Source organism: Psychrobacter sp. T6-6 (genome assembly GCF_052258185.1).
In the GTDB taxonomy this organism is placed as follows: domain Bacteria; phylum Pseudomonadota; class Gammaproteobacteria; order Pseudomonadales; family Moraxellaceae; genus Psychrobacter.
Map to the genome: position 1 here is coordinate 115343 of NZ_JBQQEX010000004.1, position 57671 is coordinate 173013.

Annotated in this window: 49 protein-coding genes (1 of these 49 cut by a window edge); 19 read left to right on the forward strand and 30 right to left on the reverse strand. The window is 44.0% G+C overall.

Going from position 1 to position 57671, the window contains the following annotated elements; genetic code table 11:
• Window positions 1-346: 346 nt before the first annotated feature.
• From uvrB to ACTXGL_RS08335, 3 genes are all read left to right on the forward strand, one after another.
• Window positions 347-2458, forward strand: a complete 2112-nt coding sequence (gene uvrB, locus ACTXGL_RS08325) for an excinuclease ABC subunit UvrB (RefSeq protein ID WP_443526162.1) — start codon at window positions 347-349, stop codon at window positions 2456-2458.
• A gap of 228 nt (window positions 2459-2686) precedes the next feature.
• Window positions 2687-3739, forward strand: a complete 1053-nt coding sequence (locus tag ACTXGL_RS08330) for a pyridoxal phosphate-dependent aminotransferase (RefSeq protein ID WP_443526164.1) — start codon at window positions 2687-2689, stop codon at window positions 3737-3739.
• Between the two features lie 288 nt (window positions 3740-4027).
• The gene (locus tag ACTXGL_RS08335) at window positions 4028-4405 is read left to right on the forward strand and encodes a hypothetical protein (RefSeq protein ID WP_319050589.1); all 378 of its coding nucleotides are present in this window, start codon (window positions 4028-4030) and stop codon (window positions 4403-4405) included.
• A 91-nt stretch (window positions 4406-4496) separates the two neighbouring features.
• On the opposite strand, the gene ACTXGL_RS08340 is transcribed toward ACTXGL_RS08335, so the two are convergent.
• Both ACTXGL_RS08340 and ACTXGL_RS08345 read right to left on the reverse strand, forming a co-directional pair.
• The gene (locus ACTXGL_RS08340) at window positions 4497-4886 is read right to left on the reverse strand and encodes a hypothetical protein (protein WP_443526166.1); all 390 of its coding nucleotides are present in this window, start codon (window positions 4884-4886) and stop codon (window positions 4497-4499) included.
• A gap of 170 nt (window positions 4887-5056) precedes the next feature.
• Window positions 5057-5572 carry a hypothetical protein gene (locus tag ACTXGL_RS08345; protein ID WP_319050587.1) on the reverse strand — a complete coding sequence of 172 codons (516 nt, stop codon included), beginning with the start codon at window positions 5570-5572 and terminating at the stop codon, window positions 5057-5059.
• A 339-nt stretch (window positions 5573-5911) separates the two neighbouring features.
• Between ACTXGL_RS08345 and recJ the strand changes: the two genes are divergently transcribed.
• Window positions 5912-7780, forward strand: coding sequence for a single-stranded-DNA-specific exonuclease RecJ (recJ, locus tag ACTXGL_RS08350; protein WP_443526168.1), 1869 nt, complete (start codon window positions 5912-5914; stop codon window positions 7778-7780).
• A gap of 68 nt (window positions 7781-7848) precedes the next feature.
• Here the strand turns inward: recJ and ACTXGL_RS08355 are convergent, their stop codons facing one another.
• The 6 genes from ACTXGL_RS08355 to ACTXGL_RS08380 all read right to left on the reverse strand — a co-directional run bounded on the left by ACTXGL_RS08355 (window position 7849) and on the right by ACTXGL_RS08380 (window position 13572).
• On the reverse strand, window positions 7849-8514 hold the full coding sequence (locus tag ACTXGL_RS08355) for a trimeric intracellular cation channel family protein (RefSeq protein ID WP_319050585.1): 666 nt from the start codon (window positions 8512-8514) through the stop codon (window positions 7849-7851).
• Between the two features lie 138 nt (window positions 8515-8652).
• Window positions 8653-9288: a trimeric intracellular cation channel family protein gene (locus tag ACTXGL_RS08360; protein ID WP_319050584.1), complete on the reverse strand. Its 636-nt coding sequence runs from the start codon at window positions 9286-9288 to the stop codon at window positions 8653-8655.
• A 104-nt stretch (window positions 9289-9392) separates the two neighbouring features.
• Window positions 9393-10493 (reverse strand): multidrug resistance efflux transporter family protein, encoded by a 1101-nt coding sequence (locus tag ACTXGL_RS08365; RefSeq protein ID WP_443526170.1) that lies wholly within the window; start codon window positions 10491-10493, stop codon window positions 9393-9395.
• Between the two features lie 70 nt (window positions 10494-10563).
• Window positions 10564-11295 (reverse strand): 7-carboxy-7-deazaguanine synthase QueE, encoded by a 732-nt coding sequence (gene queE / locus ACTXGL_RS08370; protein WP_443526171.1) that lies wholly within the window; start codon window positions 11293-11295, stop codon window positions 10564-10566.
• Window positions 11296-11530: 235 nt separating this feature from the next.
• Window positions 11531-12352 (reverse strand): 2,3,4,5-tetrahydropyridine-2,6-dicarboxylate N-succinyltransferase, encoded by an 822-nt coding sequence (dapD, locus tag ACTXGL_RS08375; RefSeq protein ID WP_319050581.1) that lies wholly within the window; start codon window positions 12350-12352, stop codon window positions 11531-11533.
• Window positions 12353-12615: 263 nt separating this feature from the next.
• Complete coding sequence (locus ACTXGL_RS08380; protein WP_443526173.1) at window positions 12616-13572, reverse strand: alpha/beta fold hydrolase; 957 nt, start codon at window positions 13570-13572, stop codon at window positions 12616-12618.
• A gap of 567 nt (window positions 13573-14139) precedes the next feature.
• Here ACTXGL_RS08380 and ACTXGL_RS08385 point away from each other — a divergent pair.
• The 6 genes from ACTXGL_RS08385 (at window position 14140) to ACTXGL_RS08410 (ending at window position 20214) form a co-directional block, all read left to right on the forward strand.
• Window positions 14140-15294, forward strand: a complete 1155-nt coding sequence (locus ACTXGL_RS08385) for an FAD-dependent oxidoreductase (protein WP_443526174.1) — start codon at window positions 14140-14142, stop codon at window positions 15292-15294.
• A gap of 221 nt (window positions 15295-15515) precedes the next feature.
• Window positions 15516-16511 carry an arsenosugar biosynthesis radical SAM (seleno)protein ArsS gene (arsS, locus tag ACTXGL_RS08390; protein WP_443526175.1) on the forward strand — a complete coding sequence of 332 codons (996 nt, stop codon included), beginning with the start codon at window positions 15516-15518 and terminating at the stop codon, window positions 16509-16511.
• Window positions 16512-16721: 210 nt separating this feature from the next.
• Complete coding sequence (locus tag ACTXGL_RS08395) at window positions 16722-17543, forward strand: DUF547 domain-containing protein (RefSeq protein ID WP_443526177.1); 822 nt, start codon at window positions 16722-16724, stop codon at window positions 17541-17543.
• Between the two features lie 39 nt (window positions 17544-17582).
• Window positions 17583-18314, forward strand: a complete 732-nt coding sequence (locus ACTXGL_RS08400; RefSeq protein WP_443526179.1) for a TIGR04283 family arsenosugar biosynthesis glycosyltransferase — start codon at window positions 17583-17585, stop codon at window positions 18312-18314.
• Window positions 18315-18420: 106 nt separating this feature from the next.
• On the forward strand, window positions 18421-19098 hold the full coding sequence (locus tag ACTXGL_RS08405) for a TIGR04282 family arsenosugar biosynthesis glycosyltransferase (protein WP_443526180.1): 678 nt from the start codon (window positions 18421-18423) through the stop codon (window positions 19096-19098).
• Window positions 19099-19170: 72 nt separating this feature from the next.
• A complete protein-coding gene (locus ACTXGL_RS08410) occupies window positions 19171-20214 on the forward strand; it encodes a methyltransferase domain-containing protein (RefSeq protein WP_443526181.1) in 1044 nt (347 codons plus the stop codon).
• 128 nt (window positions 20215-20342) lie between these two features.
• Here the strand turns inward: ACTXGL_RS08410 and mtnP are convergent, their stop codons facing one another.
• Window positions 20343-21236: an S-methyl-5'-thioadenosine phosphorylase gene (gene mtnP, locus ACTXGL_RS08415; protein ID WP_443526183.1), complete on the reverse strand. Its 894-nt coding sequence runs from the start codon at window positions 21234-21236 to the stop codon at window positions 20343-20345.
• Between the two features lie 604 nt (window positions 21237-21840).
• Between mtnP and ACTXGL_RS08420 the strand changes: the two genes are divergently transcribed.
• From ACTXGL_RS08420 to ACTXGL_RS08430, 3 genes are read left to right on the forward strand one after another with little or no spacing between them, the layout of a single operon-like run.
• Window positions 21841-22863, forward strand: coding sequence for a TAXI family TRAP transporter solute-binding subunit (locus tag ACTXGL_RS08420; RefSeq protein ID WP_443526185.1), 1023 nt, complete (start codon window positions 21841-21843; stop codon window positions 22861-22863).
• On the forward strand, window positions 22841-23401 hold the full coding sequence (locus ACTXGL_RS08425; RefSeq protein ID WP_443526186.1) for a DUF1850 domain-containing protein: 561 nt from the start codon (window positions 22841-22843) through the stop codon (window positions 23399-23401). The genes ACTXGL_RS08420 and ACTXGL_RS08425 overlap by 23 nt, the downstream gene beginning before the upstream one ends.
• Window positions 23373-25409 carry a TRAP transporter permease gene (locus tag ACTXGL_RS08430; protein WP_443526188.1) on the forward strand — a complete coding sequence of 679 codons (2037 nt, stop codon included), beginning with the start codon at window positions 23373-23375 and terminating at the stop codon, window positions 25407-25409. Before ACTXGL_RS08425 ends, ACTXGL_RS08430 begins: the two co-directional genes overlap by 29 nt.
• Window positions 25410-25555: 146 nt before the next feature.
• On the opposite strand, the gene lipA is transcribed toward ACTXGL_RS08430, so the two are convergent.
• Together lipA and ACTXGL_RS08440 are read right to left on the reverse strand one after the other, a co-directional pair.
• Complete coding sequence (gene lipA, locus ACTXGL_RS08435) at window positions 25556-26599, reverse strand: lipoyl synthase (RefSeq protein WP_372887392.1); 1044 nt, start codon at window positions 26597-26599, stop codon at window positions 25556-25558.
• 148 nt (window positions 26600-26747) lie between these two features.
• Complete coding sequence (locus ACTXGL_RS08440) at window positions 26748-27158, reverse strand: carboxymuconolactone decarboxylase family protein (protein WP_443526190.1); 411 nt, start codon at window positions 27156-27158, stop codon at window positions 26748-26750.
• 325 nt (window positions 27159-27483) lie between these two features.
• Between ACTXGL_RS08440 and acnB the strand changes: the two genes are divergently transcribed.
• Window positions 27484-30087, forward strand: coding sequence for a bifunctional aconitate hydratase 2/2-methylisocitrate dehydratase (acnB, locus tag ACTXGL_RS08445; RefSeq protein ID WP_443526192.1), 2604 nt, complete (start codon window positions 27484-27486; stop codon window positions 30085-30087).
• A gap of 242 nt (window positions 30088-30329) precedes the next feature.
• Window positions 30330-30773: a PACE efflux transporter gene (locus ACTXGL_RS08450; RefSeq protein WP_443526194.1), complete on the forward strand. Its 444-nt coding sequence runs from the start codon at window positions 30330-30332 to the stop codon at window positions 30771-30773.
• A gap of 155 nt (window positions 30774-30928) precedes the next feature.
• Here the strand turns inward: ACTXGL_RS08450 and ACTXGL_RS08455 are convergent, their stop codons facing one another.
• Window positions 30929-31726 (reverse strand): enoyl-CoA hydratase/isomerase family protein, encoded by a 798-nt coding sequence (locus ACTXGL_RS08455; RefSeq protein ID WP_443526196.1) that lies wholly within the window; start codon window positions 31724-31726, stop codon window positions 30929-30931.
• 327 nt (window positions 31727-32053) lie between these two features.
• On the opposite strand from ACTXGL_RS08455, the gene ACTXGL_RS08460 reads away from it, so the two are divergent.
• Complete coding sequence (locus ACTXGL_RS08460) at window positions 32054-32866, forward strand: alpha/beta fold hydrolase (RefSeq protein WP_443526198.1); 813 nt, start codon at window positions 32054-32056, stop codon at window positions 32864-32866.
• Between the two features lie 147 nt (window positions 32867-33013).
• Here ACTXGL_RS08460 and ACTXGL_RS08465 read toward each other — a convergent pair whose 3' ends face one another.
• From ACTXGL_RS08465 to ACTXGL_RS08490, 6 genes are all read right to left on the reverse strand, one after another.
• The gene (locus ACTXGL_RS08465; protein ID WP_443526199.1) at window positions 33014-34078 is read right to left on the reverse strand and encodes an HpcH/HpaI aldolase/citrate lyase family protein; all 1065 of its coding nucleotides are present in this window, start codon (window positions 34076-34078) and stop codon (window positions 33014-33016) included.
• Window positions 34079-34148: 70 nt separating this feature from the next.
• Window positions 34149-35330 carry a cysteine protease StiP domain-containing protein gene (locus tag ACTXGL_RS08470; RefSeq protein ID WP_443526201.1) on the reverse strand — a complete coding sequence of 394 codons (1182 nt, stop codon included), beginning with the start codon at window positions 35328-35330 and terminating at the stop codon, window positions 34149-34151.
• Between the two features lie 74 nt (window positions 35331-35404).
• Entirely contained in the window at window positions 35405-36223 is an 819-nt protein-coding gene (locus ACTXGL_RS08475) for a hypothetical protein (RefSeq protein ID WP_443526203.1), read from the reverse strand.
• A gap of 42 nt (window positions 36224-36265) precedes the next feature.
• Window positions 36266-37600 carry a phosphoribosyltransferase domain-containing protein gene (locus tag ACTXGL_RS08480; protein WP_443526204.1) on the reverse strand — a complete coding sequence of 445 codons (1335 nt, stop codon included), beginning with the start codon at window positions 37598-37600 and terminating at the stop codon, window positions 36266-36268.
• Complete coding sequence (locus tag ACTXGL_RS08485; protein WP_443526205.1) at window positions 37593-39059, reverse strand: NYN domain-containing protein; 1467 nt, start codon at window positions 39057-39059, stop codon at window positions 37593-37595. The genes ACTXGL_RS08480 and ACTXGL_RS08485 overlap by 8 nt, the downstream gene beginning before the upstream one ends.
• 64 nt (window positions 39060-39123) lie before the next feature.
• Window positions 39124-40359, reverse strand: coding sequence for a S1 family peptidase (locus ACTXGL_RS08490; protein WP_443526206.1), 1236 nt, complete (start codon window positions 40357-40359; stop codon window positions 39124-39126).
• A 793-nt stretch (window positions 40360-41152) separates the two neighbouring features.
• Between ACTXGL_RS08490 and ACTXGL_RS08495 the strand changes: the two genes are divergently transcribed.
• Complete coding sequence (locus ACTXGL_RS08495; protein WP_443526208.1) at window positions 41153-41860, forward strand: hypothetical protein; 708 nt, start codon at window positions 41153-41155, stop codon at window positions 41858-41860.
• A gap of 122 nt (window positions 41861-41982) precedes the next feature.
• Window positions 41983-42723 (forward strand): MHYT domain-containing protein, encoded by a 741-nt coding sequence (locus ACTXGL_RS08500; protein ID WP_443526210.1) that lies wholly within the window; start codon window positions 41983-41985, stop codon window positions 42721-42723.
• Window positions 42724-42887: 164 nt separating this feature from the next.
• Here ACTXGL_RS08500 and ACTXGL_RS08505 read toward each other — a convergent pair whose 3' ends face one another.
• Window positions 42888-44033 carry an ATP-grasp domain-containing protein gene (locus tag ACTXGL_RS08505; protein WP_443526211.1) on the reverse strand — a complete coding sequence of 382 codons (1146 nt, stop codon included), beginning with the start codon at window positions 44031-44033 and terminating at the stop codon, window positions 42888-42890.
• Between the two features lie 294 nt (window positions 44034-44327).
• Between ACTXGL_RS08505 and ACTXGL_RS08510 the strand changes: the two genes are divergently transcribed.
• The gene (locus ACTXGL_RS08510; RefSeq protein WP_443526213.1) at window positions 44328-45602 is read left to right on the forward strand and encodes a TerD family protein; all 1275 of its coding nucleotides are present in this window, start codon (window positions 44328-44330) and stop codon (window positions 45600-45602) included.
• A gap of 121 nt (window positions 45603-45723) precedes the next feature.
• Here ACTXGL_RS08510 and ACTXGL_RS08515 read toward each other — a convergent pair whose 3' ends face one another.
• From ACTXGL_RS08515 to ACTXGL_RS08565, 11 genes are all read right to left on the reverse strand, one after another.
• A complete protein-coding gene (locus tag ACTXGL_RS08515) occupies window positions 45724-46332 on the reverse strand; it encodes a TerD family protein (protein ID WP_319050553.1) in 609 nt (202 codons plus the stop codon).
• 60 nt (window positions 46333-46392) lie between these two features.
• On the reverse strand, window positions 46393-47145 hold the full coding sequence (locus ACTXGL_RS08520; protein WP_319050552.1) for a TIGR00266 family protein: 753 nt from the start codon (window positions 47143-47145) through the stop codon (window positions 46393-46395).
• Between the two features lie 168 nt (window positions 47146-47313).
• Window positions 47314-47889, reverse strand: coding sequence for a TerD family protein (locus ACTXGL_RS08525; RefSeq protein ID WP_319050551.1), 576 nt, complete (start codon window positions 47887-47889; stop codon window positions 47314-47316).
• 312 nt (window positions 47890-48201) lie between these two features.
• On the reverse strand, window positions 48202-49131 hold the full coding sequence (locus ACTXGL_RS08530) for a glutaminase (RefSeq protein WP_443526215.1): 930 nt from the start codon (window positions 49129-49131) through the stop codon (window positions 48202-48204).
• A gap of 224 nt (window positions 49132-49355) precedes the next feature.
• Window positions 49356-50423 carry a DUF475 domain-containing protein gene (locus tag ACTXGL_RS08535; RefSeq protein WP_443526217.1) on the reverse strand — a complete coding sequence of 356 codons (1068 nt, stop codon included), beginning with the start codon at window positions 50421-50423 and terminating at the stop codon, window positions 49356-49358.
• 237 nt (window positions 50424-50660) lie between these two features.
• Window positions 50661-51236 carry a TerD family protein gene (locus tag ACTXGL_RS08540; protein ID WP_443526219.1) on the reverse strand — a complete coding sequence of 192 codons (576 nt, stop codon included), beginning with the start codon at window positions 51234-51236 and terminating at the stop codon, window positions 50661-50663.
• A 233-nt stretch (window positions 51237-51469) separates the two neighbouring features.
• Entirely contained in the window at window positions 51470-53776 is a 2307-nt protein-coding gene (gene rlmKL, locus ACTXGL_RS08545) for a bifunctional 23S rRNA (guanine(2069)-N(7))-methyltransferase RlmK/23S rRNA (guanine(2445)-N(2))-methyltransferase RlmL (RefSeq protein WP_443526221.1), read from the reverse strand.
• Window positions 53777-53970: 194 nt separating this feature from the next.
• Window positions 53971-55134 (reverse strand): mechanosensitive ion channel family protein, encoded by a 1164-nt coding sequence (locus tag ACTXGL_RS08550; protein ID WP_319050546.1) that lies wholly within the window; start codon window positions 55132-55134, stop codon window positions 53971-53973.
• Between the two features lie 159 nt (window positions 55135-55293).
• Entirely contained in the window at window positions 55294-56784 is a 1491-nt protein-coding gene (locus ACTXGL_RS08555) for a dihydrolipoyl dehydrogenase (protein WP_443526223.1), read from the reverse strand.
• Window positions 56785-56923: 139 nt separating this feature from the next.
• Window positions 56924-57421, reverse strand: a complete 498-nt coding sequence (locus tag ACTXGL_RS08560) for a peroxiredoxin (RefSeq protein WP_443526224.1) — start codon at window positions 57419-57421, stop codon at window positions 56924-56926.
• 175 nt (window positions 57422-57596) lie between these two features.
• Window positions 57597-57671: the final stretch of a hypothetical protein gene (locus ACTXGL_RS08565; protein ID WP_319050543.1), read on the reverse strand. Its footprint extends 255 nt past the window's final position; the window shows 75 of its 330 coding nt (coding positions 256-330); the start codon falls outside the window, past its right edge; it ends in the stop codon at window positions 57597-57599.

Genomic DNA, 57671 nt, shown 5'->3' on the forward strand with positions numbered 1-57671 from the left:
GTCATCTACTTGCTTGTTAATTCATGATCGATAATAGCAGCTTAAATCTATGATGGAACCCCTGAGTGTTAGGCTTTGTTAAGTGGTCGTGTAAATGGTTTGTTAACCGTGAAAATCTTTGTAAATTTATCAGAGGCTGTGTGCGTTTTTTATAACGATGCAATATTTATCCGCTACTATTGAGGCTATTCGTCCAGTAAATAGCGCTTTTACATACTCGCGCTTTGCTTAATAAAAATCCTTATCAGCCAATACTTATAAACCTTAGATATGCGGCATTATTGTCCTTTAAAATCCGCTGTTTGAACCCCATATTGTTATAAACGTTAATAAGAAGAAATCAATTATGCGAATGCCTGAACCGCGTTCATCGCGTCAGTTAAACCAGTTGGCCACACAGCTCCAAGGTGAAGCTGAAATCACTGGTGTCAATGCGTCAGGGACGCAAATATCGAGTCGTGCTTTTGAGATGGTTACCGATTTTGAGCCGGCAGGCGATCAGCCGCAAGCGATAAAAAAACTGGTCAATGGTATCAACTCTGATATGGATGAGCAGCTATTGTTAGGTGTAACAGGCTCTGGTAAGACTTATACCATGGCAAAGGTTATCTCTGAGACGCAGCGTCCGACCATTATCATGGCGCACAACAAAACACTGGCCGCTCAGCTATATGGTGAGTTTAAATCGTTTTTCCCTAACAATGCTGTCGAGTACTTTGTTAGTTATTACGACTATTATCAGCCAGAAGCCTATGTTGCTGCCAGTGATACTTTTATCGAAAAAGACAGTGCCATCAATGATCATATTGATCAGATGCGTCTGTCTGCTACGCGTGCACTTTTAGAGCGCCGTGATGCCATTATTGTGGCCTCGGTATCTTGTATCTACGGTTTGGGTGACCCAGAGAGCTATCTAAAAATGTTATTGCATGTTGTGGTGGGCGACAACATAGACCGTACGGCGACTATCAAGCGTTTGGTAGAAATGCAGTACACACGTAACGAGTTAGATTTCGGCCGTGGTACGTATCGACTACGTGGTGAGCTGCTTGACATTTATCCTGCTGAGTCTGAGCAGCTAGCCGTACGTGTGCATTTATTTGACAACGAAGTCGAGAAGATTACGTGGTTTGATCCTTTAACAGGGAAAACAGTACGCAGCGTGCCACGTATTACGATTTATCCAAAATCACATTATGTGACCCCGCGCAATAAATTAGAAGCTGCCAGCCATACTATTCGCGAGGAGCTAGAGCCACGCTTAGAATACTTCCGTGATAACAACAAGCTGATTGAAGCACAGCGTCTAAAGGAACGTACTCAGTACGATCTTGAGATGATTCAGCAGCTAGGCTACTGTAACGGTATTGAAAACTACTCACAGCATCTCTCTGGTCGTCCATCAGGAGAGGCGCCGCCGACGCTGTTTGATTATATTCCAGAGGATGCCTTGTTGTTCCTCGATGAGTCGCACGTGACGGTTTCTCAAATTGGCGCGATGTATAAAGGCGATAGATCACGTAAAGAAAACTTGGTCAATTATGGTTTCCGTTTGCCAAGTGCAATGAACAACCGCCCGATGAAGTTTGAAGAGTGGGAGCGTATCAAGCCCAAAACCATTTATGTCAGTGCGACGCCGGCTTTGTATGAGCTTGAGCATAGCGAACAGGTAGTAGAGCAGGTCGTCCGTCCAACTGGTTTGATCGATCCTGAGATTGAGATACGTCCTGTCTTGACGCAGGTTGATGATGTGCTGTCTGAAATTACCAAACGCCGTGAAAAAGACGAGCGTGTATTGATCACCACATTGACCAAGCGCATGTCAGAGGATTTGACGAGTTATCTTAAAGAGTACGATGTAAAAGTCGCGTATCTACATTCGGATATTGATACTGTCGAGCGTATGCAGATCATTCATGAGCTGCGCACTGGGGTGCATGATGTGTTGGTCGGTATCAACCTGTTACGTGAAGGTTTGGACATGCCTGAGGTATCGCTAGTTGCGATATTTGACGCCGATAAAGAAGGTTTTTTGCGCTCTGAGCGTTCACTTATTCAGACGATTGGTCGTGCTGCACGTCACTTGAATGGTAAGGCTATCCTCTATGCTGATCGCATTACGCCAAGTATGCAAAAAGCCATAGATGAAACTGATCGTCGTCGTGACAAGCAGATAGCCTTTAACCTTGAGCACAATATTACGCCAAAAGGTGCGCGCCGTAGTATCACGGATAAGATTGATACGGGTGAAAGCGTGGATGCCAATGATAATCAAGCTATCCCAGTTAAGAGTAACCTACCTGATGTCGACATCAATATCTTACGTAGTCCTGATCTGCTGGCTAAAGAGATCAAACGCTTAGAGAAGCAAATGCAGCAAATGTCGCGTGATTTGAAGTTTGAAGAAGCAGCAAAAACACGTGACAAAGTGCTTGAACTAAAAGCACATCTAATCTGATCGCTTGGTTTGATAAACGAAAAAGGTGACGTGCTTATTGAGTACTTCACCTTTTTTATGGCTTATTCAATAGTAGAGTGCTTGTAATACTTTTTAGTGCCACTTATCATACGCGCATCACCCTTACTATCCACATCGCATTCCAAAACTTGTACCAGGCTTTATATATGAGCTTGTCATCCAAGACTGAATTTTTGGAATGGTCATAAACTAGGCGTATTATTTACTGTGCTTACCAACCATTTGATAGAACTTAACTCCAATGAAAACTCACTGGGTATGTCAGCGGCTGCCAAAAAAGCTGTTATCAACTCTTTAGACATCGGTTTTCGTTATCCTGATGATCAGCGTGCAGCACTGATTGCCAAAATCGCTGAAATAAACGGCGTAGCAGAGAACCAGATCTCACTAGGTAGTGGCTCTAGTGAAAACATCCGTACCGTTGTCCAAATGCTAAAAAATGAATCTCTGATAGAAGGCAAAAGTTTTCAAGTCATCGTGCCGCATCCAACCTTTGCCTATGCTGAGCTATATGCGACATCCATTGATGTACCTGTGGTAAAAGTGCCTTTAACGCCCAAAAACTATGCCTTTGACTGGCAACGTATGCAAGCAGTGGCTGATGACTTTGATGGTATCAGTTTGCTTTATCTGTGCAATCCTAACAATCCAACTGCAACGATTACTGATACTACAGCATTAAAAAATTGGGTACAGTCTGCACCAGCCAATCACTATTTTTTATTAGATGAAGCCTACTCAGAGTACGTGACAGACTCTAGCTTTGAGAGTGGTATTGAATGGCTCAGCCAGCAGCAATCGGATAACCTTGTCGTTGTGCGTACTTTTTCAAAACTGTGTGCGCTCGCTGGCATGCGTGTCGGCTATGCCGTAGCTAACCCGCAAATGATAGCCAAACTAGAGGCTTTCATCTCGATTGATAATACCAACTTATCAGGTGCTGTAGCTGCGCTAGCGACTCTCGATGATAAAGATTTTCTGGCATTGAGCTTGCACACAGCCAATCAATCGCGTCAGATGGTTGAGCAGACGTTAGATGAGCTGGGTTTGCGCTACCTGCCATCGCAAGCCAGCTTTATATTTCATGAAATAAATGGAGACGTACAAACATACATTGATAGAATGCGAGATCATGGTATCGCAGTCGGTCGGGAGTTTGCGCCAATCACTGGATTTAATCGGCTAACGCTTGGCAGACCTGATGAGATGGCAGTATTTGTAAAAGTGCTCAAATCATTTCGTGATAAAGGCTGGGTCTAACCAAGCCCGTTGCTGTAGTTTGATAATACAGTAGGGAAGGTGCTATTGAGCAATTTCATTTTCTACTTTATATACCTTTATTTATGTTCCGACACTAAAATTGACCGCGGGTTTTTACCAACATCAAACGCAGTTTTACATATTGTACCTTAAATAACTTTTTTCTATCTTATAGGATGGTTCAGTAAGGCGTGACCCGATAAGCACATATATAAATGTCGTATAAATAATATACAAATGGGCATGCTCACGTATCTAATAATTATAAAGTTAGGGATGTACTGTACTATGTTTGATATCAAGTCGTTTTTTAAAAGAGAAGTAGAAAAAAAGCTCATCAATGTGGATGATTATATTTTTATGCCTGAGCGGGTAGAGATGGAACTCGAAGGGGGTCGATTGAACTGTGTGCTAAATAGTGACGGCCGCGTAGATATTTTTTATAGTAAAGAAGGGGTAACAGAAGTAGGTTCGGCATCGCGTAAGCACCCATTTACAGCATTTGAAAAAGAGCTGTATCATGGTATCTATGATGACGTAATCGATGATTTAATCAAGGAAGTAGATAAAATTATTGATAGCTCTTCTAAGTACTTTCGTCGTAGCCAAGTGCTTCCTTTTACCGCTGCTATATCGCAAAATCCAGTGGACGAAAACAAGTTCTAGGCTGCGTAGTATAGAGCTGAGTAGCAAAAAAAGAGGTGCATTACTTATAATGCACCCCTTTTTTTTCGCTATTTTTTCATGCTTATATATTCTATTGAACAAAACTTGCATAGCAGCTCTGTAGTGATTTTGCGACTACTTGCGCTACCAACTGAGTACGATACTGAGAATCAATAGCGGCATTGCCCAACTCAACAATGGTGACTTGCTGCGGTGCTTGCTCACTGACACAACCACAAACGTTGGTTTTAACCGATTCTTGCTGTGCTTCTGTCATGGCGACGCTGGCAACACGCCAAGCGGTTTGTTTTTCAATTTGGCTACGGCATTGGTTGTCGATCGCAGCTCTAAAGACATTCATGCCAATCTCGTTTGCGGTGCCGATTGCTGTACCTGTACCGTTATTTGTAGCACCTGTCGTGGTACATCCAGCTAGCGCAAAAGTGGCTAGCATGACTGTTGAAGCCAAAAGTTTTTTCATGAAGTAATCCTTTAAGGTGTTGGGTAGTCTCTAAAGCTGTATATTATCAGTAAAACATCGCAATGACATCATGAACCAATGGCTGGGGTCAGCTTTCAACTAGATAATGCATAAAAAAGGCCAGCTAAGAGAATATCTCTCAGCTGGCCTTTTGAAAAATATGACTGATATTAGACGTTTTTGCCGTGTTCTTTTTGCTGAATATCTTTTGCTAGCTTGTAGCATTCATTGATATGGTCAGTAGCGATCTTCTTAAAGATGGTATAGCCCATGGTAGCAGCAACCAATTGACCGCCCAATGGGATAAACTTAGTAACCTGTTTTGCAGCGATGCGACCACCGAAGCCTTGAATTGTCTTTTTGACGATACCACGCGTTGCCATCAGACCAGCAAAGTCTACCGTACGGTCTTTAACAGCGCTCCAATGAACTTCACGTGACTCTAAATTGATGGCTGACTGGCGATCTTCAATCAAACCAAAGCGCTCACTGATTTCAGGAATCAATTGCGTCAACATACCAGCATCAACCGCCACATCAAAAAAAGGTACAGGAATAACAGCAACACCTGCAGATACTCTGGCGCGTTTTTTTACCATGCCTAGGCATTCTTTTTTGACTTGATCAAGATCCAAGCTAGGATCGATTGTATTCGGTAGTTTTTCAGCAGCTGGGGTGGTTTTCATAAAGCGTCCTTATAAATGGTTAAAATATTGATAATTAAAATTTCAATAAATAGCAAGTCTCTCAGTTATTTACTATTCTATGTATTTATCAGCGGCATACAATCATTGCTTTGTAGCAAAATGCAGAAAAGTACTGTCACTATGCACCCTTTTTGTAAATACAGGACTATCTGTGCCTATACATGTCAGCTTTTACATGATGATGAAAGTACAAATCAATCACCTATCTAAAGTGTTTGCGAAGCTAGTATTTTGATAAGCACATGCAACCATGAATAGTATACAGAGGCATTATAAATTGTCGTTGTGAGCACGCTCTAAAGCCAGTAGAATACGTTCATGCTAAATTTAACCCCCCGTTATACTGGTACTCGCATTGACGAGCTACCCACTGCGTTGCAACCACTTGCCGCCCAATCTTTCACACTTGCCCGACTGTATGCAGGGCGAGGTATCATGGAGCCTGATGAGCTTGAGACCGCTTTGTCTGGTCTGTTGCCAGCTGATATGCTGCACGGTGTTACTGAAGCTGTCCATCTATTGGATACTGCTATCGATGAGCGTAAGCGAATCCTCATTGTTGGGGATTTTGACTGCGATGGCGCAACCAGTACCGCACTGATGATGCGTGCGCTGACTGCGATGGATGCGGTTGTTGACTTTTTGGTGCCAGATCGATTTAAGTATGGTTATGGACTCACACCAGAGATTGTTGAGCTAGGGATTGAGACTTATCGTCCAGATGTGATAGTGACAGTCGATAACGGTATTTCTAGCCATGAAGGCGTGGCGCGCGCCCAAGCTGATGGTATTACGGTGATTATCACTGACCATCATCTCACGACTAAAGAGACACCACCTGCTGAGGCCGTCGTAAACCCTAATCAACTTGCTTGCGACTTTACTAGTAAAGCACTGGTAGGGGTTGGCGTGGCATTTTATGTCCTTGGACGACTGGCAAAACTGCGCCGCCAAGCGGGTAAGTCTACGGTACAGGTCAGTCAGTATCTGGACTTGGTTGCGCTTGGAACCATCGCAGATGTTGGCGTACTCGATAAGAATAACCGTATCTTGGTACATCATGGATTGTCTGCTATTCGTCAAGGTCGCTGCTGTATGGGTATATTGGCATTACTTGAGCAAGCAGGCCGTGATCCTAAGCAGCTTCATGCACAGGATTTTGGTTTTGTGTTAGGACCACGTATTAATGCTGCTGGACGTATGGATAACATGCGCATTGGAATTGAGTGCTTATTAACTGAAGATTGGAGTACTGCGCAGCGTTTAGCGCAAGAGCTTGAACAGCTGAATCGTACACGTCGTCATGTAGAAGGCGAGATGCGGGCACAAGCAGATAGTATTGTGCAGGCATTAACCACTGACAATATTAATGATAGCGATGTTAGTACTGAGACTGATGTTAATACTGATGAGCATATAGGCGATAACAAGAGTGACAATCACGATGATGTAATCACTTTAGAGGCTACCCCTGGTCTGGCAAGCAAGACAGGCGCTCGTAGTATCGTTCTGTATCAAGATGACTGGCATCAAGGGGTTATTGGTATTGTTGCTGGTCGGTTAAAAGAAAGCCACTATCTACCCAGTATCGTTTTTGCGCCAGCAGACACTGAGCATACGGATGAAGACAGTGCCATCAAAGGTTCAGCACGGTCTATCCCAGGTGTCCATATTCGTGATGCGATTGAACAAGTCGCCGAGCGATATCCGGATTTGATCAGCCATTTTGGTGGTCATGCGATGGCAGCAGGCTTGACCCTCAAACGCCGTAACTTTGAAGCATTTGTCGCAGCGTTCGATGAAGTGATGGCTCAGATGAACGACGACGTGTTTGCAGAGCAAAAATTCACTGATGGGTCTTTGCAGGCGAGTGACTTTAGTCTATGGTTTGCTGAACATCTCGCAGATGCCAGTATTTGGGGTCATGGATTTGCACCGCCGCTGTTTGATGGCGTCTTTGATGTGCTCAGCTTTAAAATATTAAAAGACAAGCATCTGAAGCTATCGCTGCGCTATCCAGACGTTCAGTATCCAATTGATGCGATTTGCTTTAATTTTGACAGTGATGCTTGGGATTACCGTGCCAAAAAAGTACATTTGCTGTTTCAGTTAGATATTAATGAATGGAATGGCAAGCAAAGCCTACAGCTGATGATAAAAGATCTAGCGGTAGTAGAACAGGGCTAAGGCTAAAATAGTGTGAGTGCCATCAAGCTTGAGTGTACTCATACCAGTTGCCATCTTTTGATTTTGGATTAGTATTTCCATTCGAGTGTCGGAAACTGCCAGTCATAGCGGATAGCCAGCATACGTAAAGTAAATATCGTACTCATGGTAGAGATATCAACGATCCAGTCTGTCACGCCTAGGTTTCTGAGCGCAAAGTAGAGAATACCACCAGTTAATGCGGCAGTAATATAAATCTCTTGCTGTAGTACCAGTGGAATCTCGTTGCAGATCATATCGCGGATAATGCCGCCAACAATAATGGTAATCACACCCAATAATAGTGCTACCGGTACATTGGCGCCCATGCTATCAGCGACCTTGATACCTATCAATGTGAATGCAGATAAACCGATGGTATCGGATAGCTTGAGGAACTTGTCGACGCGCCTTGAGTTCGGGTGAAAAAAGATCTGCATTACCAGTGACGAGATAGTAATGAGCGTCAGATAGCTCATATCTACCATCCAAAATAGCGGATGACGGTCCAAAATTACATCACGTACCGTGCCGCCGCCAATAGCGGTGACAATTGATACCAGCAAGCAACCAAAGACGTCAAAGTTTTTGTGCTTCGCCAGAATCGTTCCTGAAACACTACAGGCGACAATGCCGATCATATCAAAAAAATATATCAAAGAGCGCGGATCAAAAGTAGTGATTAGGACGGCAGGATCCAGTGCGATAGCCAACATAAGTCATTCTCACTATTTTCAATGATCGTCATTGGAGCTGTCTTAGTCAATAAACTACCATAAGCCTACCATCGCAAATGCAGTAGCTAGCAACTAAGTTATTAGCAACTAAGCAGCTAATAACTTAGTTGCTAATAACTAAGCAACCAAACGAATAGAGGGCAGATGCCAGTCATATCTAAGTGCTAGCATACGCACGGCAAAAATCACAAAGAGCATAATAAACTCATTAATACTAGCACTTACGCCCAAGTACTGTAGACATAAATAAGTCACAGATCCTGCGATACTGGCAGTGATATAAATTTCACGTTGTAGTACGAGGGGTATCTCATTACAGATAATATCACGTAGCATTCCGCCAATGATGGCCGTCCAAACGCCCATCATTATCGCGATAATCGGGGACATGTCTTGTGTCAATGCAACCTTAAAGCCAATAACACTAAATGCCGCTAGACCAATGGCATCAAAAAGCTTAAGTGCATTATCAATCTTGTGGTAGAGATGGAAAAATATCTGCAGGATAAGAGACGTTACAGTAATCACGATCACATAATTGAGATCAGTCATCCAAAATAGGGGATGACGGTCTAGTGCCATGTCACGTAGGGTTCCACCGCCGATGGCATTGACCATAGAAACCAATATGCAACCAGCAATATCAAAGCCTTTGTGCTGCGCGAGTAGCGTTCCTGCAATCGCACAAGCGATGATACCTACCATATCTAATAAATATAATAGAATATCGGGAAAAATTAAATCATTAACCATGGTTATATTGCCAAATCTTGATCATCAAAAATAATTGAATGTGTTGTTAGAGCGGGTATGGCGATGATGACCTAAACGAAGCTGGTTTGCTGTTAGATCATCATTTAGCCATCTTTTGCAAACAGTATTAGACCTATAATAATCAACACAATACCGACCAACCCTAGGATTGATGGGAGTGGGTTGCCCAGCAGGATCATACCACCGATCAAAGCAAAGATGATTTCACTTGCTTGAGTCGAGTCGACGCCCGCTACCTCGCTTGAGCTCACCGCTTGCTCACGTGCATATAAGAACAGGCTGGTCGCAGCCACGCCTGATAGTAAAGCAACCAGTAGCGTATTGAATACCTGCGCGCCGCCTGGCAACTCAGGGCGGACTATAATGCCTAACACAAACCAAAATGGCAAACTCCCTACGGTCATTAACCACACTTTGTTAAAGGCATTCTGCAGTAAGTACGTGTCGATAACAGGGATACGTCCGATCAGAGTCTGAAGGGTGGAGCTACCGGTAGTGTCATGCGGAGTGCTATGGGTATCAGCGGTATCATGAGCACTGGCTAGTAATGCGGTCTCAGCACGCATTGGCTGCGCCTGTTGCTGGCTGTCTTGTTCTTTGATTTTATGCTGCTTGGCATTATAAGAAGCCTGCCAGACCAATTGATTGCCAATAGGATAGCTAAATGCAGCGATTAGCGCCGGTAGTGCACCATATAGCAGCATTTGGGTCAGTGGAATAGCATTGGTATCAGCAGGTGCGTGTAGACCTTCACTAATATTGACCAGCACCACACCAACGAAGACAATTAGCGCATAGACGATGAATTTTTTGTCAAAGCGCTGCCCAAATGCCAATAAGACGAGCAAGCTGGTGACGACCGTAAACATAAAGGTTGCCGCGACAACCCAGCCACTGGCATGATCACCTGCATAGCAAATACCGGTATAAAACAATCCAAAACCAATACTGCCAGTGATGCACCAAAAACCTATATGCTGACGAAAAATCGTCCAAAGCTCCCCAATGCGTCCCACACCGTGCTGAACAGCAATCATCACCGTCAGTAGCAGTAGCATAAATACGTAGCGCAAGCTCGCTGACCAAAACCAATGTCCACCAGCCGCACTCATCAGCTCATTTAACACAAACGTTGAGCTAAAAAACGCACCTGACAGTAGCCCCAGTAAGATCAGTCTTATCATATTTCCTCCTTGAAAATGCTTGCGGTTTGTATATCTATACTAGATAGACGATATGTCATCTGTTGTTATGCTATTTGCCTTTGGCATCCGCCCAGATAATCTTATGTAACTGCAACTGAAAGCGCACAGGCAGGGCATCTGCCAACATCCACTCAGCAAGCTCCCGTGCCAATACAGGTACTTCAGGGCTAAGCTGCTCATCAATATCATCTGCAACGTTGAACATTGGCGAAAACCAAACGGTTCCGACCAGCTCATCTAGCTTATGCTCTATTAATTTTTCTTTGGCCCAGTCGTAATCCTCGCGATTCATGATGACAAATTTGATTTGGTCATGTTCGGTGAGGTAGTCGAGGTTTGACCATAGGTTTTTGTCAACTTCGCCTGAGCTAGGCGTTTTGAGATCCATGACTTTACTAACTGCTGGCGGCACATTCTCTACGGTGAGGGCACCTGCTGTCTCAAGAGATATCTCGTAACTATCGCTCAGCAAGCGTTTCATCAGCTCGATAGCATTCGGCTGCGCTAATGGTTCACCGCCTGTCAGGCAGATGCGCTTACATGGATAGCTTTTGATGGTCTCTATAATGGTCTCTAAAGACTGACGTTCGCCACCAGTAAAAGCATATTCAGTATCACAATAAACGCAGCGCAGCGGACAGCCTGTGAGACGGACAAATATCGTCGGTAAGCCTGATGTTATCGCTTCACCTTGTAAAGAATAAAAAATCTCGGTCAGACGCAGTCCTGCTTCAGGATCAGTAACAGGGATAGCGGCGCTGCGTAATAGTGATTCACTCATAATATGTCAAATACAGTTAAAGGCTGACAAAGCGATTAAGCCGTTGTCAATCGTAGTAAAAAAGGCAGGTTTTGTTATAGATGATTTTGTTTGGACAAAGCCAAAAAATGGATTATAACGCAACAGTATCTATTAAGGTGCAAAAAAGACGCTGAAGTTTGCTTCAGCGTCTTTGATAAAGAAGATTTATTACTGTCTGTACCGTTCGGGTACGAGACTATAAGTATGAAAAATACTAGGCTAAACGTAATAGCTCATTTACTGATGTTTTTGCACGAGTTTGTGCATCGACTTTTTTTACGATGATTGCAGCGTACAAGCTGTGCGTGCCGTCTTCTGAAGGCAAGCTACCCGGTACGACAACAGAACCTGCTGGTACACGGCCACGATGAATCTCACCAGTTTCGCGATCATAGATGCGTGTAGATTGACCGATGTAGACACCCATAGAGATAACAGCGCCTTCTTCGACGATCACGCCTTCAACGATCTCAGAGCGTGCACCGATGAAGCAGTTGTCTTCGATGATAGTAGGGTTGGCTTGTAATGGCTCTAATACGCCGCCGATACCAACGCCACCTGATAGATGGACGTTTTTACCGATTTGGGCACATGAACCAACGGTTGCCCAGGTATCAACCATAGCGCCTTGATCAACATAGGCACCAATGTTGACGTATGATGGCATCAATACTGCACCTGCTGCGATATATGAGCCTTTACGGGCAACTGCTGGCGGTACCACACGTACGCCTGCTTCTTTGAACTGTGCTTCAGTCCAGTCAGCAAACTTAGTTGGTACTTTGTCATAAAACTGCACATGCTCGCCTGCTGCCTGGACATAGTTGTCGTTCATGCGGAATGATAGTAGTACGGCTTTTTTTGCCCATTGGTTGACGACCCATTCGCCATCTTTCTTTTCTGCGACGCGTAGGCTACCGTTATCTAACTGCTCAAGCACTTGACTGATAGCATCACGTACGTCTTGTGGCATAGTGCTTGGGCTATACTCATTGCGATTTTCAAAAGCCTGTTCGATAGTTTGTTGTAACGACATAAAAATTCCTAAGATAAGTGAAAGGGGAGGTAACTCAGTATTATAGTGATATAACAGGTTTGACCCGATCTCAAATAGGCCATACCTCACAATATAATTGATTTTGAGGTGTGGCTTATTTATAGGATTCACTGGGTCAAAAACTTACTTGCCGTATTGTCGCTAATTTGGCAGCGTTTAGCAAATAAGTTCAGTGTCTCGTGATGAAAGTACGGACGATAAAATCCCTGAAACATGCTGTAAAAAAGAATCAGCTACCACTGTTAAGCATCTGGCGTGGTGTTGTCTATCCACGCTAAAATATCTTGGTAGACAGTCTGGTGGTCTGTTTCGTGTAGCACTTCATGGCGCATAGTGGGATACAGCTGAATATCAACGCGATTGAATTTTTGCTTGTGTAATCGGCCAACAACTTTGCGGATACCGCGTCCCATATTACCAATAGGGTCATCCTCACCGCTAATAAACAGCATCGGAAAATTCTTGGCGATGGTGGTTGCCCAGCCTTTATTTAGTCCTGTATCCATTAGGGTAAATAGGGTCATAAAGCCATTATTAGTAAAGTCAAAACCTGTTTTTGGGTCGGCTTCATAGGCCTCAATGTTAGCCGTGTTTTCACTCAACCACGCAAACTTCGATGATGCAGTACGATCTTTTAATTGGCTGTTGAGTATCTTATTCATGGTATTTGCCAGCACTGTATTGGGCTGTCTTGGTGCTATTTTTGCCAATATCTTATTGATAGGAAGCAAAACTTTGGTCAGTGGGTTGGCGTCTGCCGAGCCCATTAGTATCGCCCCAGTAAAGTTATGTGCGTGATGTTTGAGCACGTTGCGCACGATAAAAGAGCCCATAGAATGACCCATAACAAAATGCGGCACATCGGGGTGGCGGGCTTTTAGGTTGTCTGCCATCACAATCACGTCTTTTAATAGCGACTGCACGGGATGTTCTTCACCAAAAAAACCTAAATCCGCGTCGGTTTTGATAGTTTGCCCATGACCCAAGTGATCATAAGTCGCTACAGCAATCCCATTGTCCGCCAAAAACTGCGCAAAATCTGCATAACGACCACCATGTTCTGCCATTCCATGCACGATCAGTAACGTTGCGCGAATATCGATACCTTTGTCACGAGGTTCAAAGAAGTCATGATGTAAATAATGGGTGTTATCGGATGAGAGAATATGGTCATTATTGGTATCGAGAGGGGTACTCATATAAGGTTCCTTGACGGGTTTTGATTGTCTGTATTGTTTGTTGATATGTTTTGAGAGTGACAATGCATTGGGCAATATCTCACAGAGCAGTATCTTACAAAGCAGGGTCACAAAGAGTTAGATCTTAAAGAGCTATGTTTTAAAGAGCTATATTTTAAAAAAATCTTAAAATAATGCTTCAAAAGAATGTCTCAAAAATAGCTACTTGAAAAATAGCATTCTAAAAAATCACTCTATCACGTGGCTTCTATTACGATTCACTATACTAAGTGTTTTGTCATCAGCGTAGGTAAATAATTTTACCTTCTTTTATTATTTCGAGCAGTATGCTTACAAAATTCATAGTTCGCCGGACAAACGCCATGGACAATTTAACGACAAAGCTGAGTGTGGTCAATATTGTTGAAAGACGTTGAGCTTTTTAAGCCGTTTACGCTCTTACTGTCTGCCCGTAACAGAAGACTCTCAATTATATGTTACTTTTAGAAAATATCTAATAAGCATATGACCTAAAGTCGTCTATTAAGACATGCCTTAAACACACTGTTAGCCTTGATAAAGTTGCCTATGAAACGCTCACCTATAAAGAAACTCTTATTAGCAGGGGCGGGTCACGCTCATATTGGTATGCTGCGCCAAATTAGTGACGCATCTCTAGACACGAGCGATATTGATATTTGTTTGGTTAGTGAGCAGACGCAGACCATATACTCTGGGATGCTACCTGGTTGGATGGCAGGACATTACCAACTTGATGACATCAGTATCGATACAAAATCACTGTGCGCGCGTGCGGGTGTACGATTTATTCAGCAGGCAATTACTCAGGTCTATGCCGCATCAAATACTGTAGTGACTGATGGTAATGATATGTCGACTGGTGACGAGACGTTAGCTGATGATAAGGCGTTAGCGCTCGACTATGATGTGCTGTCACTCAACACGGGTGCAGATACGGATATCAGGTGGTTAGAGTCGTCAGCAGGCGTGATTGCTATTCGTCCATTGTCAGCATTCATCACACACTGGCAGCAGATATTGGCGGATGCTAAGCAGTCTGATAACTATCAACTGGCTATCGTTGGCGCAGGGGCTGCCGCGACCGAGTTGGTTATGGCCGCTCAAGTCGCGCTACAGCATATCAACAATAACCATCAAGTGACCTTGGTGTGCGGTAAGCAACTGTTGTCAGGGTTCAATACACGGTTTCAAGAGCGCGTTATTAGGCAGCTGCATCGCCACGGTATTAAAATAGTTTATGAGCGAGCAATTGACTATCGTAACGGCCACCTATCGACGACAGATGATTCGTTGCCGATGAATGCTGTGATCGCTGCAACTGGCGTAGTGGGTGCTGCATGGACGACTAACACGGATCTTCAGACAGTAGATAAAGGCTTTGTCGCAGTTAATAATCTGCAACAAAGCATCTCTCATCCCAATGTGTTTGCAGTTGGTGATGTCGCCACGCGCGTAGATAAAGAGGTGGCGCATTCAGGTGTCCATGCGGTGCATGGCGGTGCGGTAGAAGGTGATAATCTATTTGCGTATCTAAAAGGCGAGTCTATGCAAGAGTATCAACCAAAAGCCCGCACGTTGTATCTATTGTCCTGCGGTGACAAATACGCCATTGCCAGTTGGGGAGACTGGAGCTTACAAGGTCGCGGGCTATGGTATCTCAAACGGTATATTGATAAACGCTTTGTAAAATCCTATTCGTAGTCATGCTCATTTGGAATAAAAGATAATATCCATAATATTGGTTGTCAATATTGATTCACAATGAGGTATGATTGGTTAGGTAAACCGTAAAGTAACGGGGAAGTATACAAGGTGCTATTTTTTAAATAGTAAGCGAAAGCAGTAACTTGTATTTGTCTAAAGCTTTTTTGACTTTGCGCTATCATTTTTTAGTTGTGTGACTAACAGGGTTTTGTACCATTATGAAATCGACTATCGAATTACTTGAGCATACTGACTTTCCAGCTATCAAACGCCGTGAACTGACAATACTACAAGTCAATATGGGCTATTTATGCAATATGTCCTGCGTGCATTGCCATGTGGCAGCCAGCCCTTATCGTACAGAAATGATGTCGCGTGAGTTGGTTGAGCTGATACCCAAGGTGCTACAAGCACAAAATATAGATACGCTCGATTTGACGGGCGGTGCGCCTGAGATGCATGAAGATTTTAAGTATCTGGTAAAAGCAGCTCGTGCATTGGGTGTTAAAGTGATAGATCGCTGTAATCTGACTATTCTCATGGAGGATGGCTATGAGGATATGGCGCAGTTCTTAGCAGACAATCAAGTGGAGGTAGTCGCATCTCTGCCGTGCTACTCCTTAGAAAACGTAGATAAGCAGCGCGGTAAGGGTGCGTTTGACGACAGTATATTGGGGCTACAAAAGCTCAACCAGTTAGGCTACGGTAAGTCCGATTCAAACCTAACGTTGAATCTGGTCTACAACCCACAAGGTGCTACGCTGCCGCCCAATCAGCAACAGCTTGAAGCGGATTATAAGCGTGAGCTAAAAGAACACTTCGATATCGAGTTCAATCATCTGTTTGCATTGACCAATATGCCTATCCAGCGCTTTGGTGCAGTACTACTGGCCAAAAATGAATTCCATCCCTATATGGACTTGCTCAAAGAAAACTACGTGGCAGACAACTTAGCCGAGGTGATGTGTCGCTCGACCATCAGTGTCAACTGGCTTGGTGAATTGTTTGACTGTGATTTCAATCAGCAACTAGAGATTCCTGTATCCAATAAATCGCGTCGGCACCTACGTGATCTGCTGACTCAAGATCCCTCTGGAGATGCCATTGCCATTGCTGATCATTGCTACGGCTGTACAGCAGGACAGGGCAGTAGTTGCGGCGGTGCGCTAGATGAAGAAACCACAGATCAAACGATAGTAGACACGGCTGTTTAGTATTCTATACCCATAATAAATGACGACTGGTCGTAAGTGATTAGCTAATATAAGCAACTATCTGTAATAAGCACTTATGTACCGTAAATATCTATGTGCAGTAAGATCTTATTGGCAGTCATTACTGTCTGTCATTTATATACACGATTGTAAAAAGCACATCGAAAGAATTATACAAAGAATATCATCGACTCAAATGGAGTTAGCTTTATGTCAAGATTCAATTTTTCAGCGAAAATGGTAATCGTGCAACCAGTCCTTGCGGTCGCGATCTTATCATCAAGTGCAGCCGCTTATGCTGACTTTAACCATCAAAGCTGGGATAGTTTATTAAATAAACATGTAACCATGACCAATGGTGGCAAAGCCTCTGTGGTCAATTATGCTGGTATGAAGGCGGATAAGAGCAAGCTGACAAGTTATCTTGAGGCGACGAGTAAAGTGTCTCAAGTAGAGTTTAATCGCTGGAGCAAAAACGAGCAGTTGGCATTTTTGATCAATGTTTACAATGCTGGTACGGTCGACTTGGTATTGACGAAATATCCGAATATTAAATCCATCAAAGATATCGGTGGTCTGTTTGGTTCGCCGTGGAAACAGGATTTTATTCCATTATTAGGTAAGACACGCTCGCTTGATGATATCGAGCACAATCTCATTCGTGGCTCCAAGCGTTACAACGATCCGCGTATTCATTTTGCGGTCAACTGTGCCAGTATTGGCTGTCCTGCACTGCAAGATGATGCTTTTACGGGTAAACGTCTAAACAGTCAATTAGAGCAGGCAACTTCTAAGTTTTTGGCAGACGGTAGCCGTAACCGCCTAAAGGGAAGTACGCTAAGCGTGTCGCCGATTTTTAAATGGTATAAAGAAGACTTTGCTACCAATTGGCGTGGTACCAATGATCTGGAAGGGTTTTTGGGTCGTTATGGCTCATCTTTAGGGCTGAACAAAGCGCAAACAGCAGATCTAAAGCAGGGCAAGATAAAAATCAGCTACACTGATTATGATTGGAATCTGAACAAAAAATAAGACGAGGCTCCAATTGATATTGGTTAGCAGTTGCCTACTATGACGGTACATACATTGAACCTCTCTATCATCGTTCCATTACTAAACGAAGCGGATAATTTGCCTCAGCTTATTGGTCATATCAGTAGGCTCAGACCTGTTCCGCAGCAAGTTATCCTAGTCGATGGTGGCTCACGTGATGGTTCAGTCTCTATCGCTAGAGAGCTGTTAAAAGATGTGTCAAGTAGGACGCACTCATTGACTGACTGGCGTATTATTGAGTCTATCGCTGGACGCGCGCGGCAAATGAATGCTGGTGCTGGGCAAGCGACGGGTGAGGTATTGCTGTTTTTGCATGCAGATACTCAGCTACCGACTGACGCGATAGACAAGGTAGAGATAGCAATGTGTCAGAATAAATGGGGGCGTTTTGATGTTTGCTTGGACAGCACTCATCCGCTTCTTAAAGTCGTTGGTGCAATGATTAATAAGCGCTCACGTTTGGTCAGTGTTGCAACAGGTGATCAAGCCATCTTTGTCAAAAGATCCGTGTTTGAACAACTCGGAGGTTACGCTGATCAGCCGTTAATGGAAGATATTGAGCTATGTAAGCGCCTAAAAAATATCAGTAGACCTGCTTGTCTAAAGAGTAAAGTGACGACATCAGCGCGGCGCTGGCAGCAACATGGAAATGTTCGTACAGTTGTTTTGATGTGGCATTTGCGTTTTGATTACTGGCGCGGCGTATCGCCTGATGTTTTGAAACAGCGCTATTACAAGCAGCACAGATAATATGGCGATAAGCATTCAACATCGAGGTTGCGATAAGTATTTAAATCGAAAGAAAACAACTTAATTTATCGATATTGTAGACAAGAAAAGAAAGGGACTTTTACTGATGCACTCAAGCCCTCGCACTGTTCACACCGCGAGAACTGACTCGCAAGCACGCCAGCAAAAAATAGGCATTATTCTATTTGCTAAATATCCTGCACCAAATATGGCAAAGACTCGTCTACAGCCTGCATTAGGTGTTGATGGCGCTGCACATATGGCAAAAAATCTGCTACTACATAGTATAGAGCAAGCGGTTGCTACCGACTTTGCGGTCGAGCTATGCGTGAGTCCCGCGCCAGACGACCCTTGCTGGCAAGCGTTTGACTTACCCGAGTCAATGCAATGGTCTGCTCAGGCAGAGGGCGATTTGGGCATGCGTATGTTGACAGCCAGTCAGAGCGCATTAGAAAAATATGAAAAAGTTGTCTTAATTGGGACAGACTGTCCTAGTCTCACGGCAGAGCGTATACAGACCGCCGTACAGCAGCTGGAGAAATATGACACGGTGATGATTCCTGCAACCGATGGAGGTTATGTGTTGCTTGGGTTCAAGCAGATTGATAGCAGCCTTTTTTTAGACATCAGTTGGAGTACGGCGAGCGTCGCTGACGTGACCAAGCAACGTATCGCGGCATTAGGGTGGACACTGGCGCTATTGCCAGCGTTGCATGATATTGATGAGCCTGAAGACTTACAGCATTTACCGTCAGGTTGGTGCAATACGCTTAACAAAATCTAAAAATCAAATATGATTTTCTACCGTTATTCACTTAACTTTTAATTGGATCTTACTACTAATAAGGATATTGTCATGCATGATGTCGTGCAAAATTACTATGGAAAAGAGCTGCAAGGTACCGATGATCTAAAGACCTCGGCATGTTGTGATATTAGCAATATGCCTGAATGGCTAAAACCATTGCTCGCAAATATACACGATGAAGTACTGAATCGTTATTACGGCTGCGGTCTGGTATGTCCTGCATTGCTTGAAGGCTGCCGAATTTTGGATTTAGGCAGTGGTTCAGGTCGCGATGTCTATGCACTCGCGCAACTGGTTGGTGAGAGCGGTCATGTGGTCGGTGTGGACATGACTGACGAGCAATTAGCCGTTGCAAAGGAACATCAAGCCTATCATGTTGAGCAGTTTGGCTATGACAATGTGACGTTTTTGCATGGTTATATCGAAAAACTAGATGAACTGGATCTTGCTGATGGTAGCTTCGATATTATCGTCTCAAACTGTGTTATCAATTTATCACCAGATAAGGCTGCCGTGATGGCGAGCGTGCAGAGACTGCTCAAGCCGGGCGGCGAATTTTATTTTTCTGACGTCTATGCTGATCGCCGTATCCCGCAGCATCTGATCGATGATCCTGTCTTATATGGAGAGTGTTTGAGTGGCGCTTTATACTGGAAAGATTTTGTTCGTTTATCAAGAGGCGCAGGGTTTTTAGACCCACGTCTGGTCGAAGATCGCCCGCTTGAGATTACAGATCCAATACTGGCTGCCAAAATCGGTGATATACAGTTTTTCTCAGCCACTTATCGCCTGTTTAAGATTGCCGCGCTAGAAGATGCCTGTGAAGATCATGGACAAGCGGTGATATACAAAGGATCTATCGAGCAATCCCCGCATCGGTTTGATCTAGATAAGCATCATGCGATTGAGGCGGGCCGGGTATTTCCTGTCTGCGGCAATACCTTTCGGATGCTACAAGAATCTCGCTTTGCACCGCATTTTAAATTTATTGGTGATGACAGTCGCCACTATGGTATTTTTGCAGGGTGCGGTGAGCTAATGCCATTTGATCAGGCTATGATGCCATCGTCTGGTATGGGCGGCTGTTGTTAAGAGTAAAGGCGTGTATTTAGTATAAATTTCAGACCTATATGCTAAATAAAAAAAAGACTATTATTTGAGATAATAGCCTTTTTTTTGATTAGAAGTAGTCAGTTCACAATGGAGGATACGCTTTAAGACTACGCTAGCAACGCTGCCAATCTGATTTTGGTATGTTCATCCATCATATCCACAGGCGTGACCAATGCTTGTGCAAGCGCACTATGAGCGATGGATTCAGGCATTTCAGCAGCAATCAAAGCAACGGCTTTTTGGATCACCTGTTGAGCATTTTCAGCATTTTTCATCAGATTTTTTATCGCATAGTCTGCACTGACAGCTTCTTCGGTCGGGTGCCAACAATCAAAATCGGTTACTAACGCCAATGTTGCATAAGCCATGCTGGCTTCACGTGCTAATTTGGCTTCGGGCATGTTGGTCATGCCAATGATATCTGCTTGCATTTGACGATACCACTCTGACTCTGCACGAGTTGAGAACTGAGGCCCTTCAATACAGATATAAGTTGCCTGCGAGTGACAGTTACCCTCGATAATATCTGCTTGGTGATAGGCACGTGTCAATATATCCGATAAAGCAGGGCATAGTGGATCTGCCATTGATACATGAGCAACTGCGCCTTCGCCAAAGAACGTACTTACTCGCTGCTTGGTCATATCAATCATTTGATCTGGCACGACCATGTCTAATGGTTTGAGTGATTCTTGTAGAGAGCCAACGGCTGATACCGAGACGATATAGCGTACGCCCAATGTTTTTAGCGCATAGATATTAGCGCGATAGGGGACTTCAGATGGGGTTAATCTATGACCTTGACCATGCCGCGTCAAAAAAGCAACGGTCACACCTTCTAGCTCACCCAAAACAATATTATCAGATGGACTGCCATAAGGCGTCTGTACCGTAATACTGCGTTTATTGGTCAATGCTTGGATCTGATAAAGACCACTACCGCCAATGATAGCGATATCAGCAGACAAAGGTTCCGATGCTTCTATTGTAGATATTGTCATAAAGGTTATCCAAGTTGGGTTATAAGAAACGATGATGTTGTCTTAGCTGATAAAGCATATATCCATACATAGTCAATCCTCTATAAACTGGATACGGTGTCAGCCTTGCTGAGTTCTACTGCTTGTAGTACTTTCACTCGGCTTCCTTGTATCCAAATCATATTGAACCGACTATATCTTAGATACCGCATCAATAAAGAATGTCTGTAAGAAATATAGCAGAACTTGAATAGTAATAAAAATAAATCGAAAAATCTGACCCACTCTCTATTATCGACTATGTTGTTATAAACAATATGAAATAAGGATAAGCATTTGCTGAGTAGTCATTGATAGCGATAAAGGTTTACAACGTAAACAAACTTTGATTAAATATATGGAACACTGTTTCACTTAGCGGAACATTGTAACGCGTAAATCAGACAGTAAAGTAAGGTTGATTTCTCAAAGCGCCTTGTATATAAGGCATTGAAAGCAAAAGAGAAAAAATACTTTAGTTTATTTATGACAAAAATTGCTATATCATGACTCAGCTGTAACGGATTAATGCCAATTTATTAATACCGTTAGATGTATTAAATCGATTACTTCAAGGATGAACTCAATGCTCAACTCTCTAAAGTCTCCATTACTTTTATCAGCCATGTTAAGTGCCACACTAGGCCTAACCGCATGCTCATCACCAAGCTCAGAAGGTGATGACAACGCCGCTGCAGATAGTACGGCAACTGAGGCTGCTGCCACTGATACGCTGGATACTAAATTTGTGACTATCGCGACCGGCGGCGCCTCTGGTCCTTACAACATCATCGGTACGTCACTGTCTGAGGTGTATGTCAAAAACTTTGGCGTTAACTCAAAAACCCAAACCACGGGTGCATCAGTTGAAAACGTCAATCTATTGACCCAAGGCAAAGTCGATATGGTATTGGCATTGAGTGATGTGGTCACTGACGCAGTCGAAGGCAAAAACAACTTTGAGCAGCCAATCACGAACATTCAACAAATTGCAGTACTGTACCCTAACGTGGTGCAAATCGTCACGTCGAAAAAATCTGGCATCAAAAATATTGAAGACTTGCGCGGCAAGCGTATCGCTGTTGGCGATCAAGGCTCTGGCACGGAAGTAAACGCTCGCACCTTACTAGAAGGGTTTGGCATCACATATGATGATGTCACCGTTGATTATCTAGGGTTTGCTGAAGCGGCTGATGGCATGAAAGCAGGTAAGATTGAAGCGGCATTCTTTAGTAGTGGTCTACCAAACTCATCTCTAATGGAGCTAGAGCAAGGCCTCGATCTACAGATTGTGACTATCAACCAAGACAAGCTAAAAGAAATCATTGCGAACAAGCCTTATTTTAAAACCTTTGCAATTCCTGCGGGCACTTATGGCAATGAAACCGATATTCCAACTGCAGCAATCATGAATGCGTTGTTGGTTAGCTCTGATCTGTCTGAAGCTGATGGTTATAAACTAACCAAAGCTTTGTTTGATAACTTAGACGGTCTAAAAACAGCACACCAAGCGGCTAATGATATTAGCTTAGAAACAGCTCGTGAGGGCATGGTCGCTCCAATCCATCCTGGTGCTAAGAAGTACTATGACGAACAAGCAGCCAAGTAATTCATGGTGGTTATCAACTGGCGCTGCATTCATTGTAGCGCTGGTTTTTTTTATGCTATGGATGGGTTTGATGCTCCAATCCGTTGTGGAAGTGCGAGTTGCAGTAGAGGGTGATGACGATAAGGTTTGTTATTTCGCCGACTCTGATTTTCAGCTACGCTGGATACATTCTGTAGAGAAGCAGTGGTGGGAAGAGCAGTATCAGCGTCTAGATAAAACCAGTACAGAGGATGCTGCGCTATTGCTCACCACCACTTATTTTGAAGCGTTCGGTGCTGGGACCCCCTCAACTGAACCGCTCGCTCCCATACAAAAACCTGGCTATCTTGGGTATCAAATTAATGAAGAACTGCCCAATCTCAATTGGGTCGTGTCTAGACTGACCAAGGGTGAGATCGATTACGGTGGTCATCGTTTTTTGATTCACCAGTGGGTGCCAGACTATTCTGAAGTGGTAATCATGCCTAAGACGTATGGTTTAATTGATAGATTTAAAAAGGACTTTTGTCATGAACTCCCAAGTGACGGATCACGATAGCGTGAATACCACGCCAGATGCTGACGTTGATAAAAATGCTGAGGCTGTCAACCGAGCGGTATTGGAAAAATACGACCGAGAGTCAATCACACGTCATATCACGCAAGGACCAGTGAAGTACTTTATCGCTGGTATTTGTATCCTTTATTCGCTCTTTCATTTGTATATCACCTTTAACCCAATGCCAGCGTTGTTACAGCGCTCCGTACACGTGGGTGTTGGTTTTGCCTTGATTTTCTTGATTTTCCCCGCCAGCAAAAAAAGCAGTCGTAAGCGAGTCGCATGGTATGACTGGCTTTGGTTTGCGCTGTCCTTATCTGGCATGGGCTACTTGATTTACGAGTATCAAGATATTGTGACCTCGCGCGGCGGTATGGCGAACCAGATGGATGTGATATTTTCACTAATCACCGTAGTCTGTGTGTTAGAGGGCAGTCGCCGTATCACAGGTTGGATTTTGCCGATATTGGCAGGGATATTCTTAGCCTATCCGTTTGTCAGTCACATGGATTTTATGCCTGACAGACTTTTGACTCGCCCTTATGATATGGGTGATATTTTCGGTCAATTATTCCTAAAAACAGAAGGTCTGTATTCTGTCGCGATCGGTGCGTCAGTGACGTTTATTTTCTTGTTTATCTTATTCGGTGCGTTCTTAGCACGCTCAGGGATGGGGCAGCTGTTCAATGATCTGGCATTGGCCATCGCAGGTCATAAGAAAGGCGGGCCTGCAAAAGTAGCGGTCATCTCTAGTGGCTTTATGGGCAGTATCAACGGCTCTGCATTATCAAATGTAGTAAGTACTGGTGCCTTTACGATTCCGCTGATGAAAAAAGTCGGCTATCACAAAGATTTCGCGGGTGCAGTTGAGGCGAGTGCATCTGTAGGTGGGCAGATTTTGCCACCAATTATGGGTGCCAGTGCGTTCATTATGGCAGAGACCACAGGTTTGCCTTATAGCACGATTGCGCTTGCAGCCCTACTACCAGCCGTGCTGTACTATTTGGGTGTGATTGCACAGGTACACTTCCGCGCTGGTCGCCGCGATCTAAAAGGTATCGCTAAAGAAAATCTGCCAGCAGTAAAAGCAGTACTAAAAGCACGTGGTCATATGCTATTGCCGATTGTTTTTTTGGTTTTCTTGTTAATCAAAAATGTACCTGTCGGTTATGCTGCCGCTTATACCATTGGTTTTACGGTTGTCATCAGCATGCTACGTGCTGAGACACGCATGAGCTTCTCTGATATTTTGGGTGCATTGGAAGATGGTGCGCGTCAGTCGCTTGCAGTCATGGCGGCCTGTGCGGTCGTTGGTATTATCATTGGGGTGGTGAGTCTGACTAGTTTCGGTACCGTAATGACATCCTCTATCGTCACGCTAGGTGCGGGATCGTTGTTCTTTACGCTTATTTTAACCATGCTAGCATCTATGGTATTAGGCATGGGATTACCGTCTATTCCTGCCTATATCATTACGGCGACGATGGCGGCGCCAGCGTTGGCTGGTTTTGATATTCCAATCTTGTCAGCGCATATGTTTGTCTTTTATTTTGGTATTTTTGCCAATATTACCCCGCCTGTGTGTCTAGCGGCCTTTGCTGGTGCGGGTATATCGGGCGGCGATCCGATGAAGACAGGATTCTTGTCGCTCAAGCTGGCACTCGCTGGATTTATCGTACCGTTTATGTTCATCTATAATCCTACGATGCTGATGATTGACCCAACTGGACTCGCTGTTACGGCAAAAGACTTCCCACTACCGCCTATTGTAGATATCATCACGGTGGTTGTGACCTCAGTAACAGGTGTGATTGCACTAAGCTCAGCACTTGAGGGGTATTTTAGAGGTCAGATGAATACCGTGACTCGTGTCATCTTAGCGATTGGTGCTTTGCTATTAATTTATCCTGAGATGTTGACGGGTATCATCGGCGGTATCATCGTACTAGGTATTGCGGTACTCAACATAAAAACAGCTGGAAAGCCAACGCCAACTTTAACCGTGTAAAACGTTGGGTTTGAATCCTTTGATAATCTATCAAGGCGAAAAAAAGGGTGAATAACAAATTTGTTATTGACCCTTTCTTCGTATTCTCAAAAACTGTTCTTAGTAAATGTTATTAATAACTACTTTTACATCGCTTTGTAGCTAGATTAGCAGCCAAGTTTGCCTTCAGCTTCTAATGCTTTTTTGCTACGGATAGGCGCTGGGCAATCTTCGCCGTAGTACTGACGATCGGCAAAGTAGCTTGAGCGCACCATTGGACCTGCCCAAATGCTAAAGAAGCCAATCTTTTTGCCGTAGTCCATATAACGCTGGAACTCATCTGGATGAACATAGCGATCGACGGGCGCGTGGTTTTTGCTAGGCTGTAAGTACTGACCAATGGTAATCATGTCTACGTCATGCGCTTTTAGGTCATCGAGTAGGGCATAGATCTCTTCTTCGGTCTCACCAAGACCAACCATAAAGCCGCATTTGGTTGCGATATCAGGACGACGCTCTTTGTAAATTTTAAGCAAGTCGAGTGAATGCTGATAATCAGAGCCTGGACGGAAGGCTTTATAGAGACGTGGCACGGTTTCGATGTTGTGGTTGAACACATCAGGCGCGGTCTCTGTCAGTAAGTCCAAAGCGATATCCATACGACCACGGAAATCGGGTACTAGGATTTCAATCAAGCAGTTTGGGCTAAGGGCTCTTGATTCGTTTAGTACTTCAACGAAGTGTCCAGCACCGCCATCTTTTAGATCATCACGATCGACAGAGGTGATTACCGCATATTTGAGCTTTAGACCTTCGATAGTCTCAGCGGTATGACGCGGCTCATCCTTATCTAGCTCGTTAGGGCGACCGTGACCGACATCACAGAATGGGCAGCGACGGGTACAGATATCACCCATGATCATAAAGGTCGCTGTACCATCCGCGAAGCACTGTGGCAGGTTAGGGCAGGCCGCTTCCTCACAGACAGTATAGAGCTTTTGCTCACGTAAAGTGGCTTTGATACGTGCCACTTCAGCAGGCGATGACATCTTTACCCGAATCCAATCTGGCTTTTTCTTAGCCTCGACGGTCGGGATCACTTTAATTGGGATACGGGCAACTTTATCGTAACCACGCAGCTTTTCGCCTTGGATGGCTTTTTTGGGTTTGACCTTAGCAGCAGGTACATGTGTTTGTACGGCAGTTGTCATAATAGAATTATCTCTTAACCCTTTATATTATAAGGGTTTATGGAATTATCAAAATGTTTTATGAGTGGCGATATTATAGCAGAAATTTAGCAGGTATTTTTTGTACAATATCGTTAAGGTTACTACGATTGCTCTAGCGACCATAGTTTTAAATATCTATGTCGATCTCTAACTCATTCAGTGTATCTATGGCGGCGCGAAATGCTTCTTGTGTGGCGGGTGCACCGCAGTATGGCAAGCTATGCATGAGGACTTCTCGAATCTCAGCGACACTAGCCCCATTGTTGATGGCACCGCGTATGTGTCCTTTTAGCTCGGTCGGGCTTTTTTGCGCAATCAAAAAGGCAATGGTAATTAATGAGCGGTACTTGCGCGGCAATACCGAGTCATCTTGCCAAGTACTGCCCCAAGCGTGCTCAATAATCCAGTCTTGTAGCGGCTGAGTAAATCCAGTTGCCGCATCAAGCGAGCGTTTGACATGCTGCTCACCCATGACCTCCTTGCGTACTTTGAGGCCATTGTCATAGTTGGTATTGTTGTCCGTATTGCTATCGTCCATATCTCGTCGTCCTTAATAATGTCTTATAAAAGCGTATAACAGTCATATGGTGTCTGTTCAGTCATAAAGCAAGCGCTTATTGATACATGCGTACGAGTAAATGCCAGTTATAATAAGCGTGACAATCATATTATTGATGGCACTATTTTTATAATAAATGTTCGATATGGCCTTACTATGCGCCTTTTCAGGACTGAGCCATTAACATTTAGAGCGATTTAAGCTATGATTGCACGGATAATTATTCCCTATAGTATATAGACGCAGGCAGTCATGCTGACTACCCACGCAATGTGCTAAACCCCAACTGACGAGGACGACTATTGTGTTAGAAGCTTATCGTAAACATGTCGAAGAACGTGCTGAGCTAGGAACGGTTCCGCTACCATTGAACGAAAAACAAGTAGCAGAGTTGGTTGAATTACTAAAGAACCCGCCAGCAGGCGAAGATGCATTTTTGATGAACTTGTTAGAAAACCGTATCCCTGCTGGTGTTGACCAAGCAGCCTACGTAAAAGCGGCATTTTTGGCTGCTATCTTAAAAGGTGAAACATCATCACCGTTGATCAGCAAGCAAAAAGCGGTTGAAATCCTAGGTACGATGCAAGGTGGCTACAACGTTCAGCCACTAGTTGCTGCCCTTGATGACAGTGAAGTTGCACAAGACGCTGCTGAAGCACTAAAGAAAACGCTATTGGTATTTGACGCATTCAATGACGTGACTGAAAAAGCTGAAGCGGGCAATACCATTGCTAAAGAAGTGGTTCAATCTTGGGCTGACGCAGAATGGTTCTTGAACCGTGATGCAGTAGCAGAAAAAACCACTTACACGACGTTCAAAGTCACTGGCGAAACCAATACAGATGACTTGTCGCCTGCGCAAGACGCATGGAGCCGTCCTGATATTCCATTGCATTCATTAGCCATGCACAAAAACTCTCGCGACGGCATCACTGCTGACGAAGAGGGCGTTGTTGGTCCAATGAAGCAAATTGAAGAATTGAAAGAAAAAGGCCATCCGCTAGCTTATGTTGGTGATGTCGTTGGTACGGGTTCTAGCCGTAAGTCTGCCACCAACTCAGTATTGTGGTTGATGGGTGAAGACATCCCTAACGTGCCAAACAAACGTGGTGGCGGTCTAGTATTGGGTAACAACATCGCTCCTATCTTCTTTAACACCATGGAAGATTCTGGCGCATTGCCAATCGAAAAAGTTGCCGTTGATAACCTAAACATGGGTGATGTGTTTGACATCTATCCGTACGAAGGCAAAATCACTAAGCATGATTCTGACGAAGTATTGTCAACGTTTGAATTGAATTCACCAACATTGCTTGATGAAGTTCGTGCTGGTGGCCGTATCCCATTGATCGTTGGTCGTGGTTTGACTAACCGTGCTCGTGAATATATGGGTCTTGGTCATTCAGACGTATTTGCTAAGCCAGAAGAACCAGCCGATACGGGTAAAGGCTTTACGCTAGCGCAGAAAATGGTTGGTAAAGCGTGTGGCCTAACAGGCGTACGTCCAGGTATGTACTGTGAGCCTAAGATGACTACGGTCGGCTCTCAGGATACCACTGGTCCAATGACACGTGACGAGTTAAAAGACTTGGCATGTTTGGGTTTCCAGGCAGACCTAGTCATGCAGTCATTCTGCCATACTGCTGCTTATCCAAAGCCAGTTGACGTTGAGACTCAGCATACACTACCTGACTTTATCATGAACCGTGGCGGCGTCAGCTTACGTCCAGGTGATGGTATCATACACTCATGGTTGAACCGTATGCTATTGCCAGATACCGTTGGTACTGGTGGTGACTCGCATACTCGTTTCCCAATGGGTATCTCGTTCCCAGCGGGTTCTGGCCTGGTTGCGTTCGCAGCTGCAACTGGTGTAATGCCACTTGATATGCCTGAATCTGTTCGTGTTCGTTTTGTTGGTGAGCGTCAAGCGGGTATCACCCTACGTGATCTCGTACATGCGATCCCTTATCAAGCGATCAAAGAAGGTTACTTGACTGTTGATAAGAAAGGTAAAATCAACGAGTTCAACGGCCGTATTCTTGAAATCGAAGGTCTTGAAGATTTGACCGCTGAGCAGGCGTTCGAATTGTCTGATGCCTCAGCTGAGCGTAGTGCTGCTGGTTGTACCATCACTTTATCTGAAGCATCAGTGACTGAGTACCTAAACTCAAACATCACGCTACTTAAGTGGATGATCAGTGAAGGCTATGGCGATGCGCGTACGATCAGTCGCCGTGTTGAGCAAATGCAAGAGTGGCTTGCCAACCCAAGCCTCATGCGTGCTGATGATGATGCTGAATACGCTATCGACATCACTATCGATATGAGCGAAATCAAAGAGCCGATTCTTTGCTGCCCGAACGATCCAGATGATGCAAAAACGCTAGCAGACGTGGCTGGTGATACCATTGATGAAGTATTCATTGGTTCATGTATGACCAACATCGGTCATTTCCGTGCCGCTGGTAAATTGCTACAAGACGTACCAGCAGGTAGTCTTAAGACTCGTCTATGGATTGCACCACCAACTAAGATGGATGCACGCCAGTTGATGGAAGAAGGTTACTACAATATCTATGCACAAGCCGGCGCTCGTACTGAAATGCCAGGGTGTTCACTATGTATGGGTAACCAAGCACGTATCGCACCGAAATCTACTGCGGTATCGACCTCTACTCGTAACTTCCCGAACCGTCTAGGTCAAGGCGCTAACGTATACCTAGCATCTGCCGAGCTTGCAGCAGTTGCAGCCGTACTTGGTAAACTGCCAACCAATGATGAGTATCAGCAGTATGCTGGCATGCTAAACAGCATGGGTGATGAAGTCTATCAATACATGAATTTCGACCGTATGGAAGACTATACGGAAGAAGCAGACAAGATCAATGTTGCTCAGTTGAGCTAATCTTGAGTACATAAGCTTTTAGAATTAAGAGCTTTAGACTTGAAAATAAGAAAACCCCGTATCGTGATGATGCGGGGTTTTTTATTGTAAATGCGCCAGCTGATTTTTTACGCTATCTTATGTATAATATAAGCGTAGGCGGAAACCGTGGCTCTGCATTTCACCTCTCTTTTTTATCTCGGGACGGACCGATACTTTGATATGCACTTTGTTGTTTAAATACAGGTGCTTTGGAGTCTTGGTTGATTACCTTATCCCCAGTTAAACGCCGTATTGTCTATGTAATTGTGTTTGAAATTCTGGCAATCATATCCTCTACCTTTGTACTCATGAAGCTTAGCAATAGTGATGCTTCAGAATCGCTGCCCGCTGCTATGATGATATCGCTCGCTGCGATTATTTGGAACTTCGTCTACAACACTGCTTTTGAGACTTGGGAGCAGCGCAGGCGTATAGCTGAGCGTACGTTGCTGATTCGCAGTGCGCATGCGCTGACTTTTGAAATCGGTCTGGTATTGATCTGCTTACCAATATACATCATCTGGTACGATGTCGGCTTGATCGAAGCATTTATGATGGAGGCGGCTTTGATGGTTTTCTTCTTAATATATAACTTTGTATTTACCTTTATTTTCGATAAAATATTTACCCTGCCTTATCATTATAAATCCGCGACCGCCTCTTAACTGAAGGCTTAGATAGAAAAGGGCTGCCATAGTGGCAGCCCTTTTTTGATAGTATCGTTATAGGCCATCTAAGCAACACAAACTCACTGTCAGACCAAAGCGCTTATAGTCTTGCTATTTAACTGGGCGTTTAGCTTGGCTTGTCATTGACCCTGTTACTTACCTTGATAAACCGGTTTACGCTTTGCTATAAAGGCGCTAACCCCTTCTATAAAGTCATCGGTTTTTGCCATTGCCGTCTGTTGCTCTACTTCCGTATCTAGCGCCGCGCTCAAACCAGCAAAGGCATGTACGTTGAAGCTCTCCTTCATAGCAGCCAATGCTTTACCTGGTAGTTGGCTCAATCGTAGCGCCAATGCTTGTACGGTAGCATCTAGCTCGTCAGCACTAACCACATTGTTTACTAGATTTAAGCGGGCCATATCTTCTGCTTTTAACTTATCACCTAGCATCACAAGTTCAGTTGCTTTTGCGGCACCGACCAATTGATTCAATAAGTAAATACCACCTGCATCTGGCACTAGGCCAATATTGACAAAGGCTTGTACAAATTTTGCGTTGTCTGCGGCAATTCGGAAGTCACAAGTAAGTGCCAAGTTCATACCAGCACCAGCTACAGCGCCTTCTAGTTTGGCAATGATAGGTTTATGCACATGGCGTAGTTTTAAACTGACCTCTCCTGCGCCTTCTACCATACCTCTTAGTTTGGTAGAGACAACCTCTTTATCCAGCCCTTCAGAGAGCATCTCTTTGATATCGCCGCCACTTGAGAAATTACCACCAGCCCCTTGCAAAATAATTACTCTTACCTGATCGTCTGCTTCAGCCTTGTCTAGTGCTACCAAGACTTGGTTTTTTAGGGGGGTACCAAAAGCATTTAGGCTTTTTGGATCGTTAAAGGTAATGGTCGCAATGTGTTTTTCAACTTGATAATCGACTAAAGGCTCTGACATTTTAGATTTCCTTATTTAAATGACGGTTTTAATATTTTGTATCAGTGAGAATGCTATGAGATAAAGGTAAAAATGATTCAATACCAATTACTATAGCAGCTTGCTCGGATTATAAAAGGGCATTTTATGAGCGCTCAAGACACATCTATACACTGGTCAAGAGTGCTGTTTTATCGTATAAATTAATAAGGATTATCCAAGGACGTGATTGTCTAGCAAGGAGGTCATTGCCGAATGCATTTATAGACTATGCTAATATTCCAAGCTGAGCATAGAAGAATGTCATGTGACATGTAAATTTTCAATGAATCAAACAAGGATGTGATTATGCCAACTATCAATATCAATAATGCTGATATCTATTATGAAGACAGCGCGCCCAACGATACGCAAAAGCCTGTCATTGTGTTTGCTCATGGTCTGCTGTGGAGCTCGCAGATGTACGAAAAACAAGTAGTGTACTTTAAATCAGATTATCGCTGCATTGCTTTTGATTTCCGCGGACAGGGTCAGTCACAGATTACCAAATCTGGCTATGATATGGAGACGCTGACCGAAGATACGCTTGGGCTAATCGACGCGCTTGGTATTGATCGCTGTCATTTTGTTGGTCTGTCCATGGGCGGATTTGTGGCTCAGCGTATCGCCATAAAGCGTCCTGAACTACTACTATCGCTTAGCTTACTAGAGACATCATCTGACGCCGAAGATCCAAAAAACATACCGCAGTACCGTAAACTGGTCAAAGCCATTCGTTGGCTCGGTATAAAGCGTGTGAGTAGCAAAGTCATGCCGATTATGTTTGGCAGTACGTTTTTGACGGACAAGCTACGCAAGTCCGACCGTAAGCACTGGCTCACTATGTTGCAGGGTAACCGTAAAGGCGGTGTGGTTAAGGCGACCATGGGCGTCATCGAGCGGACAGGCACCTATGAGCAACTGGGTGAGATTACGACACCGACACTCATCATCGTTGGGGATGAAGACGCAGCAACGCCTTATGCCAAATCAGAGCGAATGCATTTTGCCATTGCTGGATCTAAGCTTGCGGTTATCAAAGGGGCAGGCCATACCTCAACAGTAGAGGAGCCTGATCAGGTCAATCGAGTGCTTAATAAGTTCTTGGAAAGCTGTGCTTAATATAAACAACGAGTAGAGTATAGATAATGAGCAGATGCACGGCAGTACTTTGCTGATTGAAAAGTACTCAATAACCTAACAAAAAAGCCGCTATCGCTTAAGTGATATCGGCTTTTTTTTACTGTAGATATAATAAGCAGTGGAGGACTAGCGCCGCGAGCTATATGGCGTATGTCCATCATTAATGGTGCCAAAAGCTTCTGCACGATTGACAACTTCGGTGGCCCATGCCCGATGGGTCGCGGGCTCTAGCATAGTGTTGTTGTATTTAAACACCGCTTTTGCGTCACTGCGTAGAATCGCTTGTGCTTCATCTAATGTGCTGAGTGGCACGCAGTAGGCTTGCTGCACTAAGGCGATTTGGCTTGGATGAATGACCGTTTTGCCCACTAGACCCAAGCTGACATCATGGTTTAGCTCTTGCATGAACAGTGTTGGCTGATCCAGATATTCAAAGACAGGGGCGCTCAGATAAAACCCATGCGGCACGAAACAGCCAAGCAGCTGATAGGCTAGGGTACCGATAGGCGTATCATAGATAATGCTGTTTTTTGGTCGACGTAGACGCAGCGCTGCAAATAGATCATTACCACCAATACGGAGCGCAAATACAGGCTGACTAAAGGCCTCCTTAAAAGCAATGGCCAGCTCTTGGTTGTGATGCGGACTAAACAGCGCGGCAGTTTCGAGTGTGGGCATGAGTAGGTGGTCGATACTGAGGTTCTGACAAGCCATCCGCCAGTTCGATAAGCTATACATATCGACCTTTGGCATGACAAAACCGTCGATCAGGTCGATATGAGCATAGTCCGCCAGTTGTTGTAGCATCGATGGACTACGCGGACGTATAAAGACCAATGGTCGCGTTGGATGCTGTGCGTGAATAGCAGCGGCTCTAGAGGGCGCATTGATGCTGTTGACATGTTCAGCCCAAGTATCCAGCAATATACGCAATCGCTCAAGTGCTAGCTCAACGTCCTCATGACTGACAGCATCCTCTAGACAAATAATAATACTGTTGATCGTGGGTAGCTTGTCGCGCTTGATGACTTGCCAAATATCTTGCCGAGTAGCAGGCATGTATAGACTAGCACCCAGCTGATAGGGATGATGCGTATGCGGTCTGACCATCGCATGACGCTCAGTAATCAGATGCGCATAAGACTGGGTATCGTGGTAAAGCTCTGACTCATTGTGTTTGGTATCTGACATAGTTGGCATCATAAATAGAGGAATAAGGGACAAGCGTTCAATCATGCGAGATGAATTTGTGCTACAGGTACTAACTGTCTTTCGTGCGTTGCTTGATCAGAGTGATGGCTTGATAAGGCAGTATTTTATCACCTAATACATCAATAGTGATGCCTCGTTGCTCACATAAATGACGCAGTAGTACGGTATCGGGATGCGCCGCGGTCGCGAGCAATATACGCTCCGGATCACGGCGCAAGATAGCGCGCGTCGCCTCGGCGATAGTTGGCTTAATACGGTTGCGATTAGTGATGCCATAGTCTGCTGCGAGCGTATCTATCAATGCAGCTGTCTGGTAGCGCGGCTGCTGATAGGTTGGCAAACACTCTGGTGGCGCGGTCAGTGAGCGTCTCGCTGCATCGACATGATCGATAAATGCCAAGCTATGATCTACTTCAATTAAATCCTCATAAAAAACACTGCGATGAAGACCTGATTGCGGCTCGGTATATAAGCTGCGCGAAATCAGCCCTGATACGGTGCTGTTTAACAGACCAGACGGAATTAACCAGTCTTCCGCGCTAGCTGCGAGCCAAGCAACGCCCGCTGGATCGGCAAGAGTCAATAGTGGAATGACATTCGCGCCTTGGTGAAAAATATTGGCAAAGCTAGGATGAGCCGTGTCATTAAATACGTCTAAGCTGCGCGCAAGTTCCTGATAAATCGCGCCTTTACCTGTCCAGCCATCGACGAATACAATCGGACTGTTTGGGTACGCGTCCAGCAGCATTTGCAGCGCCGCAGGATCAAGCCCGCGATCACGGATGATACTGATGCCATAATGCTTGCTTGGTAGATAGTAGCTACTCTCTGTGTCTGACAATGCACGCTGCAATAGTACGCCAATCGGTAGACCTGCCCGTACTAAGCTGACCAAGATCAGCGGATGCTCATCACTGACATCATGACCAAAGACATCATGTAGGGTATGCGCTAAGTGTGCGATATCAGTTGCGGCTCTCTCACCACCTTGCGTTAGCGCTTGACGGTATAGCTGCTCATGCATCGCGGTAGGCGCTTGCTCTAAGGTCAACATGTCAGAGTAGTGACGTTGCCCACTTTGAATGAGTGCCTCTTTTTGACTGACCGGCACATCGGCAACAGCATCTTTATCGACGATATTGAGTAGGACCGTCACATCGCTTGCAAGATAGCTGCCTGAGCCGTAATTGTTTAGATTGGCTCTATGGGTCTGTATATTAGGTAAAGTCATAATATGAATAATGGCACTCGTGATAATAATGAGGTTATGTCTCTGTTTTTTGGACTAGTTGTTTAAACTGATAGCTAAGACTGATAGTGATCATGTATTTGACCGCGGCTTGGCATACCGTACCAGTCAAGCAGTTGCAGAAAAGGTAAATCTGCTAAGCTATCACCAAAGCCAAAACTAGGACGCTGATGATCTAAATGATTGTCTAACAAAAACTGTACGGCATGATGCTTATGTACCGCATGAGGCAATATCGCTAGATTATTGGCATTGACATGCACATAAAAATCTTGCTCAAAATCGCGTATTAACGTGGGCAGTTTTTTGGTCAAATCTATTAACGCTTGATGGTCTTTTTGCGCGTGTTTGATGGCCAGATAAATGGTTAATTCTTTATCGACAGAGCCATTGTTAAAGCAATCAATATGCGGCGTAAATACCAACTGGCTTTGCTCACTTTTGCTATGACTAGCAAACATCTCGCTCAGTTGGTTTAACTTATCTTGCAACGGTGCAAGCTTACTATACATATGTTGCTGCCACGCACTGAGTAGCTGACCATCAGCTGTTAAAATAATGGCGCCATGAGTCAATACTTGCCAGCTATCGAACGGTAATTTAACACGCTTAATTTCACTACGATCACGCGCCGTCACGACTATTAGGTCAGTACTAGCCAGTAACCAGTTAAAAAAGCTCGCTTGGCGCTGACTCATAAAACTGAGTGGTTCGCCTTGCTTATTAACCGTCGCACATACTAAGTTTTCAGTTTCAGCAGTAGGCAAGCCCCATGCGTCAATTTTACGTTGGGTCTGAAAAAGTGTATCGTCCAAATCCATTAGCGCGTAAGGCTTAATGATATCGGGATTGGGCTTGAAAAATGGGATAGTCATGACGTCGTCCATAAACAGGAAATATGAAGGTGAAAGAATGGTTTAAGTCGTCGGACTGACCACCAAAACATTATCCAAACCGCGCCACATCGCATCGACGCTATCAGCAGCTGTCTCTACACATAACACAATCAAGTCCCACTTATTGGGATCAACATTATAAGCAAAGTTGGTCATACCCAGTCCGTAATTATCATGAAAGCTCAGCATGGTAGTGATGGCACCGCCAAGTGCAATCGGTGAGCGAGTCAATGCACTAAATTTCACGATAGTATCCGTGTCAGCTTTCAGGTTTTGAGATGTTGTCTCAAGCCATTCGGCTAATAAAAACGGCAACCACACAAACTCGTTGCTGCCCAATACCAATATTTTTTTAGGCAATTGAGTGGCATCAAAGCTGTCTTGATTATAGAAGCCTGCAAATGTAGCCTTAAAACTCGAAAGGTAATTATCAAAGCCATCTGTGCTATTTAATGTAGGAAAGCGTCCCCAGTTGCCCGTAAACCCAAGCGCCTGACTACCTGCTGCGGTAGTATCAACCGATGGCATAGTGATAGGCTCTGGGTTGGGCGCGTCTGTCCATTGCCATGCACCAGAAAGCAGATGATGACGATAAAACTCAATGCCAATCAAACGATCCGCCATACGAGCAGGCTGAGCGTCATCTGTCTGCTGGTTTGTATTCTCTTGATCCAATGACCAATCAACCAGAGTTGTTAGATGCACTTGCTCTAATTGTATCAGACCTGCATCACGTAAAGCTGTGACGACATTAACACAGGTATTGCCTGTTGACGCTTCGTCATCGACCATGATTAGCGTTTTGCTAGTGAGCAGTTGTGCTTGTTTGATGCTATCTGTACTTTGATAAATCAAATGCTGGCTGGCATGACTGTGGTCTTCACAAAAAGTCGTGAATAACGAGTTAGTATCGCTTTGTTCACCCTGATCAAGGCTTTCATCATGTTGGGCATGACGAGTAGAGTTCAGTAGCAGCGCCTGCGGATAGCGTGTTTGTAGCGCTTGATGCACGCCTGCCGATAGACCAACCGCAGTCTCTGCCATACCGATGACTAAAATTGGCTCGGGCAAATCATTAGGAACTAAATTGGCCAAATCAGTAAACGCATTTCGCATGGTGCTGGGTGCCACGGGAATATGACGACCCAATACTTTTGAGACAAACAAAAACGCCCGTTTTGGGTTAATGCGCTGGGCAAATCCAAGCAGATCTTCTAGCTGATAGTGGTCGCTGTGTTCCAAGCTACTCTTGTTAGCCATTGAGTTGGTCTGATAGGCCAGATCAAGGGTGCCACGAGGTAGGGTGATGGAAGTGCTTTGTTTTGCTTGTTCTGGTTTTGATAATTGATTATTCATCGCTAATTTCTATTCCATATTGTTCGCACATTTGTCTTAGTCCGTATTTTACATCCTGATTAATAGCAGAAAAATTCCACCCGTCATTTACTTTTGTGAGGTTAAATAGTTTCAGTCCTTTTCCATCTTTCTGACTGATATCGAAGTCACTTTCAAACAAAATATCACACGTACTACCTTTATTATTTCGACAATAGTTTTGTATCTGCACATGAATAAGAGGGTTTTTTTGATCTATTGATATACGATGTGCATTTGTCGACAAGACAACCATTAATTGAGTTACTTCTTTAGGTATTTTATGTAAAGCACATTCAATTTGGGTCATTAGTATAGAAGAACAGCTTTGTTGTCGCAGCTCTATAGTATGAGATCTATCATGAGTTTGACCGCAAAAAATTAGGTCATCATTATCCTTAGCCTGTCCTTTCATATAAAGCTTGAATAAAGCAACGTCAATAATATTAGATGCTTGGATTTTAATGCTTGTTAAAAATGGAGGTATAATTAATGGTGCATGAATTTTAGATTCTATATTATTATCCTGCTTATTTTTACTAGGCAGTTGACGCTCTATTTTTTTACTATTCGTTATATTTCTAGATTTTTTTGAACATACTGATGCGGCATTGTCGTTTGGTGCTACACTCGAGGTTGGCAGTGAATCGTCTTTTAGTTTAATAGACATCACTTTGTTCACAGTGCGGATGTCATATAACGCCATTGCGGTAATTAATTCTGAAAACTTTGCATAGCCGTATCTATCTAACTTGATATTTGTATGGTGTTGTTTAATATGGCTAGCAAGATAAGACAAATTTGACCAGCCTTTGGCAGAATTTGGGTCTTCTTTTATCAGCTTGTTTAAGATGTTAATAAGATGTATTTGCTTCTGAAGTGCTTTGGTTGTCCATTTTTCGGATGATGTTTTAGATTCGGCGACAGGAAGCAATGGTTTAGTCTTAATATCAAGGCTAGGTGCATCTTTGTTTTCGCTGATGGGTAGTATTTTTGGTAAAGTTACTAAATCTTCAACGTAATAAAATTCGTCACAAGATTGAGTAAAGGCATCCACAGTAGTACTACGTTTACCAAAGCCAAATACTTTGGTACCGTTTTTACGAATACGCAGCGCCAAAGCGGTGAAGTCACTATCACTAGATACTAAGCAGAAGCCGTCGTAATGACCACTATGTAGTAAGTCCATAGCTTCAATAACCAGACCAATATCAGTAGCGTTTTTACCTTTAGCGTAAGCGAACTGCTGCATAGGAGTGATAGCATGTTTTAGCATTGCTTCTTGCCAGCTTTTAATATGAGCATTGCCCCAGTCGCCGTAAATGTTCTTGCAAGTGACACGTCCAAACGCTTCTACTTTTTGTAAAATATAACCAATGTTTTTTGCAGAAGCATTATCAGCATCAATCAGTACGGCAATATTGTGGAGCTTGGCTGACATTTATATTTCCTAATATGTTTCTTAAGTCACTATTTTATATTACTTCGGTTTATCTTATGATTTCTTAGCCCTGACAGCCAACCAGCCATAACGCGCTACGGCTTTGCTTGCTGAGTTGCGGTGTGGTCAGAGGCATATTCACAGGCGTCACGCTTGAGGTATCAGGCGTACATTCCAAGCTGATGCCAGCACTCGCAAGCAGCGCAGATAATAACTGAAATTTTACCGCATAGTTCATGTTTTGTGCGTGTTCATGGACCAGACTGGCAGTTACCATACCAACGACCTCGCCAGTTGGTAGTAATAATGGACTACCACTAGAGCCGGGTTGAATGGGCGCGGTAAACTGAAGATAACGGATATCATCATTCAAACCCGTTAGCCCTGAAATACAGCCTTGCGTCACTTGTAGTTGACTGCTCAGTCCCGATAGCGGAAACCCCAATGTGGTAATGGTTTCACCCAATATATCACTACACTGCTGCGCCAATGGAATATAGTGAGGCAATGGGTCGCTAACTCTGATAATAGCGGAGTCGCTACCGATATCGCTGAGTACCACTTGTGCCTCGCGGTCGGGCTGACCCTGCTGGCGTATACCAATCATTTGGGCTGACTCGATTACATGATAACAGGTAAGCAGGTGATACGGATCAATGGCAAATGCCGTGCCTGTCCACGTCTCACCTGACTGCACTTGACGAGGCGTACGCACTTCGTTATTAGGACGCGCTTGCTGTTGTTGGGCCTCCATAATACGTGTATGTGTATCAGGTGGTCGCATATCGAGACTGACCTGTGCGCGCCGCTCAAGACTTGCCAATCCTTGGGTCGATGATTCACCAAGCGCCCGACATTTGAATTGTCCATTACGCTGATATATCTCTAAGATGATAGCGGCTTTCACGTGACGTTCGCGCGCCGTAAAGTCATAGCGAAGGGCACCATCATCGATTGTTAAGCAAACATCCTTTAGCTCAACTGCAGGTAGGTTGAGATTAGGATCAAGATAAACATAGGCAATCAGCTGTAAAAAATAAACGCCTTTTTTATCAAATAATGTAGGTAAGTCAAGCTGCCATATATTTGGGTCTTTTGAATTATTTATTGTCGCCCAGTCTTTCGATTCATGCAGATAGGCTGGGCTACAAACCGCTTTGCGATTCGCATCTAGAGGCAGCCATAGTAGCCCAAGCTGCTGTCCAAATTTAAGCGGGGTGGTAGTAGAGAAGGTAATCGAGCACTGCGCGTTTGTGATAAAGGTGTTGGCGCCTAACACGAGCGCGGTCTGTGCTGTCATCGTATAGTCCTAATTGATTTTTTATTTATCCACACGGTCATTATAGTGTTGAATGTAGTTGTACTAGTGACATAAAAAGTAGTGCTCATACATCATGATATAAATAGAAAATTAAAAGTATCGCTATATTTTAGAATAAGCAGCATGTTTATCTACTAGCAACGGCGATCTATGGCAAGTACAAATGACAGAGATCAAAGTATGTATAGAAGACAGCACAATAATAACGCTAAAACATTATATTAAGTAGACTAATGTTTGTTTATATAGCAAATAGCCATCTATCGGATATAGTCACCATCCATCGGACAATCTATCAATAAGTCTTGCTTGACTAGATAAATATCATGATAATGCGATTAAAATTCATTACTGTTTAGTAACTTTATTGCAGATTACTGTTAACAAGGTAAATAGAGACGCTATAAAGTAACCACTTACTAAGTACTAATTAACCACCTACTTGAAGTACTCAAGACCAGCCGTTCCAATCTTATCTTAAAGCTCACTTTTTATCTTTAACTATACGAAAAGCTAAAAGTTGCCCAGCTGCAAGTAATGCCATGTTTGATAACTATGCCTACACGTTTATCAGTTATTAAAAATAAGACGGTTTAGTCATTCTATGCTGAATAGCATGGTTAAAAAAGAATTTTACATATCGCCTTTCCATAATATCTATATTGCACAACAGTCAATGGTATAGAAGTTCGATGCTTCCATTAGACATGCTGCCTGATATATAAATGGTTCGGTATAGCAGCTTAGTCGTATTTTAGAAAAGGAGTGACCTTTGAAATTTTCTTGTGCATTAGAGACGTCTTCTGAACGTGTCCGTTTGGTTAATGTCATCTCGCCACTTATCAAAGCGGGCTATCAACTTGTCTCCCAAAGACAAGAGTCGTCAGGAAATGGTGGCAATATCATCCACGTCATTGCGAGAAGTATGAGCTCCAAGACACAAGAAGAACTAATCGATGATCTTTCTTCGATTGAAGGGTGCACGCTTTTTAATTTAGAAATAGATGACGAGAGTAGCTCATCAACCGCGCCTGCACAAAAGGTTTTAGACGAAAAAAGTGTTCTATCCGCCATTGGTGCCTATTATCCTAAGATAGCAGATATTGTTAGTGAGTATGAGGCAAGCCTGCCTTTTGATCGCCGTGTAACAGCGTTGCAAGAGTTGGGACGCAAGGTAGGTGGCGGTATTTATCAGCGAGATTACTCACTGGGCAGCCCATTAAAAATGCCCAAGACAATCAGTCGTGAGCTTGTACCAGCACTGAAAGGGTTGTCCAAAATTAAAGCAAAAGACAATGTCATTTATTTAATCAAATGTCCATTTTGCAAGTCGGCAAACCACAACCATTCAGGGTGCCACTTTGTTGTGGGATACATAGAAGGGTTTTTGGCAAGCAACCCTGCTGTAGATAGGGTGCAAGTCGAAGAGACTAATTGCGGCGCTAGTAGTACCAATATTTGCGAATTTACCATCGGGTAGGTCAGCACGACGCATAGATAACTCACTGTCTATGTAAACCAATAACGAGCGTATGATGTCCTGCAGTTGATCCAAATCAGTGTTATATGGCTCAGTTTTTATTAAACACAAAAGGCAAAAAAATGATTGAAGTTGAATATAACTTACTTTTGGTACTGGTCTCTTATGCCATTACAGTATTTGGCTCTTATGTTGGTTTAAATCTTGCCATTCGAGTACCCTCTGCAAAACCAGGTTCAGACCTGTATTTTTGGGTTGCGCTATCTTCGATTGCGATTGGTGGTGCTATTTGGTCGATGCATTATATCGGTATGATGGCAGTCGATATGAAAATGCCAGTTACCTATGATTTAGGTCTGACGATTGTCTCGATGTTGCTGGCTGTTGGTTTTGTGGCTGTGGGAATTATCATTGTAGGACGCGGCGACTCTAGCACCGGTAGATTGATCGGCGGTGGTGTTTTGACAGGTCTGGGCGTTGCAGCCATGCACTATACTGGTATGGCTTCGATGCAAATGGATGCGACTATGTCATACAACATACCGCTTCTGATTACATCTATTGTGATTGCTATCGTGGCTGCTATTGCGGCATTATGGCTGGCCTTCAATCTACGTGGTACGCTACAGCGTTTTGGTAGTGCGTTTATCATGGGCATCGCCGTTTGCGGTATGCATTACGTTGGTATGGCAGCGATGGAGATGAATATGACTGGTAATATGATGGATATGGGTTATACGCATGACAGTGCTATATCTTCATCGATTATGATTTTTATCGGTTCGGCTATCGTATTGGGCTTGTTGTGGTTTATTGCATCTAAGAATGCACCTAAAAAAGCAACACTGGTATTTGGTGACTAGTTTTAAGTTGCTGCTTTGCTATTGATATAACAAGAATACAGGAAAAAGGGTTTTAGATAATCATCTAAAACCCTTTTTTTGTGGCTACTTTTTGAGCCTGCTAATGTGGTTATTGACACGTCGTATTTTTAGGTATGCAATCAGTCACTCAGCAGCATCTTCAGTTACTCAGTAGTGTCTTCAATTTTGACACTCACCATGATAGAGCGTACTTGACATGGCACTATTTGCCGTGTGATATCAGCCAGCTTTGGTTTATCGGTCAGGCCGAGCCAATAGCCAAAACCGACCTGCGTCAAATCAATCCCGCTATGCGTGGTGTAACCAATACCACCAGATGGGCGGCTATTAATCTCAAGGACGCGGTGCTGTCCGTCATCATCGGCTTTGGTTTGTACACTCACGATACCGTCACAGCCAAAGGCTTTAATCAATGGAATAACCACATCCATGACTGATTGCTCATAGCCAATATGCTGGATCTTGCCTGTCTTATAGCGAGTAACGGCCGCTAGTACTTCACCATATTCACAGACCACATCGATTGAGTACTCTTGGCCTGATAGATAAGGCATAAGCAGCATAGGGATAGGGCGCTCATGTACCATTACGCTATTGTTGTAAGCATTGATAAACTGCGCGGTATTTATTTTTTTCTCTTCAGTAAAGTATAAATGCTCAAAGCTATCGTAAGCACTGTCTTCAGACTTGCCTGTATCCAAGCGCCAAAATCCTTGGGCAAAAATACCGACGACAGGTTTGACGCATAGGGGCTGATGACCGTGCTCAGCGAGTAAAGCCTCAAGCTCAGCAGTATTGTCAAAGCGCCAAGCATCAGCGACAGGGATACTGTGCTCATGACACTGCTGCATAAAGGCAAACTTATCTTCAATTGACTCCAATGCCGCAACGCTCGTTGCCCCTGTTAGCAAACGAATACCCGCCGCATCAAATATCTCGCGGTGTGCTTCGTAATCGACACCATTACGCCCAGTCAGCAATACTTGGACATTGTTTGCTTTGGCGTGCTCTAAGACGAATTGCCAGCGCGGCGTAGCTGACTCGGTCATTTCTTTTATCTCATCAACTATGCCTACTTTTGCTGGATATGGTTCGCGATAGACCCTATCAGCAAACTCAAAAATCTCAGGTCGGTTGTGACGGTGTGAGGCGATAATATTAAAAGAGTCGTTCGACTGGTTTTTTAGAGTTTGCAAGCTCTCTAACATATCGCGCTGGCTGGACTGACCTTCAGCTAACCAAGCAGCTACTGGTGTGGAGTGGGCGCTATCGTTAGCAAGGTTATTCATAGTTTTCTCAGCGTTATCGTTGTGTGTAGGGAACAGGATCAATCAGCATTGCTACCGCAAAACTGGTAGTAATAAGGGCAAGACGATATCATCCAGCAGCATGTATTATATACAAATGGCGCCTCTTATAAATGCCTCTCGTGAAATAGTCACATGGGTTTTTCAGAGTGTTTTTATGACTCAAAGTATGATTGCTCGGTTCAAAACTCTCATAATATCCATGCTACTATATGACGATGATGGACATAGTAATCAAAACGACAGCGAAATAATAAATAATCCAAAGGACAGATAATGAGTCAAGTGCAACCTCAAACATTAGTGGCAGGTGCCAATGCACCGCTACCAACTGACAATATCAGTATTCGTATCTTGAGCCAAAGCGCTATCGACTGCGCGGCGTATCGCCTAACCACAGATGGCAAAGTACGCGGCGATGGCGATATGATATTTTATGGACAGACCCGTAGCGATGATGGCAGCGTTAGCTTTCGTGGTCACGATAGTGATGGGTTTTTTGATATCAACTTACCTGCACAACCTACGAGTATCGAAAAAATCGCTTTGGCATTTTCTAGCGCGCAGGCATTGGCCCAAGTTGGCGACGTGGATATTCAAGTCCTACAAGGCAGTCAGGTACTCATGAGTTGCCAATTGAGTGCTGCTGGGCGTAACGAAAAAGCCATTATTTTGGCGGAGTGCTACCGTCGTCAGGGTAGTTGGAAGTTTCGTTTTATTGCTCAAGGATTTGAAGGTGGGTTAAAACCGTTGTCTGAACATTTCGGAGTCGAAATCGCAGATGAGGCACCAGCGCAGCAGCAAAACCCTGTACAAAATCAGTCACAACCGATCAATACGCAGCGACCTATCAATACGCAAAAATCAGGCAATACCTCTCAAGCGAGTACTCCGCCACCGATTCCTACCAGTCCGTCGGTTAATCTAAGCAAAATTACGTTAACCAAAAACCAATCGAGCATCAATCTTAAAAAACGCGATAATTTTGGTAAGATTTCAGTGAACTTGGACTGGAACCAACGTCCAGAGAGTAACAAGTCAGCCCCCAAAAAAGGCCTGTTAGGCGATCTGTTTAAACAGCACCAATCAAGCGGTATTGATTTGGATGTTGGCGCGATGATTCATCTAAAAAACGGTGAAAAAACCCTGATTCAAGCGTTGGGTGACCGTTTTGGTAGTCTGCAATCAGCGCCGTATGTGTGCTTGCGAGCCGATGATAGAACGGGACAGGTGAGTGGCGGTGAGTGGCTCGATATCAATGGTCAGCAGTGGTCACAGATTGAGGAGGTGTTTATTTTCGCCTTTATTTATGAAGGTGCGCCAAACTGGGAAAAAACCGATGGTGTTGTGACCATTCATGTACCGGACCAGTCACCGATTGAGACCCGCTTGACCGAAGGTGCGGGTAATCTACCAATGTGTGCCATTGCGCGCCTTGTTAATCAACAAGGCAGTATCAATGTTGAACGTATCAATCAATACTTTAAAGGCCATCAAGAAATGGACAAAGCCTTCAACTGGGGTTTTAGTTGGAAGCGTGGACGTAAGTAATATTTTTAATATATAAATAATAAGTATAAAAGAGCGGCTCATCTATTGAGAGATGGGCCGCTCTTTTTTGAAATAAACTATTCAACTAGATTGATAATAATCCAGTTAAGTTTTCAGTCAATTATGCATGTGGTGTGATAGCAGGCATCAAGTCATGGAAGGTACGACCAGAGGCAGTTTCACCAATCGCATGCATCTTCCATTCGTTGTTATGACGATAAACTTTTGCCATTACCATCGCGGTATGTCCGCCTTGTGCTGACAGATTATAACGTGCTACTTCGCTATTATTGTTAGCGTTAACGATACGGCAAAACGCATTTTCTACGGTCTCAAAAGTTTGACCGGTAAAGCTATTGACCGTGAATACTAGAGAGACCACATTGGCAGGGACTCTTGAGAGATCGACGTTGATAACTTCATCATCACCATCGCCATCACCAGTACGGTTATCACCTGTATGGACGATACTGCCATCTTTTGATTTCAACTGACTGAACCAAATAGCGTCAACTGCTTGTTTATTGGCATCGAACATAATGCATGAAGCATCTAAGTCGATAGAGTCGCCGCCACTACCGCCGCCGAATAGTTTGCCTAAAAAGCCACCTTTTTTATCTTGTGGACCTTGAGCGACATCCCAGCCTAGACCCAATTTAACCTGAGTCAGATCGCCGCCAGCTTCTTTGCTTAGGGAGATTTTCTGCCCTTTTTGTAGACTAACTGCCATGTGAGTATCCTTATAATAATTGTGAGTAAAAACTGCGAATAAAAACGTGATTAAAAAATACTATAAAATATTATCTAAAAATCCGCCACCGCCGCCGCGTCCACCTGAGCTACTGCCTAGTACGCTCTGTAACCAACCTTGATAACTATCACGATTGCGGGAGCAAATAATCACTTTGCCCGTTCCTGAAAAGTTCAGAACCATACCTTCGCCACTGGTTACAGAGTTGATGATATTGCTCATAATGCCTTTTTTCTTACTGGTCGAAACGGATAGTTTATACTCAAGGTTCGAGTCCCAGCAAACGACATGACCGTTATCAATGATGACATCTTTGTCTGGCGTCACCTCAATCTCAAATAGTGAGCCAAAGCCAGATACCACGACCTGTCCTTGACCTTGCGTCTGCATGACCATGAAGCCACCAGTATCCCCAAATACGGCACCGCCCAGATTGCGCTGAATATTGGCTCTAATATCGACCCCTGTCTGCGCGGCAACAAACGCACCATCGCTGAGTGTATATTGCTGTTTGCCGACCTCGATGATTTGCATATCGCCATCTAGCGTAGGTGCGAGCAGACAATCGCCTTCACCATTGACCGCTTCAATCTGCTGCTGAAACAATGATTCGTCATTGGCGAAACGGCGCATGAGTGACTGCATAAGTCCACCTTGGAGCTTACCTTTTAACTCAAGGTTAGACTCCATCATTACCATTGCATTGGCTTCACAATATATCGAATCGCCTTTTTTAAGATTACAGTGTAAAAAAGGCTCAATAGTACCGATCAAACTGAATGTTGCGGACATGGGTGGCAAATCCTTATTCTAATATCTTTTTTAAATAGCTTTTTAGTCAGCCAATTAAATTTAAAGCCATCAAATGCGTTGAAAGGGCACACTTGATGGCTCGTAATTATCGCAAGCAATCACCCGATTGCGATAATTGGCTGGTCAGACGTTTACGTTATTTTAATATTATACGTTGACGCCATAAGAGGCTGCTAGTGGTCCAAGACCACCACTGAAGCCTTGACCAACAGCACGGAATTTCCAGTCACCATTATGACGATATAACTCGCCGAAGATCATAGCCGTTTCAGTACTACCATCTTCTGATAGGTCGTAACGAGCGATTTCAGATTCGCCATTATCGTTTACGACACGGATATAAGCATCGCCAACTTGACCAAAGTTTTGGTTACGTGCCTGACCTTCATAAATGATGGCACAAATGGCTACTTTGTTTACATCAGATGGGATGTTGGCAAGGTTGATTTTAATTTTTTCGTCATCGCCATCGCCTTCGCCAGTGCGGTTGTCACCAGTGTGCTCAACAGCGCCGTTATCTGATTTTAGGTTGTTAAAAAAGATAAAATCTTGGTCATTACGGACTTTTCCTGCTTCATTGATCAAAAAGCCAATGGCATCTAAGTCAAACTCTTGACCGTCAGTTGCGCGTGGATCCCAGCCTAGACCGACTGTAATGTTAGTTAAACCTGGCGCTTCTTTTGATAAGTTTACGTTGCCGCCTTTTGTTAAGCTAATAGCCATACAAATATCCTTTGGATTAATAGTTAAGTGGATTGGTTATAAAAAATAAATTAAAAGTTGTGCAGTGACTGATATATCAGCCAGAACAGCAAAAATCTGAGCTGTACGCTATATGCCATATATCATTACGTTTTACTATACTAAGCGTTCGCTCACTAAGCAAGGCGTATTTTGTGCGCTTACTATATGCTTACCAAGGGACATAATAACCCTGCAAACTTGATACTTTTTAATCATCTTAGCAATAGTGGATAAGATATTGTTATGAAAAGTAAATGTCTAATCTAAGCACATATACATGTCGTGCTTATCTTATTCTGCAAAAACTGACCAACCAGTTTTTTGCACAAAACGCTCTAGCGCTTTTAATCCAAGTTTAGAGTTACCTATATGATCAAGCCCTGGTGACCATACCGCGATAGAGCCTTTACCGGGCGCTATGGTCAAAATACCGCCACCAACCCCGCTTTTACCAGGTAAGCCCACACGGTAAGCAAACTCTCCAGAACCATCATAATGACCACACATCATCATTAGTGAGTTGATACGCCGTGCTCGGTGTTCATTGATCACACGTACTCCTGAGTGCTTATCAACCCCATTAGAGACTAAGTACAGACCGGCACTGGCTAACTGTTGGCAATTCATGGCAATCGAGCATTGATGAAAATAGGTACCTAATACATTGTCCACCTCATGTTTTAAACGACCAAAGGATTTCATAAAATGTGCCAAAGAGGCGTTTCGGTCTTTGTGCGCCATCTCAGATGCGGCTACTTTATGATCAAAGCGAATCGACTCATCATCTGCAATGAGGTGAACAAACTGAAGAATCTCACCCAATGTCTCTTTAGGTTTGTGACCCATCATAATAGCATCCACCACCGCGATAGCGCCGGCATTGATAAATGGATTGCGCGGTCGACCAGTCTCATGTTCGAGCATCACAATCGAATTAAAGGGGTCGCCAGATGGTTCGCGTCCAACGTGCGTCCATAGCCCATCACCTAGCTTGCCAAGACCAATAGTCAGGGTAAATACCTTAGAGATACTTTGGATTGAGAAGAGTGTACTAGCATCTCCTGCAGTATAGAGCTGTCCATCGGGGGTAGCGACTGCCATACCAAACTGGTCTGCATCTACATGTGCCAGCTGAGGTATGTAGTCTGCTACTTTTCCGCGATCGGTTTCAACTGCCATTTCTGCGGCGATATCATCAAGAATTTTCTGTATATCAATCATGAGGTTTTATTTTTGTCGTATTGTCGAAGGATGAGGCGCCTAGTAATGCAAAGAGGTGCCTATAGTCAAGCGCTCATCATACAGAATGACGTACTCGTAGTATACGCATACATGAATAAAGGATGGGGTTATATCGCGCTAAAAGTGACGAAAAAAAGCAGGTCATACCTGATGATATGACCTGCCTAAATGCGTAACAGTAGATACAATACTAATAATCTGTCTTAGTTTAAGCTTGCTCTTTCAGCTTTGCGGTGCTGCAGTGATGCCAGCAGCGCCCAACCAATAAAGGCAATACCAATAAGACCGGTAATAATCTCTGGAACATGGAACTTGACTGACAACAACATGATGATTGCTAAGGCACCGATAGCGTAGTGTGCACCATGCTCAAGATAGATAAACTCATCAAGCGTGCCTTTGTCCACTAAGAAGATAGTCATAGAACGTACGAACATCGCACCAATCGCAAGACCCAGCATGATAACGATAACGTCATTGGTAATGGCGAATGCGCCAATCACACCATCGAAACTGAATGAAGCATCAAGGACTTCTAAGTATAAGAAACCAATGATACCGCCTTTCATAATAGCGCTGGTTGCAGCTGCACCTGAGCCATTCTCTTCGTTCTCTAAGTCTTCCTCAAGGTCACCCTCAAGCATACCGGATACGACCTGCACACCAAGATAGACCAAGATACCCCAAACACCAGCGATTAAGACAGCACTTGATTGCTCAGCAGAAGCCCACGATACGGCAATCATCAAGACGATAAGCGCAACAAACACACTCATAGCATCAACTTTGCCAAGCTTTGCTAGGCGGCTCTCAAGCCAATTAAACCAATGTACGTCTTTGTCATCAAAAATAAAGTTTAAGAAGACTAGCAACAAGAATATACCACCAAAAGCTGAGATTTCAGCATGATGTGCCATCAGTCTGGCTGAGTACTCTTGAGGGTTATTCAATGCCAAATCAATCACTTGCATCATACCAAGGTCAGCAGTAACGGCGACGATGACAATAGGGAATACCAAGCGCATACCGAAGACCGCGATCAAAATACCAACGGTCAAAAATATCTTTTTCCAAAACTCGTCCCAGCCTTTGAGGACTGAGGCGTTGACCACCGCGTTATCGAAAGATAACGAAATTTCCATGACGGCCAAAATAGCGGTAATCGAGAGCGTGGCGATCATGCCACCCATACCACCATGTGAATATCCCCACCATGCTGCGATTGCCAACGCAATTGCGGTAAAGATAAAATCTAAATAAAAATGTCTCATGACACATCCTGTCTGGTTGCGTAAAGCTGGTCTAGTATAGACACAAGCCGCAAAAAAGCGGCTATTGCTAACCACTTTTTATGCATAATTTTAAACGAAACGTAAAGCATTACTAGTCATTTGAGCATTAAAAATTGTGACTATTTGCAACGATGATTGCTCTACGTTTTGGACGTGATATTTAGGACCGATGAGGGTCTAAATGCCAATATAGATACGCCTTTTACAGCTATGCTTTTAGATATCGACACCATACTGCTGACACATTGCTTGTAGGCCACCTGAGAAACCTTGACCTACTGCGCGGAATTTCCATTCACCGTTATGGCGATATACTTCACCAAATACCATTGCCGTCTCAACAGAATAGTCTTCTGCCAGATCAAAACGAACCACTTCAGTGCCCGTTTCTTCATTGACTACGCGGATAAAGGCGTTTGCCACCTGACCAAAGTTTTGACTACGAGCAGCCGCGTCATGGATGGTCACAGTCACAACCACTTTGTCTACGTCAGCAGGAACTTGGGTTAGGTTGACTTTGATAACTTCATCATCGCCGTCGCCTTCGCCAGTACGGTTGTCACCAGTGTGCTCGACCGCACCATTGTCAGATTTGAGCTGATTGTAAAAGATAAAGTCATGATCGCCGCGTACTTTGCCAGCACCATTTAGCAAAAACACACTGGCATCAAGATCGAATTCGGCACCAGAGGTGGCGCGTTCATCCCAGCCAAGACCAATAAGTAACTTGGTTAAATTTGGATCCGTCTTTGTGAGTGATAGATTGCCACCTTTGTTTAGTGATAAAGCCATAATGTTATCCTTGTTATTAGAAGTACTATGAAATAAAAGGCGATGGTTACGCTATATCTGCGCAAACCCATCGCCTAGTAACGTTCTATCATAACAACAAAAAATGACCCAATCAAAGCCGATTGGGTCATGGTTATATTTCATATACATTGAGCAAAAAACTTACGTTTCAGACAGTTATGCGACTACTGCTCATTCCTCCACTCACATAAAGAACCTTCGTATTTGCTACATTATAGGCTTTGGCGATGACGAATCTCAAAGCTCTGATGAATTGGCTTTTTGATATTAAAATCAAAACCAATGGTCTTTTGCGTAATATCGACGATATCGTAGCGCTCTATCAACTGCTCATCTAGCTCAAAGCGCGTGAAGTTATTAGAGAAGTACAAGACGCCATCGGAGGTCAGACGATTCATCGCACGATTGATTAGCGCGGCATGGTCACGTTGCACATCAAAGGTACCTTGGAATTTTTTAGAGTTTGAGAATGTCGGCGGATCAATAAAGATAATATCGAATTGCTCAGTATTGTCTTTGATCCATTCAAAGATATCAGCAGCGACAAACTGATACTTGTTGCGGCTAACGTCCAGGCCGTTCAATACAAAGTTTTGTTTGCCCCAATCTAGGTAATTCTGTGACAAATCAACGCTAGTGACTTTTTTAGCGCCAGCGAGAGCGGCATGGACACTAGCGGTACACGTGTAAGCAAATAGATTGAGGACAGCTTTACCGCGACTGTTGTCTTTGATGCGTGCGCGCATATTACGGTGATCGATGAACAATCCCGTATCTAAATAATCGGTAAAGTTAACATAGAAATAGGCACCATCTTCACGGGCAACATGAAACTTGCCACGTTTTTCAGTGGTGTTCTGTTTGCTGTACTGATCATTACCTGACTGGCGTGCCCGTGTTTTGATAAAGATTTGTTCGCGGTTAATATCAAACACTTCACGAATACCCATCAATGCCAAGTTGAAGCGCTTTTTGGCCGTCTCAGGTGGGATAGTTTTTGGCGGTGCATATTCTTGTACATGGGCGTAATCACCATATAAGTCGATAGCCACTTTGAAATCAGGTAAATCAGCATCGTATACGCGAATGTTACTCACGTTGCCTTTCTTGGCAAGCTTTTTAAGTTTGCCAAGATTCTTTTGTAGACGATTAATAAAATCCTGTCCTTCTTCCACTTCGATTTCACGCTTCTCGAACTGACTGACAAGGTGGCCTGTTTGTCCAGAGATCAGTGTTCCATAACGGAAGTAAACCGTGATCGCACCATTATGACAGCGCAGGGTACGCGGCTCTTTGATAGGGAGTATATCTACTTGCTCAACGCGAGACGCCAGGATGCCGAGCATTGGGTCGATACCGCTACCAGCAAAGCTGTCCTGAACAATAAGCCCAATCGCTTGGTATAACGGTTTAATCATCTCCTCATCACCCAAACGCTCACCATAAGGTGGGTTAGTGATGATCAAGGGGTTATTCAATCGACCGTCATTGACCAGTGGTTTTAGCGTGCTGCCCAGTTGATCAAGGGCACGGGTTTCGATATCGAGTAGTGGTAGCAGGTCTTGTAACCCTGCGGCAATGAGATTTTTTTCGGTGGCGATGATTGCGCCATTGTCAGCATCAAACCCTAACATCAGTGGCAAGGTATCTGGTTGCTCATTAGCAATATCTAAGGCATCACGAAAGCGTGTCTGAGCATCATCAATCATCTCCTGCCATAGCGTCTCATCATGATGCTGCCACTCATAAAAGCCAAATTGGTTGGCGGCTTTGTCGATACCCACAGCGTAATCGCAGTGCATGAGTAGTGCTTCGATCAGAAACGTCCCAGAGCCGCACATAGGATCGATCAAGGCATTGTAGTAAGGCGCGTTGCCTGCCTCGTTTTTCTTATGCCAGCCAGCACTATAAAGTAGGGCGGCTGCTAGGTTTTCTTTTAGTGGGGCTTCTGTCATGGCCACACGATAACCGCGGCGATGCAAACTGGTGCCTGACAAATCTAGATACAACTCGGCTTGCTTGTCATTGATGGTCGCAAAAATAGAAAAATCTGGGTTTTTGCTATCGACATTAGGTCGGCTGTCGTAAACTTCGTTGAAAGTGTCTGCAATAGCATCTTTGACACGTAGCATGGCAAACTGCTGGCTCACTGCGACACGTTTATCGACAGACAGACGAATCGCAAAGGTCTGCTCTAAGCTAAACTGCTCTGTCCAATTGACCGATTTTGCCAAACCATAGAGCTGCTCTGCGACATCATATTCTGCATTGATGTTTCGACGTTTGATGAGCATCAATACTCGTGAGGCGACACGCGACCATAAGCAAATAGTGTATAAGTCACGCAAGTTGCCAGTGACGGCAAGACGTCCCGTACTCTTGATGTCGCTTTCAATACCAAAACTGGTCAGCTCAGTCTGCAGCGGTGCCTCAAGCCCATCGGCACAGGTAATGATAAGATCAAGCATCAACTCTGGTGTAGCGGTTGCTGGAGATGCGGGGGCAGTTTGTTCGGTCATACGGATACCTGTGGGCTAAATTGACAAAAAAGCAAATAATAAGAGGGACGGTGTAACCCGCAATTTTACCATAATTCACGGTGGGATAGTTCAAAATCAGGACGTACCTATATGATCAAACCCATAGAATCGGATCAGGCATATAACGTTATGTGTCTATAGACGTCACGTGTCTACTTATATGTTGCTAAAGGTCACTCTTCTGCCACTACTTGGGTAGTAGTGGCAAAAGGTTTGGTCGCGATAGGGTAGTCAACGTCTTTTGGCATAAGCAGGCGCATATGCGGGTAGGGCGTCGAGATTTCAGCGGCATCAAAAGCAACTTTGATCTCTTCTTGCAATACTTCTTTGATTTTGGGTATACGTGCAACCGCTGCTGGTTTTACCCAAAAACGCACAATAAAAAACACGCCATACTCACCAATTTCGGCGACTGTGGCGGAAGTCTCAGGACGATTGAGCACCGCATCGGTATTGCTGAGCACTTGCAAAATCTCTTTGCGCGCCATCTCGATGTCGTCTTCGAAGGCAATACGCACACGTATATCAAAACGGATGAAATTTTTGGAGGTTAAATTGATCACCTCAGAGGAGGCAACGTTGGAGTTTGGGATAATGACCGTGATATTGTCTCGCGTCAGGATATGGGTTGTGCGTAAAGCAATGAGTACCACGCGCCCTTCGTTATCATTGATATGAATCCAGTCGCCAACCTGAAAGGACTGCTCTAGCAAAATCGTAATACCTGCAATAAAGTTGGCAAGGGTTGACTGAGCTGCAAAGCCGACTGCTAAGCCAACAATGCCCAAACCAGCAACCAATGATACGATATCAAAGCCAAATTGTGCCATCACGCTGGCAAGACCGAGTACCAATATGAGCACCGATAAAATATTTTTGAGCAGCTGCTCTATCGAGGCGTTGAGACCGTAATGCTGCAATACTTTATGAATGATTTGACCTGATGATGCCCAGAGCACGTAGTAAATACCAGCCCAAGTGCTCGCTTTTACTGTGGCTTTGATCGTTTCTGGTTCAAAGTTTATTTGACTCATGATTGCGATCAGGCTCGCCACAATCCATACATAGCGTAGGGTTGAGCGAGCAATTTTGGTACGGCGCTCGTTCAAGTGAATTTTGGCTCTGCTTTGTCTCAGGATATAATTGGCCAACCAATAAAAAAAACCCAATACTGCAAGCAGTATTAGGATTTTGATGCCAGTACTTGTCAGCTCTACCGCCTGAGAAGACCAATTAAGGGATTCTTCATCTATGGAGCCACCAAGAGCAAGGTAAAGGCTAGTATGCAGGTCACGAATGATCTCTTTAAAAAAGTCGGTAACACTGGCGATCGGCATTGTCTCATCCATGCAGGGTGTGTTTGTACAAATTTTTATATATGAGGTATCTACTAATAAATTACCTCAAGTGGTCAAAGCAAGCAAATATATTACTAATAAGCATGACTTATATCTAAAGATGCTGCTCATGAATACATAGGATTGTTTGGTTAGTCATTAAAAATTGTCTTCCTGGGTGTCTTGAGACTGATATGGAATTTTCATTTTGTCCTGAACATCACGCAGCGCCGTACGTAGTCCCTCTAGTATCGTAGGATGATAAAAAGGCGTGTCTAACAGTTGTTTGATACACAAATCATTGGTAATCGCAGTGGCTAATATATGACCGATATATTCAGCATCAGGACCAACCATGCTAGCACCCAAAATCCTATCGGTTTTTTTGCACCCATAGATATGTAGCAACCCACAATTGACACCCATTACACGGCTACGGCCCTGATTGTCAAAGCTCACGCTACCGATAACAAACTCAAGCTCTGAGTCGTCTTGGATTTCTGGTAATGACATACCGATATTGACGATTTGCGGTGAGCAAAAAACAATAGAAAAAGGCGGGGCAGGTGGACGGATATATGCGTTTTCTGTATTTTCGCAGACCATGTTGCCAGCACTATAGCCTTCGTCACTAGCGACATGTAGCAGCGGAATATTGGCATTGGCATCACCGACAATATAGATATCCAAGTCGCCAATTTGCCCTGTCTTCTTACTTAAGTCTTTTGGACGGTTTTTATCATCAAGCTCAACACCTAAGTTCTCGACTCCGAGCTGTTTGATATTATTGCGGCGACCAGTAGCGACCAGCACATACTCACCTTGCCATCGCTGAGATGTGCCTGCACTGTCCTCATATTCGATAAACGCACTCGTGTTACCGCTATCTGATGTTGTGCCGACATTGTTGATGGTGCTTCCCAAATGCATGGTGAGCTCACTACTCAAGCAGTCGATGGCTTTGTGATTAATATCCTCATCTTTGAGACCAGCTACTTGTTTTACACGGTTTAGGAGCGTAACCTCTACGCCCAAACGCGTGAATGCTTGCGCAAGCTCTAGACCGATAGCGCCAGCACCGACGACGGCCATAGATTTGGGCAAATCTGTCAGCTCAAAAACACTATTAGAGGTGAGCATGGTATCGCCAAGCTTGTCTGCCCAGCCATCAGGGATAAACGGTGAGCTACCTGTCGCCACAATGATTTGTTCAGCTGAGATGATCTCGTCATTTACCTCGATTAATCCATGCTCATTAATACGAGCACGTCCATCGATCTTTTTGTGATCGGGCCAGCTGTCTACTTGTTTTTTGATGTAACTGGCAAAATGACTGCGCTCGTCACGCACGCGCTGCATGACCTGCTTGCCGTCAATCTTCGCCGTTGCATGAACACCAAACTCGCTAGAGTTGTTGGCATCGTGTGCACGATCAGCCGCCGCAATAAGTAGCTTGCTGGGCATACAACCGACGGCGATACAGGTTGTTGTCCAAAACCCTTCATTGATAATGACGACGTCGTCCTTTATTTTGCTCGCTTGGCGAAATGCATTTTGACCTGCGGTACCAGCGCCAATAATGGCAACAGAAACGTGGCGCGTGATGTTATGTGACGCATTATCAGTAGTAGTATCAGACGGTTTGTTCATATTATTCTCTAGTAGGAAGGGTTGTAGTAGCAGCGCGTTTTATTATTGGCAAAGACCTTTGTATTTACGCGACTATCATGTTTATGGGTAGTGCATAACTGCTGATTAAATGGCTCAGCTTGTAGATTATGGTACTAATTTATGATGTTAATATAGTCAGTAAGCGACTGGTGTAGTCTTTGGCACGTAGGTTTCGCTGCGCATGAGTCAGTTGACTGTCTTTATCAAATACAAATGCAGAGCGCACTAGACCTAGAGTGACTTTGCCATACATGTTTTTTTCCTTAATCACTTCAAAATACTGGCAGAGCTGCTCGTCTGTATCACTGATAAGCGGGATTTGTAGATCATACTTGTCGATGAACTTTTCGTGAGACTCGACGCTATCACGAGAGACACCAATGATGTCATAACCTAAATCATCAAATTCGTGCAGATGAGCAGTAAACTCAGTCGCTTGAGTAGTACAGCCAGGGGTACTGTCTTTTGGATAAAAATAGAGAATAATACCTTTATCCGTATTGGCAACCATCTCTTTTAGACTGATTTTATCATGGATGAAGTTACCAGCGAGCTTGCGTACTATCGTTACTGGAAAGTCGGGTAGGTCGATGGTTTCTGTAGTTGGCTTGGCCATTGTAAAATCCTTGTTGGTTTTGGTTATATGTTGGTTTTATTTGAGATTTTATTTATCGTGTTCTTATTATAGGCAGATTAGTAGAAATAAATAATCAGTTTTACACTTTGCTCATTCATTGCCAACAAAAAAGACTGGCAATGGCCAGTCTTTTGTATATCAAATAAGTAGTCGGTTAAGCAGGTTTCTGTGGCTGCTTCAAATCCAATCCGACCGTACACTGTTGCAAGTCTTTTTGCATGGTTTTTAC

Bases quoted from the DNA above. Each gene is read 5' to 3' on its own strand.
- uvrB (WP_443526162.1), top strand. From the start codon at position 347: ATGCGAATGCCTGAACCGCGTTCATCGCGTCAGTTAAACCAGTTGGCC.
- ACTXGL_RS08335 (WP_319050589.1), top strand. From the start codon at position 4,028: ATGTTTGATATCAAGTCGTTTTTTAAAAGAGAAGTAGAAAAAAAGCTC.
- ACTXGL_RS08340 (WP_443526166.1), bottom strand. From the start codon at position 4,886: ATGAAAAAACTTTTGGCTTCAACAGTCATGCTAGCCACTTTTGCGCTA.
- ACTXGL_RS08345 (WP_319050587.1), bottom strand. From the start codon at position 5,572: ATGAAAACCACCCCAGCTGCTGAAAAACTACCGAATACAATCGATCCT.
- recJ (WP_443526168.1), top strand. From the start codon at position 5,912: ATGCTAAATTTAACCCCCCGTTATACTGGTACTCGCATTGACGAGCTA.
- ACTXGL_RS08355 (WP_319050585.1), bottom strand. From the start codon at position 8,514: ATGTTGGCTATCGCACTGGATCCTGCCGTCCTAATCACTACTTTTGAT.
- ACTXGL_RS08360 (WP_319050584.1), bottom strand. From the start codon at position 9,288: ATGGTTAATGATTTAATTTTTCCCGATATTCTATTATATTTATTAGAT.
- ACTXGL_RS08365 (WP_443526170.1), bottom strand. From the start codon at position 10,493: ATGATAAGACTGATCTTACTGGGGCTACTGTCAGGTGCGTTTTTTAGC.
- queE (WP_443526171.1), bottom strand. From the start codon at position 11,295: ATGAGTGAATCACTATTACGCAGCGCCGCTATCCCTGTTACTGATCCT.
- dapD (WP_319050581.1), bottom strand. From the start codon at position 12,352: ATGTCGTTACAACAAACTATCGAACAGGCTTTTGAAAATCGCAATGAG.
- ACTXGL_RS08380 (WP_443526173.1), bottom strand. From the start codon at position 13,572: ATGAGTACCCCTCTCGATACCAATAATGACCATATTCTCTCATCCGAT.
- ACTXGL_RS08385 (WP_443526174.1), top strand. From the start codon at position 14,140: ATGAAACGCTCACCTATAAAGAAACTCTTATTAGCAGGGGCGGGTCAC.
- arsS (WP_443526175.1), top strand. From the start codon at position 15,516: ATGAAATCGACTATCGAATTACTTGAGCATACTGACTTTCCAGCTATC.
- ACTXGL_RS08395 (WP_443526177.1), top strand. From the start codon at position 16,722: ATGTCAAGATTCAATTTTTCAGCGAAAATGGTAATCGTGCAACCAGTC.
- ACTXGL_RS08400 (WP_443526179.1), top strand. From the start codon at position 17,583: ATGACGGTACATACATTGAACCTCTCTATCATCGTTCCATTACTAAAC.
- ACTXGL_RS08405 (WP_443526180.1), top strand. From the start codon at position 18,421: ATGCACTCAAGCCCTCGCACTGTTCACACCGCGAGAACTGACTCGCAA.
- ACTXGL_RS08410 (WP_443526181.1), top strand. From the start codon at position 19,171: ATGCATGATGTCGTGCAAAATTACTATGGAAAAGAGCTGCAAGGTACC.
- mtnP (WP_443526183.1), bottom strand. From the start codon at position 21,236: ATGACAATATCTACAATAGAAGCATCGGAACCTTTGTCTGCTGATATC.
- ACTXGL_RS08420 (WP_443526185.1), top strand. From the start codon at position 21,841: ATGCTCAACTCTCTAAAGTCTCCATTACTTTTATCAGCCATGTTAAGT.
- ACTXGL_RS08425 (WP_443526186.1), top strand. From the start codon at position 22,841: ATGACGAACAAGCAGCCAAGTAATTCATGGTGGTTATCAACTGGCGCT.
- ACTXGL_RS08430 (WP_443526188.1), top strand. From the start codon at position 23,373: ATGAACTCCCAAGTGACGGATCACGATAGCGTGAATACCACGCCAGAT.
- lipA (WP_372887392.1), bottom strand. From the start codon at position 26,599: ATGACAACTGCCGTACAAACACATGTACCTGCTGCTAAGGTCAAACCC.
- ACTXGL_RS08440 (WP_443526190.1), bottom strand. From the start codon at position 27,158: ATGGACGATAGCAATACGGACAACAATACCAACTATGACAATGGCCTC.
- ACTXGL_RS08455 (WP_443526196.1), bottom strand. From the start codon at position 31,726: ATGTCAGAGCCTTTAGTCGATTATCAAGTTGAAAAACACATTGCGACC.
- ACTXGL_RS08460 (WP_443526198.1), top strand. From the start codon at position 32,054: ATGCCAACTATCAATATCAATAATGCTGATATCTATTATGAAGACAGC.
- ACTXGL_RS08465 (WP_443526199.1), bottom strand. From the start codon at position 34,078: ATGTCAGATACCAAACACAATGAGTCAGAGCTTTACCACGATACCCAG.
- ACTXGL_RS08470 (WP_443526201.1), bottom strand. From the start codon at position 35,330: ATGACTTTACCTAATATACAGACCCATAGAGCCAATCTAAACAATTAC.
- ACTXGL_RS08475 (WP_443526203.1), bottom strand. From the start codon at position 36,223: ATGACTATCCCATTTTTCAAGCCCAATCCCGATATCATTAAGCCTTAC.
- ACTXGL_RS08480 (WP_443526204.1), bottom strand. From the start codon at position 37,600: ATGAATAATCAATTATCAAAACCAGAACAAGCAAAACAAAGCACTTCC.
- ACTXGL_RS08485 (WP_443526205.1), bottom strand. From the start codon at position 39,059: ATGTCAGCCAAGCTCCACAATATTGCCGTACTGATTGATGCTGATAAT.
- ACTXGL_RS08490 (WP_443526206.1), bottom strand. From the start codon at position 40,359: ATGACAGCACAGACCGCGCTCGTGTTAGGCGCCAACACCTTTATCACA.
- ACTXGL_RS08500 (WP_443526210.1), top strand. From the start codon at position 41,983: ATGATTGAAGTTGAATATAACTTACTTTTGGTACTGGTCTCTTATGCC.
- ACTXGL_RS08505 (WP_443526211.1), bottom strand. From the start codon at position 44,033: ATGAATAACCTTGCTAACGATAGCGCCCACTCCACACCAGTAGCTGCT.
- ACTXGL_RS08510 (WP_443526213.1), top strand. From the start codon at position 44,328: ATGAGTCAAGTGCAACCTCAAACATTAGTGGCAGGTGCCAATGCACCG.
- ACTXGL_RS08515 (WP_319050553.1), bottom strand. From the start codon at position 46,332: ATGGCAGTTAGTCTACAAAAAGGGCAGAAAATCTCCCTAAGCAAAGAA.
- ACTXGL_RS08520 (WP_319050552.1), bottom strand. From the start codon at position 47,145: ATGTCCGCAACATTCAGTTTGATCGGTACTATTGAGCCTTTTTTACAC.
- ACTXGL_RS08525 (WP_319050551.1), bottom strand. From the start codon at position 47,889: ATGGCTATTAGCTTAACAAAAGGCGGCAACGTAAACTTATCAAAAGAA.
- ACTXGL_RS08530 (WP_443526215.1), bottom strand. From the start codon at position 49,131: ATGATTGATATACAGAAAATTCTTGATGATATCGCCGCAGAAATGGCA.
- ACTXGL_RS08535 (WP_443526217.1), bottom strand. From the start codon at position 50,423: ATGAGACATTTTTATTTAGATTTTATCTTTACCGCAATTGCGTTGGCA.
- ACTXGL_RS08540 (WP_443526219.1), bottom strand. From the start codon at position 51,236: ATGGCTTTATCACTAAACAAAGGTGGCAATCTATCACTCACAAAGACG.
- rlmKL (WP_443526221.1), bottom strand. From the start codon at position 53,776: ATGACCGAACAAACTGCCCCCGCATCTCCAGCAACCGCTACACCAGAG.
- ACTXGL_RS08550 (WP_319050546.1), bottom strand. From the start codon at position 55,134: ATGCCGATCGCCAGTGTTACCGACTTTTTTAAAGAGATCATTCGTGAC.
- ACTXGL_RS08555 (WP_443526223.1), bottom strand. From the start codon at position 56,784: ATGAACAAACCGTCTGATACTACTACTGATAATGCGTCACATAACATC.
- ACTXGL_RS08560 (WP_443526224.1), bottom strand. From the start codon at position 57,421: ATGGCCAAGCCAACTACAGAAACCATCGACCTACCCGACTTTCCAGTA.